Below are 45864 nucleotides of genomic sequence, written 5' to 3' on the forward strand. Positions count from 1 at the left end.
CCGTTACCTCAGCTGGATAGAGGGACTGACTACGAATCAGTACGTCGGGGGTTCGAATCCCTCACGGCGCACCACTTAGCTTGAAATTCCGCAATGGCTCCACCGAGCACATGCGGTTTTTTGTTTTGTCGGCCAAAGAAAGGAACCCTGTTGAAGGTTCGAAAACCGAAACCTCACAGTATGTAGCCTTCCTTCGACTCCTCCCTTACCGCTGGCAGCCGAAGGAGCAGGCTGCAGCGCGCTCTCGTTTGACAGAAGCTTTACGCGCCCATAACGCTCTTGCCGCATGGCAGACGTAGCATTATCCGGCACCTGTAAAAGCCCCTGCCGAACGCGAGCATGGACAGTAAGGGAATTGATCATGCTCTATCTCTCTCAAATGCTGGGAAAGCCGGTGGTAGACTGCACCGGCGAGAAAATCGGCACCGTATCCGACCTCGCCATCTCCACGGGCGAGGTGTTTCCACGCATCACCAGCCTGGCCTTCCAGGGTCCGGGCAAAATCCCGTTCATGATCTCATGGCGCAAGTACGTCGATGAGTTCGATGAGGACGGCCTCACCCTGCAGGTAGAGGCGCACGACATCCGCTTCAGCTACCTGCAGCCCGATGAGGTGCTGCTTGCCCGCGACCTCATGAACCGCCAGATCGTCGACACGCAAGGCCTGAAGGTCGTGCGCGTAAACGACCTGAAGCTCTCCGTTTCCGGATCGCAACTGCGCCTGCTCGGCGCCGAAGTCGGCATCCGCGGCATCCTGCGCGGCCTTGCCCCCTGGATCGAGCGCTCGGTTGTCTCGGTCGCGAAGGCGTTCGGCAAGAAAATCGACGAGCAGATCATTGCATGGAACTACATGGACCTGCTTGATCGCGACCTGTCCGAAGTGCAGCTGTCCGTCACCCATAAGCGCCTGGACGAGCTACACCCCGCCGACGTCGCCGACATTCTGGAGCAGTTGGACCCGCAGCAGCGCGCTAACGTGTTCCAGCACCTTGATGATGCCCAAGCAACCGAGGCCATCTCGGAGATGGAAGACGAATATCAGTCCGACTTCATCGAAAGCTTGGACAACAAGCAGGCTGCAAGCGTGCTGGGCAACATGGACCCGGACGACGCAGCCGACATCGTACGCGACCTGTCCTATGAGCGCGCCGAAACGCTTCTGCGCCTTATGGGCGTGGAAGACGCAGCGGAAATCCGTCGTCTTCTCGGCTATAAGGACGGCACCGCCGGCGGCATGATGACCACGCAGTTCGTATCCGTCGCCGATACCGACACCGTCGGGCACGCGATCGAGGTGCTGCGAGAGCTTCCCGAGGACCACCCTTCCGTCCACTTCGTATACGTGCTGGACGAATACGACAAGCTGGTCGGCGTCTGCTCACTGCGCACGCTGGTGCTCACCGACGACAAAACGCCCATGTCGAAGTGCATGTACGACGACCTGATCACCGCAACGCCGGATGAAACCGAAGAGGACGTCTCGGCCGACATCTTCAAGTACGACTTGACCGCCATGCCCGTTGTGGACGAGCACGGCGTCCTGCTGGGCATCGTCACCGTAGACGACGCCTGGGACGCCATCGAAGACGACGTCAGCAGCGACAAAACGAAGACTTCCGTTTGGAAGTGGGTGGGCATCGCGACCGGCGCCGTGCTGTTCTTGATCCTCTACACCCTTGTCGTACTGCAAATCGCAGGATTCCATTGGAGGTAAGCCGTGGTTTTGAAGCAGAACGACAAGAGGGGGCGCGTGGCCGACATCGACTCGCATAACCCGCTGGAGCGCAGCAGCTTCCATACCGGCGAGGCAACGTTGTCCGCTGAGCAGCTTGCGGAAAAGCAAGCGATCGAGCAGGCGGGCGGTTCCAACAAACAGAAGAGCAAGCTGTTGCTTATCTTGGCAGCCATGGGCCCGGGCATCGTCACGGCCATGGCGGGTAACGACGCCGGCGGCATCTCCACCTACTCGACCGTGGGCGCGCAGTTCGGCTTTGCAACGCTGTGGGTCATTCCCATCATGTGCGTGCTGCTCATCGTGGTGGAAATGACCGCTGCGAAGATGGGCGCCGTCACCGGCAAGGGCTTCGCCGCGCTTATCCGCGAGTCCTTCGGTATCAGGCTCACGGCGCTGGCCATGCTCGCGCTGCTCATCGGCAACGTGTGCACCACGTTCTCCGAGTTCGCGGGCATCGCATCGGGCATGGAGATGTTCGGCGTGTCGAAATACATAGCCGTGCCCGTTGCCGCCATAGCCGTTTGGCTGCTCATCGTGGGCGGTAGCTACAAGCGCGTGGAGAAGGTTTTCCTGATTTTGTCGCTGGTGTTCGTCACCTATGTGATCGCGGCGTTCTTGGCGCAGCCGAACTGGGAAGATGCGGCTATCAACACCATCGTGCCCCATGTGGTGTACCAGCAAAGCTTTGTTTCGCTGGTCATTTCGATGATAGGTACCACCATTGCGCCGTGGATGATGTTCTTCAACCAGAGCAATGTGGTTGAGAAGGGTGTCAAGCCCGATGACCTGTTCACGCAGAAGGTCGACGTGGTCTCCGGCACGGTGGCGGCGTGCTTGGTCGCGTGGTTCATTATCATCACCACCGGCACCGTGCTTTATCCGCAGGGCATCGTCATCAGCGATGCCGCCGATGCGGCTGCCGCGCTGGCACCGTTCGCTGGCAAGTACGCCGAAGCCTTGTTCGCCATCGGCCTGATCGCAGCGTCGTTCCTGGCAGCATGCGTGCTTCCGCTGACCACGGCGTTCGTCATCTGCGAGGCATTCGGCTGGGAAGCCGGCGTCTCCTTCAAATGGAAGGAAGCACCGCTGTTCAAGAGCATCTTCACGTTCGTGATCGCGTTCTCGGCCGTTATCGTGCTTATCCCGAACATCGACCTCATGGGCGTCATGCTCATGGCGCAGTTCATCAACGGCCTGGTACTGCCGGTGCTGCTGGTATTCATGGCACTGATCTCGTCCGACAAGCGCGTTATGGGCAAGTTCAAGTCCGGCCGCGTGACGAAGGTGCTCATCTGGGTCACCGTCGGCATCGTCTCCGTACTCACTGCGGTTTTGCTGGTTATGCAGGTGTTCGGAATCGGATAGCGTGCAGTCGCTTGCCGCAAATCCTGTTAAAGCAGGAGCGCCTCTTCCCAATCGGTATGGGAAGAGGCGCTCTTTTCGATTCGCTTAACGGAAATGGTTTTGCAGCGGGTTCTTGCTAGGTTGGCACGCCTTCTTAGTCGTGCGCGCTTTGGGAATCGGAAGCCTCGTCGAGCACCTTTCCGTGCATGCGGTCGATGAGCATCTGCACGGTGATGGAGGATATGTACTCAGCTATTTCGCGTTCGGCTTTGGAACATGCGGCGGTGATGTCCTGAAGCAAATCGCTTGTGCGTTCCTGATCGGCCTTGCTATTGTTCGCTTCTTTATGCTCCGAACGCGGTCGATCGTTTTGCAGCGCGTTCAACACATCGAGCATGCTGATTTCGGAAGCGTCCTTCGCAAGGCTGTAGCCGCCGTTTTTGCCCGGACGCGCATGGATGATTCCTGCATTGCGCAGCAATTGCGCCAGCTGAATCAGGTAATCGCGCGGAATGGCCATCTCCTCGGCAACCTCGCGAGATGAGCATGTCGAACCCTTTTCCGCCAGATATAGCACCGCACGCATCCCATATTCGACCGAAGCCTTGAAGTGCACCATTCCCCTCGTTCCCGTTTCGTGTTCCAACTCCACAAGCAGCATGGCCGACATATGTCGAGCCCTGTTTGCCGCCACCAGATTCGCTGATCGCCCGCTACTGAAGGTCCTATTCTGTGAGAAGCAGATCATCGAAGCCCAAGCCCGACTCGCCGCACTGCGTTTTTCATTGCGACATAGCTATAGCCTGACCTAACGAGTATGCTTATATACTAGCGCAAGCGAAAATCCTCTAGCGTATCGCTATGCTATTTCACACGATGTTAAAGATTTGTCCCCGTTTGAGGAAAAACGACCATGACCTTGAAACAAGACGTACGCGCATCGGTTCTTGCACGGCGCAAGGAGATTCCCTCCGCTTCGCGCAAGGAGAAAAGTCTGTCGATTTGCGAGCAGTTCCTTGAAGAAATCGATAGCCGATTTGCCAACATCGCACCCTCTAGCGCTTCCGCTGAAAAGCTGCGCATCGCTGCCTATGAGCCGATGAACAGCGAAGTCGACGTGCATCCTCTGGTGTACGCAGCATACGAACGTGGCTGGGAAGTCTATCTACCCTGCATGACAAAGGACGCTCCGGATGCGCCTGCGCGTATGGTGTTCTTCACGATCACGCCAAGCCAACTGACTGAGCAGCGCCCCGCCTTCCTCGATCATCCCGCGCGTCCTTATCTGCTCGATGACCTGCACGGCCAAGGTTGGCAGGAATCCGACGAGCGGCTGTTCGACGTCGCCGTTATCCCTTTGGTGGCATTCGACGACGGCCTTATGCGCCTCGGCTATGGCGGCGGAAACTACGACAGGTTCCTTCCGAAGCTGCGCCACGATTGCTTTGTAGCCGGCGTGGCGTTCGAGGAGCAGCGCGTCGATCGCGTGCCCACCGAGCCTCACGATCTACCCCTTCCCCGCATCTTCTCGGCATGAAAAAGGGAGGGTTCCAAACGGAACCCTCCCTTCGCTATCTTGCGGCTTTTGCGGCTCATGCCGCGCATCGGAGCCTATTTCTTCACGCCGATGTTGGACTTGTGCAGGATTTTCACCGCCACAACGATGAGCACCGCACCCAGCACCAGGGAAATCCAGGGATTGCCCGTGAAGCCGGCAACGACGTAGCACACAAAGCAGACGACCATAACGGTAGTCGCGTACGGCAGCTGCGTAGCCACGTGACGCAGGTGGTTGCACCTCGCACCGGCGGACGACAGGATGGTGGTGTCGGAAATCGGCGAGATGTGGTCGCCGTACACGGCACCTGCCAGCGTTGCGCCCACGGCAACCAGGAACAGCGGATCGCCCTCGTTGAACACGCCTACCACGATAGGCAGGATCAGCGCGATGGTGCCCCAGCTCGTGCCCATGGCGAAGCCGATGAAGCCGGCCACCAGGAAAATGATGCACGGCAGGATGGCCAGGCTCACGCCCAGGCTATTCAGGAAGCTGCTGACGAAGTCGCCCGTGCCGAGCATGTAACGGCAGCAACCGCCCAGGCTCCATGCCAGCACCAAGATCATGATGGCGCCGACCATGGAACGCACGCCCTCGGAGATGCTCTCCACGAAACCGCTCAGCGTGGTCAGGCCGCGCGGCAGGAACATGGCGCCGGCAACGCACAGGGCCACCGTAGCGCCGATGCACAGACCGCCGACCGGGTTCTCGCCAACGGCGGTGGCGAAGTCAACGCCCTCGAAGAATCCGCCCGTGTACATCATGCCCAGGATGGAGAAGAAGATCAGCACCAGGATAGGCACGATCAAGTCGTACACCTTGCCCTTCTCGGAGATGTTAAGGCCCTTGTACTCATCCATGGCCGCCGATGCGGACTGCTCGATGTCGGCCTGCTCGGTAACGACCGACTCCAGGTTGGTGTGATCGTCGAGATCTGCCTCAGCCTGCTCGGAAAGGCCCATGGTGGACAGCTTCTCCAGCAGCTTGCCGCCCTCGGCGGTAGCGCCCTCGGAGGACTTCGCCTCCGCCTCGGCCGCGCGCATCGGACCGAAATCGTTCTTGTTCGTGATCAGCATGAAGAACACGAAGAAGATGGTGAGCAGCGCGTAGAAGTTGTACGGGATGGACTGCACGAACGTAGTGAAGCCGTCGTCTCCCAGGTAGCCGCCGACTGCAACGGCCCACGAGGACACCGGCGCGATGATGCAGACCGGAGCTGCCGTGGAGTCGATGATCCAGGCCAGCTTCTCATGGCTGACATGGAAGCGATCGGTCACGGGGCGCATGACCGCGCCGACCGTCAAGCAGTTGAAGTAGTCGTCGACGAAGATGATGATGCCCAGCAAACCCGTGAGCACCTGCGCAGCGCGCGCGTTCTTGATATGGGTGGACACCCACTCGGCATAAGCACGGCTGCCGCCCGCTGTGGCGATGACCACGGTAAGCGCGCCCAATAACGCAAGGAACAGCAGCAACGCTCCGTTATCGGCGATCTGCAGCGCCATCGCGTTCGGCACATCGGTGAATGCCGTGACCAGCTGGTCGACGCCGACACCGTTGAGGGTGAACTGGTAGATGACCATGCCGATGAATACGCCGATGGTCAGCGACGAGTACACCTCTTTGGTGATGAGCGCCAGAGCCAACGCCAGCAAAGGCGGCACGATGGACCAAGCGCCAGTGCTGATAAGCTCGAAAGCCTCTTCCATTTCCTTCCCTTTCTCCATAAGGTCCTCAGAGTCCATTGCGAATCAGTATACAAGTGCAACGGTCGAACCGCATCAGGATTCCGCCGGAGGGGTTTCACGTGAAACAAAAGGAATAGGAAGAGGCAGACGATATGCTTCGCCCGCCTCTTCCTCGAAGGTATTCGGTTTTGCGCGGTCCGCCTAAGCCGTAGCGGCGAACCGTAATCGAAAGGCTATTCCGCTCCCTTGCGTTCCGCGGCCAGCTCGTGCTGGTACTCGCGGTCGATAGCGCCCTCGGGGCTGGGCGGGTTCACCTCGAACGGGACGGATTTGGTGAACAGGCTGACCACCGGCACGATGATCAGCGACAGCAGCATAGCCAGGGCGCCGCAGTTGATGGGGCTGGCGATCAACGGCGTGCCCATCAGCGTGAGCACCATGTTGCCGCTGGTCAGGCACACGCCCACGATGAAGCTGCACCACACGGCCGCCTTGGAGATGCGCCCGGAGTACAGGCCCCACAAAAACGGGCCGAGGAACGCGCCGGCCAACGCACCCCAGGAGATGCCCATGAGCTGCGCGATAAACGTGATGGAGGAGTTGTACTGCACCAACGCCAGCGCCGCGGACACGATGATGAACACCACGATAAGGACGCGCATCCAGCCGAGTTTGCTCTGCTCGCTCATCTTCTTCACCACATTGCCCTGCAGAAGGTCGAGCGTCAGCGTGGAGGACGAGGTCAACACGAGCGAGGACAGCGTAGACATGCTGGCCGAGAGCACGAGCACGATTACGATGCCGATGAGGATATCGGGCAAGGTGGACAGCATGGTCGGGATGATGGAGTCGTACACCGGGATGCCGGTGGGGCCGATCTCGATCTTGTCGGCGTACAGACGGCCGAAACCGCCCAGGAAGTAGCTGCCGCCAGCGACGACGAACGCGAACAGCGTGGAGATGATGGCGCCTTGCTTCACCGCCGGACCGGACTTGATGGCGTAGAACTTCTGCACCATCTGCGGCAAGCCCCAGGTGCCAAGGCTGGTCAGTACCACCACGCCGAGCAGGTTGAACAGGTCGGGGCCGAACATGCTGACGAACGGGCCGGCCATCTGCGAGCCTTCCGCCGGGATCTGCGAAAGCGTGGTGATGGCCTCGCTGAAGCCGCCGTTGTTCAAGATGACCGCCGCGATGACCGCGACGATGCCGAACAGCATGACGATGCCCTGCAGGAAGTCGTTCATGACGGTTGCCATGTAACCGCCCAGAACCACGTACAGGCACGTGATGACGGCCATGCCGATGACGCATACCTCGTAAGGAAGGCCGAACGCCATGCCGAATAGGCGGGACAGGCCGTTGTACACGCTTGCGGTGTACGGGATCAGGAACACGAAGATAATGGCCGCGCTGGCGATGCGCAGACCCTTCGACTGGAAACGCTTGCCGAAGAACTCGGGCATGGTGGTGGCTCCCAGGCGGTGCGTCATCTCACGCGTACGCGGACCGAGCACCCACCAGGCCAAAAGGCTGCCGAGAATGGCGTTGCCGATGCCTGCCCACACGGCGGCGATGCCGTATTTCCAACCGAACTGGCCGGCGTAGCCGACGAACACCACGGCGGAGAAGTAGCTGGTGCCGTATGCGAATGCGCTCATCCAAGGGCCGACGTTGCGCCCTCCCAGGACGAAGCCGTCGACGCTGGTTGTGGTGCGGCGGCAGTACAAGCCGACGCCAACCGCCACGCCGACGAAAATCAAAACCATGCAGATTTTTGCGACCATGATCGTTCCTTTACCGATCGATATCGTGTAAACCGTAAGGCCTTCCCTACTCGGAAAAGCGGTTGCCCCTCGTCAGGAACGCGGCTGGGCAAGCGGACACGCCCAAATCGCCCAACCCGGAAACGCACACGGCACAAGCCCGAGTTCGCTGCGAACATACGCCACGTCTAACGGACGCACGCAGCGGCTAAGCCCCGTGTGCTACAGATATCGATAGGAATAATAATAGGAAGGAAAGCAGGGCTTTGTTGCGCCGGAAATGTCGGCTGCCTTACCTGCGACATGCATCATTCGGACGTTGGTGGCGCGCAGCGCAACAGCCAGCTCAGCGGGGTGCTGAGCGCTGCGGAATGCGGCGATATGTCCGTTCACGATGCTCATGGGCGCTACTCTACCACAGTCGAGTGCTTTTCCGTCCAGGATTTTCACGAACGGTAACATTATTTCCTAGCAAAGCGGTTCGTATTTGCGAAACAAGAGGGAATGTGAGCCCTGAACCATGCCGAAGCTGAACGAATGCGAACCGCGCAGCGCCCTTCCCCGGTCAACCGGCCAGGTCATCGCCCCCGAACGCAGCGAAGCCGGACACGTGGCCCGGCTTCGCTTCTCATTCAACTTGTTCGCAAGCTTTTAGTAGCGGGAATCGAAGATGCGCTTCGACTTCTTCTCGCTGCGCGGCAGCTCGCCCATGGGAACGCCCTTCGCCTCGGGGGTGCAGCCGATCTTCGCCTTGAAGATAGCCGCCAGCTGCTCCTCGCAGCGCTCGCGCTCCTCGCCCTCAAGCGGCGTCTCGAACAGCACGGTAAGCACATCGCGGCCATTGATGGCCTCGATCATCACCTGATACTCGGACGACGCGCCGTCGGTGAACTGCAGCACCTCCTCGATCTGCGAGGGGAACATGTTGCAGCCCTTCACCTTGACCATGTCGTCGGTGCGGCCCGTCAGGATGTCGATGCGCGGGTGGTGGCTGCCGAACTTGCACTTGCAGTCGCCGGGGATGAAGCGCGTAAGATCGTGCGTGCGGTAACGGATGAGCGGCGCGCCCTCCTTGCGCAGCGTGGTGAGCACCAGCTCGCCCACTTCGCCGTCGGGCAGCTGCTCGCCGGTTTTCGGGTCGACGATCTCGCAATATACGTAGTCTTCCCAGATGTGCATGCCATGATGCTCTTCGCAGGAGATGCCGATGCCCGGACCGTAAATCTCGGTCAGGCCGTAGATGTCGAAGATCTCGATACCCAATTCGTTGGCGATGCGCTGGCGCATCTTCTCGCCCCAACGCTCGGAGCCGATAACGCCCTTGCGCAGGTCGAGCTTGTCGCGCAGGCCGCGCTTCTCGATCTCCTCGGCCAGCAGCAGCGCATAGCTGGACGTACCCGTGATGACGGTGGAATGCAGATCCTGCATCATCTTCAGCTGCTTCTCGGTGTTGCCGGGGCCCATGGGGATGGCCATGGCGCCCAGGCGCTCGCAGCCCAGCTGGAAGCCGATGCCGGCAGTCCACAGGCCATAACCGGGGGTGATTTGAATGCGGTCGGTGTTCGTGATGCCCGCCGTCTCATAGCAGCGCGCGAACATGGTGGCCCAATCGTCGACGTCCTTCTGCGTATAGGGGATTACGACCGGGGTGCCCGTAGTGCCCGAGGAGCTGTGGATACGGATAATCTTCTCATCTGGCACCGCCTGCAGTCCCAACGGGTATGCCTCGCGCAAATCCGCCTTTTCCGAGAACGGCAGCTTCTCGAAATCTTCCTGGGTTTGCACGTCGGACAGATCGATGTCCTTGAATTTACGAGCGTAGAAGGCAGAACGGTCCTTCAGGGTTTTGAACTGCTCTTTGATGATCTCAAGCTGCTCCGGCTTCATCTGCATAGTATGCTCCCTTGTTCAAATGGCTTGCTTCTTTGTTATTCATGCTGTGTGAGGAAAAGTGCGTAGGCGCTTCAAGCCCGAAAAGGCTGCGGGAAAGCACGACAAATCGGCCCCAAGCCTTACAGGTCTTGAAGCTAAAGCCATCGACCAGCCAACGCGTTGCGCGCGGCCGAGGAAAAGTGGATGTCGAATACCGAAGTCATACTGGTCATTGTAGGCCATACAACACCGCAAGCAACCCCCAAAACCGGCAACGGGACCGATTTCCGGTCCCGTTGCTTGTTATGCGGGGTTCTGCGCCGCTATTCCCCCACCGCCACGTTGATGGCTTGCAGGTTCATATCCACGAAGCGCGGCTTCACGCACGCGGTTACCGCCGCGCGAAGATCATCCAGATCGATAGGCACGCATCCAGTCTGCAATGCCTTGGCGAGCAACAGGCTGTTGAGCACCTTGAGGCTGCCTGCGGCCTTCGTGAGCGCCGCATCGTCGACGGGAACGAGCTTCGCCTGCGTACCCGCAAGCGCGCGCTCCAAGTTCGCAATCACGTCGCTAGCTCGGTACGGGTCCTTCGACAGCGCCGCCGTCACCGGCTGAATCGCGGTGGTGGCGAACACCAGCGTCCCTTCAGGGGCAAGGTACGGCAGCACGCGCGCGGCCTCGGCCGGCTCGAACGCGATGACCAGATCGGCGGTTCCCCGGCTGACCAGGGGCGCGTGAACCTGCTCGCCCTTGTTGCCGATGCGCACGTGCGACACCACGTTGCCGCCGCGCTGCGCCATGCCGATGGTCTCGGCCGTACGCACTTTCCAACCCTTCTCCAAGGCAGCCTGGGCAAGCACCTTCGCGGCCAACACGGTTCCCTGGCCACCTACGCCCGTAAGCAGGATGTTCAGCATGCTAGGCCTCCTTCTTCTCGCTTGCGGCGTCAACCACGGAGATGCAGTCGAACGGGCACACCTGCGTGCACAGCCCGCACCCGTTGCACTGGCCGGCGTCGATGAACGCTTGGCCGCGCTCCCCGCTTTTCGGGCCGCGGGCGTCGGCGTTGAAGCCGATGCCAGGGCATCCGATCTCGGTGATGCACTTCTTGCAGCCCGTACAACGCTGAGCGTCCAACACCACGGGAGCCGCCGGCTTGAACAGCTGCACGCAGGGGCTTTCGAACAGGATGGCGGAAGGCCCCTCGAAATCGATTGCCTGACGTGCGGCATCGATGGACTGCTGCAGGTTCAGCGGGTCGGCGTGCACGATGCACTCGAACCCGACCGCCTTCAGCACGCCCTCGATGGAAACCGGCTTGCGGCGTTCGCCCATCAGCGTCACGCCCGTGCCCGGGTGCGGCTGACTGCCCGTCATGGCGGTGGTGGCGTTGTCCAGCACGCACAGGGTGAAATCGTGGCCGTTGTACACCGCGTTCACGATTCCCGGCAAACCGCTGGCGAAAAAGGTCGAGTCACCCACGAACGCCAAGGCTTTCTTCTGCGGCTCGGCCACGGAGAAGCCCTGCGCCATGGTGATGCCGGCGCCCATGCACAGGCACGTATCCACCGCATCGAGCGGCATGGCGTTGCCCAGCGTATAGCATCCGATATCGCCGCAGAGCACCGCCGGCGTCTTGCCAAGCGCGCGTTTCACGGCATAGAAGCTGCCGCGATGCGGGCAGCCCGGGCACAGCACAGGCGGGCGTACCGGCAAAGGCTGCTCGGGGTCGGCGGCTTCATAAGATGCCGCTTCCTCGGTTTGGGCAAGCTCAGGAACGCCAAGGTAGACGGCCAAACGAGCAAGGATGTCATCGACATCGTTTTCGCCGCGGTCGCGCGCCTCGCCCGTCAGCTTGCCGTGCGTGTTGTATTCGGCATGCGTCTTGCCGGCGAATGCCAGCAGCTCGTCCTCCAACACGTGGTCAAGCTCTTCAAGGACGAGCACGTCGGTCAGGCCCTTGGCGAACTCCGCGCACGTACGCTCGGGGAACGGGAAGGGGGTGCCAACCTGCCAGAAGCGATACGCCGGCAGCTGCACGCCCCGATCGTTCGCGCGCTCCTCGAGCAAGCGAAGCGCTTCGAGGGCATAGGCTGCCGACACGCCGCCGGCGACAATGCCATAGCGGGTGATCTTACCCGCCACGCGACGCTCATCGACGGGATTAAACGCACCGAAAACGGGGTTCATCGCATAATCGACGGCGATTGCGCGCAGGCGCTCGTTGATCTCCCCATGCCCCTCAAAAGCGCGTTTCGGGAAGATAACCCAACGCGGGTCGCGCTCGAAGCCTTCCTCGGGCACAGGCTTGGCATGCGTTTCCTCGGCAATGTCGAAGAACGTCGAAGCATGGCACACGCGCGTAGTGGGGCGCATGATTACCGGCGTCTTGTAACGCTCGGACAGCTGGAACGCGGCCTTCATCATGGCGAAACCCTGATCGGGCGTTGCCGGGTCGAGCACCGGGACCTTGGCGAAATTGCCGAACCTGCGTGTATCCTGCTCGGTTTGCGACGAGATAGGGCCGGGATCGTCGGCAACGAACAGCACCGTGCCGCCCTTCACACCCACGTAGTTCAGGCTCATCAGCGGGTCGCTTGCCACGTTCAGACCCACCTGCTTGCAGGTGAACAGCGTACGTGCGCCGCAGTACGATGCACCGGCGAGCAGCTCGAGCGCGCTCTTCTCGTTTGTGGACCACTCAACGTGGACGCCCTGAGCGGCGCCGGAAGCATGCAGCTTCGCCACGGTTTCCGTTACCTCGGACGACGGCGTCCCCGGATAGCCGGCGACAACGCGCACCCCCGCCTCAAGCGCGGCATGAGCGAACGCCTCATTGCCCATAAGCAGTTTTTTCGTCATATGTTTCCCCGCTCCAAAGCCAATTTCAGGAATCGCTCCTGCGCTGTTTCACGTGAAACAGCGTGGAGGGAATCGTCTTGATACCTGTTCATGATAGCAAAAGGGCGACAGGTTACCCCGTCGCCCTTTCGCAAGCGGCCCGCTTTATGCCTCGGCCATGGCCTTCTTCATGTCGATGATCTTCTGGCGAGCACCATCGCAGCCGGTACCCATGATCTGCACCGCCAAGATTGCCGCGTTCTTCGCGCCGTTGATGGCGACGGTGGCAACCGGCACGCCGGAAGGCATCTGCACCATGGACAGCAGCGAATCCAGACCGCCCAGGTCGCTCGTCTTCATGGGAACGGCGATGACCGGGTCGGGGGTGTAAGCGGCGACCACGCCGCCCAGATGAGCCGCCTTGCCGGCAGCGGCGATGATGACCTTGATGCCGCGCTCGTGCGCGGTGGAGGCCCACTCGTGCACCTCGGCGGGCTTACGGTGCGCGCTGGCCACCTTCACCTCATACGGCACGCCGAACTCCTCAAGCTGCTTCATGCAAGGCTCCATGGCGGGCATATCGCTTTCGGAGCCCATGATGATGCCGATGACGGGATTCTTATGATCGCAAGACATTTCGCAACCCTTTCAACACGTGATTTGCTCTCAAAGGCAGTGTAGCGCGGAAGAGAGGGCATAATGAAAACCGCACGCAAATTATGGGAGACCGGAACACGCCAAAGCCAGGGAAGCGGGAGCAGCGCAGTCAGGGAAGCAAACCCGGGAAAGCTGGACCCAAACAGCAAGAGCAAAATTGCGAAACCCGATTAGCGGGTTCGAAAAAGCAACAGGCCCGATGGCTTTCACCATCGGGCCTGTAAAGTTCATGGTGGTCGGAGGGGGACTTGAACCCTCGGCACGGGGATTTTCAGTCCCCTGCTCTACCAACTGAGCTACCCGACCAGAAGTCGTTCGTTGCGAACGCAAGATAGTATAATACGGCAGTGCATGTCATTCGTCAACCCTGTTTCCTAACTTTTTTGAGCACGTTTTCCTTCTCGGGAGAACGCGCCCAAACCAGCCCTTAAACGAGCGTGTGACCAGCAGATACGCCAACTCGCTTAAGACCGCTCGGCAACAGCGGCGAACCCGCACACAACTTGCCGCCGAACAGCTGGCTACGAAACCACTGCCAAGAACGCGGCTTGCGCGTCCTTTCGGCAACGCGGCTTGCTACTTGCACTCGGCGCAGCCGCTGCCGAACAGCAGCTCCTTCTCCTCGCCGGGAAGCACGGCGCGAGCCTGATCGCGCAGGTTGTTCACGCCGATGAAGAACTGGCGCATCATGACGACCAGCAGGTAGCGGCCCTTCGGGGTCAGCGTCAGCTCATCGGCATTGTCGGTAGCGAACGCGCCCGAGGCCTTCATGAACGCCATTTCCACCGGCAGGCCCATCTCCACCGAGCAACCGAAGTCCTTCTTGAACTGGCGCTTATCAAGGCGCAGGCCGAACAGCTGCATCATGAAGCGGTAACGCATGCGATCGCGCTTGCTGAAGGTTGTTTTGCCCATAATGGACATATGACCTGCTTCGATGCACTTGTTGTAGTCCTTCACGCTGAAGGTGTTCACATACAGGTTGCTGCCCAGGTACGTGATGCCGCCGCTGCCGATGGCGGGATATTCCTCGTAGTCGACCACGTACTCGTCGATCATGGCGTCCTCGCCGGCAGCCGACGTGTTCCTCTTGTTGAACGTCCACGCCGAACCGTGCTCGAACAGATGCAGCGGGCCGCCCGTCAGCAACTCGCAGATGATCTCGTAGTATTTCTGCTCGCGAGCGTAATCCACCTTGCCCACGGTACGCGCCAGGCTGCGCTCGACCGACGGCGATGCCATCAGCGGATAGAACGTGGTCTGCGTGCAGCCGCTCTCGATGACGCGCTCGATATCGTTGATCAGAATGTCCTCGGTTTGCGCCGGGAAGTTGAAGATCATATCGGCGTTCATGGACACGAAGTACGGGCTGGCATCCTGGATGCGCTCGAGGATCTCCTGGCCGCAGCCATACTTGTCGTAGCGGTCCATCTGCTTGAGCAAGCCGTCGTCGAAGCTCTGCACGCCTACGGACAGGCGCTGCACGCGGCCCTGCAGTTTGTCAAGATAGCTGGGAATCAGGTGGTTCGGATTCGTCTCGCTCGAAACCTCCTGGATATTGAACAGCTCACGCGCCTGGTCGATGGTGTCGCACAGCTCATCGATCATGATGGTGGGGGTGCCGCCACCGATGTAAACGCTGTCGAAGTCGTAGCCCAGGTCCTTCAGCATGCGCATCTCCTTGCGCATATTCTCGAAGTACGGGCGGGCGCGCTCCTCGCTGAACGGGAACCTGTTGAAGCTGCAGTACGGGCACAGGCGCTCGCAGAATGGCACGTGCATGTACAGCATGTAGCGTTTCCCCTGCTCAGGCGCAGGCATCATCACCTCATCGGTGGGTTTGAGCTTCAGGTACTGGTTCGTGCATTGACGAACCACGTTCGTAAGCAGGCGCTCTGACAGCATGTACGCGCGCTCCTTTTCTCGTCCTAGTGAAAACGGTAGGAATTATATCCTACCGTTTCAGTCTCATATAATCTCGACGAAAGCTTCGCTCCCCGTGCACGAAAGGCGCGGCCCTACGCCCAGGCTCCGCGACCTGCAGCGGCCTTCGCGCCGATGTCGGAGCGCAGCTGCTTGCCCTCGAAGTTGATGACGTCGCACGCCTCGTAGGCCTTCTCGCGGGCATCGTCGAACGTCTTGCCCAGCGCAACCACGTTGAGCACGCGGCCGCCGGCAGTGACGAGCTCGCCGTCGGCGTTGCGAGCGGTGCCGGCGTGGAACACCGTCACGCCCTCCATGGCCTCGGCATCCTCAACGCCCAGGATGACCTTGCCCTTCTCGTACTTGCCCGGGTAACCGGCGGAAGCCAGCACCACGCACACGGCCCACTGGTCGTCCCACTCGAGCTCGATATCGTCGGGACGGCCTTCGGCCACGGCCATCATGACGTCGACCAGGTCGGTCTTCAGGCGCGGCAGCACGACCTGCGTCTCGGGATCGCCGAAACGGGCGTTGTACTCGAGCACCTTCGGGCCCTCGGGCGTCAGCATGAAGCCGCCGTAGAGCACACCGCGGTAATCGTTCTTGAAGGGCTCGCGCGCCGTTGCGGCGGCGGCAACCCGCATCATGTGCGTCATGTTCGCAAGCTCCTCATCGGTGACGATGGGCACCGGGGAGTACACGCCCATGCCGCCCGTGTTCGGGCCGCGGTCGCCATCGAAGGCGCGCTTGTGGTCCTGGGCGGTTGCCATGCAGTGAGCCTTACCGCCGGAAACGAACGCGAGCAGCGAGCACTCCGGGCCGGTCAGGCACTCCTCCACGACCACCTTCGAACCCGCCGAGCCGAACGCACCGTCGAAGCAGCTGCGCACGGCGTCCTCGGCCACCTCGATGGTGTCGGCAACCACGACGCCCTTGCCAGCGGCCAGGCCGTCGGCCTTCACGACGACGGGGGCGCCCAGTTCGTGCACGTACGCAAGCGCCGGCTCAAGCTCGGTGAAGCTGCCATAGCGAGCCGTGGGAATGCCGTTGGCCTCCATGAACTCCTTGCTGTACGTCTTGCTGCCCTCAAGCTGCGCACCCTGCGCATCCGGGCCGAAGACCGCCACGCCGGCTTCGCGCAGCACGTCGGCCACACCCGCCACCAGCGGCGCTTCCGGGCCGATGACCACCAGGTCGATGGCGTTGCCCTTCACGAACTCCAGAACGGCCTGGCCGTCCTCGGCGTTCAGGCCCGCCACGTTCTGCGCGACGGATTCCGTTCCGCCGTTGCCCGGGGCCGCGTACAGGTTGTCGGTACGGGGGGATTTCGCCAAGGCCCACGCAATGGCGTGCTCACGGCCGCCGCCGCCCAAAACCAAGATGTTCATGTAACAAACCCTCCATTTCCAGCTCTCGGATAATATGCGTGTGCGGGACTGCAGACTCATGCAGCCCCGCACGGGATTCGCTTCGCTATTCAGTGACAGCAGTCCATCAAGCTAATCGGCGCCTTACCAGCCGCGCATGATGGTCTGATCGCGATCGGGGCCGACGGCCACGATGCTGATGGGTACGCCCACCTTCTTCTCGAGATACTCCACGTAGCTCTTGGCGTTCTCCGGCAGCTCGTCGAACGTGCGGCAGGCGGTGATGTCCTCGCCCTTCCAGCCGGGCAGCTCCTCGTACACGGGCTTGGCGTGGAACAGGACGCTCTGCTGCATGGGGAAGTAATCGTAGCGCTCGCCGTTGCACTCGTAGGCCACGCACACCTTGATGGTGTCGAAGGCGGAAAGCACGTCGAGCTTGGTCAGGGCCACATCGGTCAGGCCGTTGACATCGGCGGCGTAGCGCGCGATGACGGCGTCGAACCAACCGCAGCGGCGCTTGCGGCCCGTGGTCACGCCATACTCATGGCCGACCTGGCACAGCGTCTCGCCTTCCTCGGCCTCCGGGCTCTGGCCGCCGTCCTCGGCGTACTTGAGCTCGGTGGGGAAAGGACCGCCGCCGACGCGGGTGATGTAGGCCTTCTGGATACCCAGCACGCGGTCGATGTTGACCGGGCCCACGCCCGAACCGGTAGCAGCGCCGCCGGCACAGCAGGAAGAGGACGTGACGTAGGGATACGTGCCGTGGTCGATATCGAGCAGCGTGCCCTGCGCGCCCTCGAACAGGATGGACTTGCCCTCGCGCACGGCGTTGTTCAGCATCTGGCTGGTCTCGGCCATGTACTGCTTGAGGATGCGGGCGTACGGCAGGTACTCCTCGCAGATCTCCTCGACCGTGTAGGTGTGCAGGCCGTAGATCTTCTCCAGGATGGCGTTCTTCTGGATGAGGGCGGTTTCGACCTTCAGGCGGAAGATCTTCTCGTCCATAAGGTCCTGGATGCGGATGCCCTTGCGAGCCGCCTTGTCCTGGTAGCACGGGCCGATGCCGCGCTTGGTGGTGCCGATCTGGTGATCGCCCAGGATCTTCTCGTCGGCGCCGTCAAGATCTTTGTGGTACGGCATGATGACATGCGCGTCGCAGCTGATCTTGAGGTTCTTGCAGGAGATGCCCTCGGCCTCGAGCATGGCCATTTCCTTGACCAGCACGCCGGGGTCCACCACCACGCCGTTGCCGATGACGGGGATGGCGTTCTCGTACATGACGCCGGAGGGCATCAGGTGAAGCGCCAGCTTCTTGTCGCCGTGGATAACGGTATGGCCTGCGTTGTTGCCGCCCTGATAACGGACGACGTAATCGTATTCGCTAGCAATGAGATCGGTGATCTTGCCTTTGCCTTCATCGCCCCATTGGGCGCCAACCAGAACGGTGCTGGGCATGTGTGCGCATCCTTTCGATAACAGTGTCGCAACCCTCACAGTGTACTACAGAACCACTTCGGTAAGGCCCGGATCGGCCACGCGCATGGTTTCAACGATTTCTTCATGGCAGGTCAACAGAATGACCTGACGATGACGAGCCAGCTGGGCCAACGCCTTCGCCGCGCCCGCACGGCGCTGGGAATCGAAGTTCACCAAGATGTCGTCCGCGATGATGGGAACGGCGCGTCCCACGTTGTCGGCGGTAACGAGCAGCGCGATCCGCAACGCCAGGTACAGCTGCTGGCACGTGCCCAGCGACAGGTGCACGGGCTCGCGCACGGTGCGCAGCGCGTCGGTCACCTGAAGACGGCCGTCGGCGCTCATGGACACCTTCACCCACTTGCCTTCGGTCATCAGGCTGAGCAGCTCGCTTGCGCGGGCGTACACCTCGGGCTGGCTCTTGCTCTCCCACGACGCTATGGCCGCCTCGAGCATATGGCGCGCGAGCAGCAGCTTCGCGAACTCCATGGCCGCCTCGTCACGGCGGGTTTGGAGCTGCTGGGCCTCAAGCTTCAGCTCGTCGAAGCTGCGCTCGCCCTTCGCCTGGGAAAGCAGCTGGCGAAGCTCGCCGTAGCGGCGGTTCATGTGCTCGCTCGTCTCCATCAGGCCCTCGCGCTGGCGCGTCTTGCGCGCGATGAAGGCGTCCACGGCTTCAAGCGTGCCGCGTTCGCGGCGCATGCCGATCTCCGCGTACAGGCCCTCGCGCGTTTCGCGGGCCTTCTCAAGCGACTCCTCCAATGCGGTGCGGCGCGACACGAGCGCCTGCTTGCGCTGCACGTACAGGGCGTTCTCCGCGCGCACGTCCTTCGCCTCATCGAGCAGCGCACGGGCGTGGCGCAGGGAATCCTTCGCCTCGGAAAGCCCCGCAGCGGCAAGCTCAGCCTGTACGGCCTGGCGTTGTTTCGCCTGTTCGGCAAGGCACGCTTCCAGCTTCTTCTTGTCCTGCAGCATGACCCAGTGCCGGTCCTGAACGCGCTGGGAGCGCTCGTCGTCTTTCCGGCCCGGCTTGAACAGCATGATCAGCGAGGCTGCGGCAAGAACCACCGCCACCAGCACCAGGAAAAAGCCCAAAGCGGTGAACGACAGGCTGGTTATCTCGCGGCCGTGCATGAACAGCGGGATGCCTGCGAACATGAAGGCCACCGGCAGCGCCACGGAAAGCCCGATCTGCACGCGCTGCTGGCGCCGGGCGCGCATGCTCTCATCCTGCTCGTCCTGCGTTTCGAGCATCGCCTCGTAGGCCGCCTTCGAAGTTGCGTAGTTGTCGCGCGCCAGGTCGACGGCGTGCTCCATCTTCGCCTCCTGAGCGGCGAGCGCCTCGATGCGATCGCGCAGGTGGCGTTCCTCGGTGGCCGTGATACCCGCCAGCTCTTCGGGGTGCTCGCGCTGCGCAAGCCTATGCTCGCAACGCAGGCTCTCTTCCTGGGCGCGCAGTTCTGCGATCTTCTCCTGCAGGTCGGCTTCGTCCGCCTCGGTCTTTTCCAGCGTTTTGCGGTTCGCCTTCAGCGTTTCGATGGCGGTGTTCAGGTCGCCGATCTTCGCCAGCAGCTCATCGCGCTGCGGCTTCATCTCGGCGAACTCGTGGTCCTCGCGCTTCAGACGCTCCACGCGATCGGATTCCGCGGCGATGCGCCGGCGCAGGTCGTCTTGCTCCGATTCAAGCTTCACCAGGGATTTCTCAGATGCTGCCGCCTTCGAAGTGAACTGGGCCAGGCGCTCCTGGAGCGCCGCCAGCGCATGCGCCGGAGAAGCCCCCGTGCCGGAACCGGCCGTGAGCAGCTTCGCCGTCACATCGGTGGTGTTGCGCAGCTGGCGCAGCTCATCGCTGGTCAAGCTGAACATGGTTCGGTACGTTTCGCGGTCGATGTCTTCGGCAACCGACGTGTCGCCCTGCAGGCCGTCGGCGTTGCGGATGCGCGAGGCCTGCGAGGCCTCGGAACCGTCCTCGTTGGCGAAGAACAGCGTTCCCGCCCGTTCGGCGTTATCGGGTTTGTAGGTGTTGCGCTGGCCGCGGGCTTCTTCCCAACCGAACAAAACACCGCCGACGAACTGGGCAAACGTGGTCTTACCGGCCTCGTTGCGGCCGAACACCGTGTTCATGCCCGGTCCAAACGGCCCGATCAGACGGTTGGAGAACGCGCCGAACGCATCCATCTTGATATGTTCCAGGTATTTGCCCACTAGCGCTCTTCCCCTTGCGACAGCATATCGAGCACCAGGTCCTCGGCCTGCTCCGACAGCTTCCCCACCTTGCCGGCGCAGCTCGACGGCATCTGCAGACCGCGATCGAGGAATTCCTGCTGCAAGAACGCCACCTGCTCTTCGGGAAGGGATCGCTGCGTCTCGGCGACGCGCAAAAACACCGCCGGGAACAGGCCCTCTTCGCGCAAAGCCTGTTTATCGCGCGGCTCCCGCGTTTCATCGACCATAGTGTCGCAGAAGAACGGGGCATATGAATCGTTCACATGTTTGCGCAGGTCCTCGATCACATCAGGGCGGGAAAGCACCTCGTGAAGCGCGGTCGTGCCCGTCAGGACGATACGCGAGATCATTTCCTCGCAATGCGCTTTGCCGTTCACGCGGAACAGCTCCCGCATGATTAGATCGCTGATCTCGGGCAACGTAGCGCAATCGGACACGTCGACGCGCAGACGCTGCCACACCACGCTTGCCGTGGGGATGAACTCGAGCTGCGGGGCCGCACTTTCTGAAAGCGTGACGATCTGCACCCCACGCGGGCCCGTTTCCTTGATGTCGCGCCCTTGGATGCATCCCGAGAACGCGATGCGCGGATCGGCCTCGCTGGGGTGGATATAGCGCATGTGGATATGCCCGCATGCCCAGTAATCCATGCCCGCGGAAAGCAACACTGAAGGGTTGACCGGCGCTTTCACGGGATCGAGATCCAATCCGGTATGCAGCATGCCGATGGCGAAAGGAGCCTGCGCAACGTCAGGTTCACGCTGCTGCAATGCCATTAGCGCGGCACTGCGCGTGATGCCATCGGCTATGCACTCGTCAATGGGCCACGACTGGTTGTAATAGCCGCGACCGCCGATGATACAGAGCGGCTTGCCATCGCGCCTATACAGCTCGAAACCCGGCTTATCCGCCGGCAGCATGTGCGCATTTTCCGGCAGAGAGAACGCGCTTTGCTGCCACGAGGTGTAAGGGTCGTGATTTCCCGTGATCAGGTATACCGGGATGCCCGCCTTCCCCAGCGCGCGCATTCCTTCGAAGAATCGCAGGTAGTCGCCATATGATGCACGCGACGCGTCGAACACGTCGCCCGCGATGACCACGAAGTCGACCTTGCGGGAAATAGCCGTGTCTATCACGCGATCGAACGCCTCGGGGATAGCCTGCACCAGTCGGGCAGCCCATGCCGGCGACACCTTGGCAAGGCCGCGGAAAGGCGCACCAAGGTGAAGGTCGGCGGCATGAAGGAATGTCAGGCTCTCAGTCATAGCTTCAGTTTACCCCGACCTCATGGTTGCGTGTGTTACATATAGTCGGGAACGCGCGAATCGTCGATGAAGTCCATGAAGCGCGTGTATTCCGCGTTGAAGGCAAGCGTGATATCGCGCGTGGGGCCGTTGCGGTGCTTGGCGACGATCAGCTCGGCGGTGCCCAGGTCGGGACGGTCCTCGCTTTCCGCCTCCATCTCGTCCATGCTTCGGTCGATGAACATGACGATGTCGGCGTCCTGCTCGATTGCGCCGGATTCACGCAGGTCGGAAAGCATCGGGCGCTTCTTGCCGCGCATTTCCACGGCACGGGAGAGCTGCGACAGCGCGATGACGGGCATGTCCATCTCCTTGGCGAGCACCTTCAGACCACGCGAGATCTCAGCGACCTCGACGGCGCGGTTGCCATCGCGGCGCGCCTGCGGCGGCTGCATCAGCTGCAAGTAGTCGACGATGATCAGGCCCTTCTCGGCATCGCGCAACTCACGACGCGCCTTCGCACGCAACTCGAGGATGGAAAGGGCCGGCGTATCGTCGAACTCGATCTTCAGCTTGGAAAGGTTGCTGGAAGCCTCGATAATGGCCGCCCAGTCCGCGTCCTGCACCTGACCGGCGCGCAGCTTCGACAGGCTCACGCGCGCTTCGGATGCAAGGACACGCTGCACCAGCTGGGAAGCGCTCATTTCCAGCGACAGGAACGCCACGGTGGCGCCGAGCTTCGCCGCGCTTGTGCACAGGTTCAGGGCGAAGGCCGTCTTGCCGACACCAGGACGTGCTGCAAGGATGACCAGGTCACCGCCGCGGAAGCCGTGGAACAGGTCGTCGACGTCCTTGAAGCCTGACGCGACGCCCGAGATCTTGTTCTCCTGCGCCGCCATCTCCTGTAGCTCCTCGAAGGCATCCACCAGCAGCGTATCGATGCCCGTGAACGCGCTGGAAACGCGCTTCTCCGTGACCGCGAACAGCGTTTTCTCCGCCTGCTCCACGACGACGCCCAAATCATCGGGGGCATCGTAGGCCAGCGAGCGGATCTCGCCGGATGCACGGATCAGGTCGCGCAGAATGGACGTGCGCTTGACGATCTCAACGTGATTCTGCCAATTGACCAGGGCGAAGGAGTTGCTGGCAAGCTCCAGGATGTATGCCTGGCCGCCAACGGCCTCAAGCTGGCCCGATGCCTTCAGGTTGTCGGCGACCGAGATTTGGTCGAGGGGGATGTGACGCGTGTAAAGGTCGAGCATCGCCTCGAATATGCGTTGATGGGCGGCTCGATAGAAGTTGTCGGGGATGAGCTTCGCTGCAACATCCTCGATGGCTTCCTGGTTGAGCAGGCACGCTGCCAGCACCGACTTCTCGGCCTCGATGTTCTGGGGCTCCATTTTGCGAATCGAGGAGCTCTCAGGCACCTCAGGGGCGAAATCGGGATTGTAGGGAACGTCAACGGGCATGCTGCTCATCCTTTCTTGTATCCGGCTTATCATACCGCAGTCAGAGTCGTGCCGCCGCCACTGCAGAGCGTCATCGACAGAAGAGCCAACCAAAAGCGATGCTATGCACATTGCCTGAATCCCTGCCAGACAATAATGCACCTCTCTTCAACTGACAGTGGTAAGCGCCACGTGATGCGCCCAAGCAGGAGACACGGGCCTTCTTTATCGCCATATAGTCGAAGACTCGTAATGGCTCCTAAATAGAAAAATCCCCCGCACTAACGTACAGGGGATTTGCTAGTTCGCTTTAAAGCGCTGAGTTATTCAGCGACCTCTTCAGCAGCAGCCTCCTCGGCGACAGCCTCGGTCTCGACCTCTTCGGCCTCTTCCTCGGCAGCAACCTCGTCGATACCCACCAGCAGCGTGACCGTGGCCTTGATGTCACGGTAGATGGAGATGACGACCTCGTGCTGACCGGCGGTCTTGATGGCCTTGCCGGCCTCGACGCGACGGCGGTCGATCTCCACGCCCAGAGCCTCCTTGATGGACTCGGCGATCTGGGTGGCGGTAACGGAGCCGAACAGCTGGCCCTCTTCGCCGACCTTCGCGTCGACCTTCACGGAAGCACCGTCGAGCACGGACTTCAGCTTGTCAGCATCGGCCAGGCGAGTAGCCTCGCGCTTGGCGATGTTGTTCTTGCGCATCTCCAGCTGCTTCAGGTTGCCCTTCGTAGCCAGGATGGCGATGCCCTGCGGCATCAGGTAGTTGTTGGCAAAACCGGGGGCCACGTCCACGACGTCGCCTTCGCCGCCCTTGCCCTTGAGCTCTTGGAGCAGGATGACTTTCATGGTTCCTCCTTGCGCCTAGCGATTGCGACGGTCGCCGCGGCCGCTAATTGCGGGAACCGCGTAGGGCATCAGAGCCATCTCGCGAGCGCGCTTCACGGCGTTCGCGATGTCACGCTGGTGCTGGGTGCAGGCACCCGTCACGCGGCGCGGCTTGATCTTCCCGCGGTCGGTAACATACTTGCGCAGCATCTGGGTATCTTTGTAGTCGATGTACTCCGCGTCCTCTTTGCAGAACTGGCAGTACTTGCGACGAGGCTGCTTCGCGTAGTCGGACATTTGGTAAACCTCTTTCGCTTAAAACGGGATGTCTTCGTCGTAAACCGAAGCAGAGGCATCTACGATCGGAGCTGCAACGGGAGCTGCCATCGGAACGGGCTGCGGGGCGTAACCTGCGGTCATGCCGTTGTCGTAACCCTGGTTGGCATTGTTGCCGTTGCGGCTGGACATGAACTCCAACTCGTCGACGATCACTTCAAGCTTGCTGCGGCGCTGACCATCGCGTTCCCAAGAGCTGTAGCGAAGCTTGCCCTCGATGGCCACTTTCGTGCCCTTCGTAAGGTAGGGCTGCAGCTTCTCGCCACGGGTGCCGAACATGGTGCAGTCGACGAAGTTCGGGTAATCCTCCCATTCGCCGGTCTGCTGGTTCTTGCGGCGGTCGTTGACCGCAACGCCGAACCCCAGGATGGCCATACCGCTTTGCGTGGAACGAATTTCGGCGTCGCGCGTAAGATTTCCGCTGATCATGACACGATTGATGCTCATGTGTATCTACCTCTTCTCATGCTGGGACCTTGAAGGCCCCTACGTAATCCTATTCGCGGTCGGTGCGCTTCACGATCATGTGGCGAACAACGACATCAGAGATGCGCAGCACGCGATCGAGTTCTGCAACCTCGGCGGGATCAGCGTGGAAATCGATGAGGGTGTAGACACCGTCGGTCAGACCATTGATCTCGTAAGCGAGTTTACGCTTGCCCCACTCGTCAACGTTGTCGACGGAACCCTCGGCGGACGTGATAACGCCCTGGATACGATTCATCGTATTTGCACGGGTTTCCTCGTCGGTAGACGGAGCAATAATAAACAGCAGTTCGTAAGCCTTCATCAGCTCACCTCCTTTGGACTTTACGGCCCCGGGCTGGTGAAGGCACACACCGGGGCAGGAATTAGCCTGATTATATTATCAAGCCCGATTCCTTAATTCCAGCCTTTGACCTTGCTTTCTTCCTTCTGCACCGTTTCAACACATCGCCGCACCCCCAGACGGCAGGCCCCTGCTCCATAGCCTGCCGTCTGCCCGCAATTGCAACTATACGCACGCCATCTCGCATAACCCTTGTCGAAATGACGAAGGCGGTTCACCTGAACCTTGCAGGTGAACCGCCTTCATCTCTATCGCAAGCCCTTATTGAGTGCTATTCGGGTTATTCCTCTTCGGAACCTTCGGCCTCCACGTCGAACTCGGTCTCGTCCTCTGCGGTGTACTTCTCGTCGATCTCATCATCGCTGTACTCGCCCGGGGCCTTCAAGGCGATCATGAAGTTCGGGGCCTCGCCGATGTATGCCGGCTCGTCCTCGAACTCGACGGTGCCGTCCTCAGAGCACTCGTACAGGTAGCCCACGGCGTAGCCCTTGTCGGCACCGGGCACGCCGCCTTCGGCGATGAGAGCATCCTTGGTGCCTTCGTCAACCTCGACATATCCGTCATAGCACAGCGCATAGGCCTGTGCTCCCTGTGCGTGCTGCACGGTGTGACGAGCCGCATTGAAGCACGCCTCCACAGACTCGCCAGGATGATTCTCGATGAACAGGTTCTCCTTGACCGCCAGCGCGGTGAACGGAACCACTTCGTTGCTCTGCGTCAACTTCTGCTTCGCCTCATCCAGCGAGAACAGCATCACCTTCTCCAAGATCTCGGGAATCTCGGGCACTTCGTTATCCTGATTTTCAACAACGCGATCTGCCATTGCCGCATCCTTTCGGTTTCCTACAATGCGAAAGCCACGCCCCCGCATGCATTCCATGATGCATCCAGTGTAGCGTGGCTTTTGCGTGGCAGTATCGTCCTTGCAACGAACCGCTGAAAATCCGCGTTCGGGTTTTAGCGACGATGACGCTTGCGGCGCACCTTGTAGCCCTTCTTCTTGCCGCAGATGCCCTTCTCCTTCATTGCCAGGATCAGCTTCTCGGTGATGGCGTCAAGCTGGGCGACCTCTTCGGCGCTCAGGCAGGAGATGATCTCCTCGGCAGTCTTATCGTTGGCTTCAGCACGCTTCTCGGCAAGCTCACAACCAAGATCGGTCAGCTTCACCGCATAGGTGCGCGGCTGATCGACCGACTCGATGGTCACATAGCCGTTGCGTTCGGCCTTCTTCACAACGTCCTTCAAGTTGCTGCGGTTCATGCCCAGCGTCTTGGTGAGGTCGCGCTGGGTAGCGCCGTCATCAGTCAGCAGGGCCTGCAGCAGTGCGCCTTGACCGCGCTTAAAGCTCTTCGGGCCGTTCTTACGGAATGCCAAGCGAACAAGCTTGTTCGCCTTCTTCATCTGAGCCAAAGACTTTGCGGCTTCGTTCATGGTGATTCCTTCCTATAGCGACAAGGTTCGAGTGTTGTTCGAATGTCTTGAGTATAGAAGCGACGCTTGCCTGATGTTTCACGTGAAACATGTTATCCATAAACACTACGCGGATTACTATTTCCCCAGGTTATATTCATAGATATGATTATTCGTGAATTAGATTGCCTCTTAATTCCGCATTAAGGGATCGCTTTAAAAAGGGCTTTGCAGCCATATTCGATTCAAGAACACCGCCAGAGGCAACAGGACAACAATCCCTGAAAAAGAAAAAGCCCTTGCGCTTGCAAGGGCTTTACGATTCCTGGCGGAGGAGGAGGGATTCGAACCCTCGTCACCGGGGTTGCCGGTGAAACGGTTTTCGAGACCGCCGCATTCAACCACTCTGCCACCCCTCCGCGTGGGGTGGGTCGGCTGGGTATTTATGCCGACCTACAAAAAAGGCGTTACCGTAAAGGTTCCGCCGGGATAATCTGGCGGAGAGATGGGGATTCGAACCCCAGATACGCTTTTGGCGTATACACGATTTCCAATCGTGCACCTTCGGCCAGCTCGGTCATCTCTCCGCTTGCTTACAGACTGCATCGCATTCACGTTTTCTCTCGTGCGCTCATGCAGCGTTTAGGTATGTTACACCATTTAATACGAACTCACAAGAGAAAAATACTCATTGTTTTTGCCATTTTTCGCAACTTGCAGCGGCACGTCGAACAGCGAGCTCATCATCTGGTCGGTCAGCATATCCTCCTTCGCGCCGTCCGCGAACAGCTTTCCCTCCTTGACCAGGACCAATCGCTTGATTTCCGGAATGATGTCTTCCGGATAATGGGTGATCAGCACGATGCCCTTGCCCGCCCTTGCGAGGTCGCGCATGCTTGAACGCACGTAGTACATGCCCTCCGGATCCAGGCCCGTGCACGGCTCGTCGAGCAGCAACGTGCTCGGATCATGTACAAGAGCGCGGGCAAAGAGCACACGGCGAGCCTGGCCGCTCGACATGGTCATGATGTCCTGTTCAGCAAGCTTCGCCACGCCCAGCATATCCATGGCTTCAAGCGCCTTTGCGTGCGTGCGCTCGTCAGGATGAACGTGTCGCGGAAGGCCGAGCGTTCCGAACAAGCCACCCTCTACGATATCCACAGCCGGCAGATGAACGTTGATCTGCGCCTGCATGGTAGAAGACACGATTCCCAGCGTTTTGCGCACATCCACCAGCGTCGCGCGTGGGTTGCCGTTGAACTTCACCGGAGGCTGCTCACGATACAGCGGCATCACTTCCCTGGTGATAAGCTTCACGAACGTCGACTTGCCTGCGCCGTTGGGACCTAGAAGCGCGATGTTCTCCCCTTTAGCAAGCGAGAATTTGTCAACATGCAGGATGGTTCGTCCCGCTCGCACGACCTCGGCATCGTTAAGCTCGAACAGCGGCTGCTCTGCGGTATTCTCTTCGTTCATATGCCCATTCCTTATCAAACGAAGAAGGGAACCCGCTGAAACGGGTTCCCTTCTTGTACTTGCTTTACGCGCCTTTTCAGGCTAGTTTGCCGAAGACTTCCCCTCGGCATCGGTTGCGCTGACGGCATTGTCGGCGGAACCATCCGTGCTAGCGGAGGCGTCGCCGTCCGTCGAACCGGCGGCCGACACATTCACGTCGGAATCCGCGGTGCTGGAGGAATCATCGGTCTGATACTTCGACATGTCCACGTCATAAGGCAGGCCGGAGGGCATATCGTTGATCTTGAGGTCGGAAGATTCCTTCTTCTCCTTCAGCCAGTTCTGGTAGTTCGTGGTCTTGCCCTGAGACTGCAGCGACTCCTTGATGGTTTCCTGCCACTCGGAGGGAATCTGGTCGATACTGGTGATCTTCACCGTCTCGGTGCCGTCGTCGGCCTTCTCCTTCGGGGCGCTGAACACGTCGGTGCACTTGATGATATGGATGCCATAGCTGCTGGTAACCAATCCGCTGACCTGGTCTTTCTCAAGACTGCTCAGCGCATCGGTGTACTCCTGCACGAACGAGCTGGTCTTATCCCAACCCACATCGCCGCCGGCGTCCTTGGAACCCGTATCCTTGGAATACTGCTTGGCGGCCTCGGCGAAATCAAGCTCGCCGGAGTTGATCTTGTTCAGCACGTCCTGGGCGGTTGCCTCATCATCGGAATCGAACAGGATGTGGCTGGAACGCTTGGCCCCATCGTAGGCGCTGGCGTACATCTGCGCGTACTGGAGCATATCTTCGCTAGAGGGTTCCTCGGTGGACTCGAAGGTGTTGTACAGCTCCTTCGCCTTCAGCTGCAGCTCGATCTCGGAACGGTACTCATCCTCGGTCATGCCGGCCTGCTCAAGAGCGGACTGCCACTTCTCGTCGCTATCGTAGTTCGACTTCATCTTGTCGACGTAGCCATCGACCTCGGAGCTATCGATGGTGATGCCCTTTTCCTCGGCTCCGGAGTTGATGAGCTCGCGCGTGACATACGTGTTGATGATCTGCTCGCGCACGCCCGCCGGATCGGTTCCCATCTGGGCCAGGTAGTTGCCCCAGGAATCCTCATCGGTCAGACCCTGCTGCTCGCGCACGCTTTGGATGTAGTCGGTGACCGTGTCTTCATAGATTTCGGTGCCGTTGATGGTGGCGGCCACTGCGCCCGAACCGGAATTCTGGTTATTGCTGGAGCAACCGGCAACGCCCATGACGCACGCCGCCGAAAGACCCATCGCGCAAACCGTTGAGATAATGCGAGATGCCTTCATAAAACCCTTCCTCAAACGCATGAAACCGCTGGACAGACGCGTCCCACGGTCAAATCGAATGCCTCGTGGGTATTTTCCCACACGGCGGAATTCGCCTTTCTTCCAGCACAATATGCCCATGCAGGTTTCACAGGAGCTGGGCTTTCCTACAGCATTCGAGGTACTTCCCCATAGAAAAAGGCGGCCCGAAGGCCGCCTTATGGGATTTTAGCCGGTTCGATCTCACCTGCTTTGCAATGCGATCGAACCGGTGTTCACACATGAAGCCGAAAACGACTGTTGCGTTATTTCTTGTTCGCCTTCTTGCGCTCGATGGTGCTCAGGATGCGCTTGCGCAGGCGAATGGACTCGGGAGTAACCTCAACCATCTCGTCGTCCTCGATGTACTCCAGCGCCTCCTCGAGCGTGAACGTGATCGGAGGGGTCAGCTGGATGGCCTTGTCCGCGGTGGAGGATCGCTGGTTGCCCAGGTTCTTCGTCTTGGAAACGTTGACCACCATGTCGCCTTCCTTGGCGGACTCGCCGACGATCATGCCCTCGTAGCACTCGTCGCCGGGCTTGACGAACAGGCGACCGCGCTGCTGCAGCGTGTCAAGCGCGTAAGCGACGGCCTTGTCGGTTGCCATAGCGATCATGCAGCCGTTCTTGCGGCCGTCCATCTCACCGGAATACGGGCCGTACTCGCGGAAGTGATGGAACAGCACTGCCTCGCCGTGCGTTGCGTTGAGGATGCGCGTCTTCAGGCCCATGGTGCCGCGGGACGGGATGCTGAAGGTCAGGTGCGTCATATTCTCGTCGGAGAACATGTCCTCCATGATGCCGCCGGCGGTGCCCATGACCTCGATGGCCTTACCGGAGTAGTCGTTCGGCACGTCGACGGTGGCTTCCTCGATCGGCTCGAGCTTGTTGCCGTGCTCGTCGGTCTTGTATACGACCTGCGGGCGGCCGACCTGGAACTCGAAGCCCTCGCGACGCATGGTTTCCATGAGGACGGACAGGTGAAGCACGCCACGGCCGGCGACGCGCACGCCGGACTTGTCCTCGGTCTCGTCGATGCGCATGGAGATGTTGCTCTCCTTCTCGCGCATCAGGCGCTCCTTGAGCTGGCGGGCGCCGACGATATCGCCTTCGCGGCCGACCAACGGGCTGGTGGAAGCCTCGAACACGACCGCCATGGTGGGTTCCTCGACGGCGATGGGCTCCATCTCCACCGGGTTCTCGGAATCGGTGATGACGTCGCCGATGTCTGCGGCCTCGACGCCGATCACGGCCACGATATCGCCGGCGTGAGCCTCGGGAACCTCGGTCTTGCCCAGGTTCTCGAAGGTGTAGACCTTGCGGATGGTGGCGTTGTACTGGTTGCCGTCGGGCTGCACGACCAGCACCTGCTCCTTCTCGTGCAGGGTGCCGCTGTGCAGACGGCCGACGCCGATACGACCCTCATAGCTGCTGTGGTCGACGGTGCAGACCTGCAGGGCCACCGGGCCCTCGGTGTCCACATCAGGGCACGGGATCTCGTTGATGATGGTGTCGAGCAGCGGGATCATGTCCATGTTGCCGTCTTCGGGCTCCAGACGGGCATAGCCGTTGACCGCGGAAGCGTACACCACCGGGAAGTCAAGCTGCTCGTCGGAAGCGCCCAGCTCGACCATCAGGTCGAACACCTTGTCCACAGCGCCCTCGGGATCGGCGTTGGGGCGGTCGATCTTGTTCACGACGACCACGATGCGCAGGCCGCGCTCAAGGGCGTGGGAGAGCACGAAACGCGTCTGAGGCTTGGGACCCTCATAAGCGTCCACGATAAGAAGGGCGCCGTCGGCCATGTTCAGCACGCGCTCGACCTCGCCGCCGAAGTCGGCATGGCCGGGGGTGTCGATAACGTTGATCTTGACGTCCTTGTAGTGAATGGAGATGTTCTTGGACAGGATGGTGATGCCGCGCTCGCGCTCCTGATCGTTGGAGTCCAAAACGCGCTCCTGCACTTCCTGGTTCTCACGGAACACGTGGGACGACCACAGCAGGCGGTCGACCAGCGTGGTCTTACCATGGTCGACGTGCGCGATGATGGCAACGTTGCGAAGGCCTTCTTGCTTCATACGGGTGTGCTACTCCTCTTCAGATTCTTGCGCGATTTTGCGCTCTTCCCTATTCAATTCTTCAATATGCTCGGTAAGCGTGTTGATGGAACGTTGCGATGATACCACCTGGACAATTCCCCAAATAGCCGCAGTCGAGGCAATAGCCGCAACCACACCGAACAACCCGAAAGGGCGTCGGCCGCAGAACAAAGCCACCAATCCGCCGATAGCCGCCATTCCCATGCCGTTGCGGCGTTCGTCGTACACCGCATCGCGTTGGCGCACTAGCTGCGTCCTGGCCGCGGCTATGCCGGCGAGACGGGCATCGACATCGTCGTAAGCCGCGCGCGTCGAACGCCCCGAGAACGAGGAGCCGCCTGCTTTCCTGCGACCTTTGGATGACGTCAGGAAATCGTAGGCCTCCTGCAAGTTCTTGAATTGCTCGGTTGCCCGGTCCTGCAGCTTTTTATTGGTGGCGAAGCGGTCGGGATGCAGGATCTGCGCCGTTTCGCGATAAGCCGTCTTGATATCCTCGTCGGTAGCGTCCTCGTCCAACCCTAAGGCACGCAATGCTTCCAGACGGTTCATGACACCTCGCTTACCAGCTCGACCGTTTCCTACCCCAATACGAAAGCAGGCCCGTTAACGGACCTGCGGACAAAAAAATTGCAGGCCCGTTTCCGGACCTGCAAATAATCTTAAATGGTGGAGGTTAGGGGGATCGAACCCCTGACCTCAGGCTTGCAAAGCCCGCGCTCTCCCAGCTGAGCTAAACCCCCAACTCGCACTTTACAATAATAAACGCTCCACCGGCAAACTCGGCTCACGGTGGAGCGTTTATCGCAAATACTGGTGGGCCCGAATGGATTTGAACCAGCGACCTCACGCTTATCAGGCGTGCGCTCTAACCAACTGAGCTACGGGCCCCTTCGAAAAGTGCTCGTTTATTATAACCAGGGTTTCCAAGAATGGTCAAGAAGAATTTTCAACTTTTAGGAAAATTTTTTCCAACCGCAGTTTTACAGAAGAAACCGCAGGTCAGAGCCTTAATCACGCGTATAATCCCTTATATAGAGCTACCTGAAGGGCTCGATTTTATATATGAGCGAAACGCTTATAGTTAGGAGCAGGCTTGGTTCCCATCGCCGTGCAAAAGATCATCGTCGGAAGCGCTCCGGGTCCTTCCATCCTTGTGTTGCAGCCTATCGAGGAAAGCCCCGTGCCTGGAACATCGCGCATCGTTCCCATCATGGTGGGTGCCGCCGAAGCTGCTCAACTGCATCTGGCGGTCACCCATACCAAGGTGGCACGCCCTACTACGCACGACCTGCTTCTCGACGCCCTTACAAATCTTGACGCAAGCGTCGACCACGTCCTTATCGACAAGGTGAAGGGATCTTTGTTCTTCGCAAAGCTTACGCTGCGCCAGCACGGAAGGCTTATCGAACTTGATGCTCGTCCCAGCGATGCGCTCTCCCTGGCGTTGCGCGAGGATTCGCCGATCTATATCAACGAGGACGTGCTCGAGCGCGCTTCGTATCCCTATATCGTTCGCAAGCCCATCGAGGACGAATCTGCCGAAGAGGAGCTTGAGGAGTTCCGCTCATTCCTGGAGAACCTCGATCCGAAGGATTTCTCGTAACGCCGATCAGGCTGCCCACGCGCGAGGTATAAGCTCCCGCGATAGATCAGGTCGGCTGTACCCTAAATCAAGATGTTTCACGTGAAACATCCCATGCGGCCAGACAACAATGCACCCATGCAACAAGAGAGCCGCCCCAAACGGAGCGGCTTTCTTACAAGCTTGCATATGTCGGTAGCTAGCTGGCTGGCTACTCTTCCATCTCGTCGATGGATGTCTCGTCAATCTCTTCGGCGCCGTCGGCGTTAGCGGCACGCTTCTTCTTGCCGTGGGCGGCGATGGCAACCGCGGTCACGCGGTCGTTCTCGGCCACGTTCATGACGCGTACGCCTTGCGTGGAGCGGCCGAGCTCGGAAATGCCCTCGACGGAAGTGCGCACCACAACGCCCTCCTCGGACATAATCATGATCTCGTCATCGGACCCGACGATCTTCATGGCGGCCAACAAGCCCTTCTTCTCCGTCATGGTGATGGTGAAGACGCCCTGGCCTCCGCGATGGTGCGACGGATACTCGGAGATAGGCGTGCGCTTGCCGTAGCCCTTCTCGGTGATGACGAACAAGTCGGTCTCGGGGCGCGCGATCTCCATGCCGAGCACCTTGGCGTCCGCCGGCGCGTTCATGCCGCGCACGCCCATGGTGCCGCGACCCATGGCGCGAACCTCGTCCTCGGGCCACATGATGGCCTTGCCGGCTGACGACACCATGATGACGTTCTCGCCCTGAGCCACGCGGCGCACGCTGATAAGGCGGTCGCCGTCCTTGAGGTTGATGGCGATAAGACCGTCGCGGCGCGTACGGTCGTACTGCTCCATAGACGTCTTCTTCACCATGCCGTGCTCGGTGGCGAACATGAGATACTCGTCTGCCGGGAAGTCCTTCGTCGCGATAACCGCACTGATGGTCTCGCCCTTCTCAAGCGGCAGCAGGTTCACGATGGCCGTGCCGCGCGCGTGACGCGACGCCTCGGGCAGCTCGTAGACCTTCAGGCGGTATACCTTGCCCTTCGTGGAGAAGAACAGCATGAAGGAGTGCGTGGACGCGACGAACAGGTGCTCGACATAGTCGTTGTCCTTCAGGTTCACCGCCTGCATGCCCTTGCCGCCGCGCTTCTGCTGGCGGTACGTGGCAACGGGCAGGCGCTTGACGTAGCCGGCCTTCGTGACCGTGACCACCATGTTCTCCTCGGCGATGAGGTCTTCGACATCCAAGTCCTTGGCGGCATCGGAGAGCTGCGTTCTGCGGGGAGTGTCGAATTTCTTCTTGATCTCCTGCAGCTCCTCCTTGATGATGTCGCGCACCAGCTGAGGATCGGAGAGCACGCGGTTGTAGTACGCGATCTTCTCGCGCAGCTCTTCCAACTCGGACTGGATCTTCTCGCGCTCCAAACCGGTCAGACGGCGCAGGCGCATCTCCAGGATGGCGGTGGTCTGCTTGTCTGTCAGGCCGAAGCGCTCGGTCAGGCGAGCCGCCGCCTCCTTGTCGGTTTGCGAGGAGCGGATGATGCTGATGACCTCGTCGATATGATCGAGGGCGACCACGTAGCCTTCCAGGATATGGGCGCGTTCCTCGGCTTTGGAGAGCTCGTAGCGCGTACGACGCACGATGACGTCTTCCTGGTGGGCGATGTAGTAGTGCAGCGTCTCCTTCAAGGAGAGCACGCGGGGCACGCCGTCGACGAGCGCGAGCATGATGACGCCGAAGCCCACCTGCAGCTGCGTGTGCTTATACAGCTTGTTGAGCACCACCTGCGGGATGGCGTCCTTCTTCAGCTCGATGATGATGTCGATGCCGTGACGGTCGGCGCCGTCGTGGATGTTCGAGATTTCGGGAAGCTTCTTCTCGCGAACCAGCTCGCCGAGCTTCTCGAGCAGGCGCTGACGGTTCACCTGGTACGGGATCTCCGTGACCACGATGGAGCTTTTGCCGTTCTTGCCCTCTTCGATCTTGCACTTCGCGCGCACGGTAAGGCTGCCGCGACCCGTCTCATAGGCATCCAGGATGCCCTTCTTGCCCATGATGATGCCGCCGGTCGGGAAATCCGGGCCGGGAAGGGCGGTCATGAGCTCGGCGGTGGTGACCTCGGGGTTGTCGAGCATCATGCACGTGGCGTCGATGGTCTCGCCGAGGTTGTGCGGCGGGATGTTGGTGGCCATGCCGACGGCGATGCCGTTGGAGCCGTTGACCAGCAAGCTGGGGAAGCGCGCGGGCAGGACCGTGGGCTCCTCCAGGCTTTCGTCATAGTTGGGCTGGAAGTCGACCGTTTCCTTGTCGAGGTCGCGCAGCAGCTCCATGGCGGCCTTGCCCAGGCGGGCCTCGGTGTAACGCATTGCTGCGGCCGAGTCGCCGTCGATGGAGCCGAAGTTTCCATGGCCATCGATGAGCGGAACGCGCATGCTGAACGGCTGGGCCAGGCGAACCATGGTGTCGTACACGGCTGAGTCACCGTGCGGGTGATACTTGCCGATGACGTCGCCGACGGTACGGGCGGACTTCATATGCGGACGGTTCGGCGTATAGCCGGACTCGTTCATGGCGTACAGGATGCGGCGATGGACCGGCTTCAAGCCGTCGCGCACGTCGGGCAGGGCGCGGCTGACGATGACGCTCATGGAATACTCCAGGAACGAAGATGCCATTTCCTTGCCGAGATATGCCGCACGAACGGTGGTGCCTTCGCCGCCGTTTGCGTCCTCGATGATAGAGCCGTGGGGGTTGGCGACGGTGGACATGTCGATGAGCGAGCGGGCCTTGTCTTCCTCGGACACCGGGCCCGACGTCACCGTGTGGCCGGGCTCGGGCTGCTCGACGTCCTGCTCGCCGGCGTCCGCCGCGTCTTCCTCAGCGGCATCGACCAAGCGCTTCAGGTCGTCGGGAAGCTCCTCGCCGCCCTGACCATCGCGGTTGTCAGTGTTATCTGCCATTCAATTCTCCTAGATGTCCAAGAATCTAACGTCGCGGGCGTGCTTCTGGATGAACTCCTTGCGCGGCTCGACCTGATCGCCCATGAGCTCGCTGACCGTGCGCTCGGCCTCGGCGGCATCGTCGATGCTCACCTGCAGAAGCGTACGGGTAGCAGGCTCCATGGTGGTTTCCCACAGCTGCTCGGGATCCATCTCGCCCAGGCCCTTGTAGCGCTGCACGTCGAACTTCTCGGAACCGCCCATTTCCTCGAGCTCGCGGCTCAGGCTGTTCTCGTCGTAGATGTAGCGCTCGATCTTCGTGGAGCGGGTGTTCTTCTTCTTCACGCCGAAGATGGGCGGGCATGCGATGTAGACGTAGCCGCGGTTGATGAGCTCGGGCATATAGCGGTAGAAGAACGTCAGCAGCAGGATGCGGATGTGCGCGCCGTCGACGTCGGCATCGGTCATGATGATGATGCGGTGGTAACGCGCCTGATCGGCGTCAAAGTCCTCGCCGATGTTCGTGCCGATGGCCGTGATGAGCGAGCTGATGGTGTCGCTGGACAGGGCGCGATGCAAGCCGGCACGCTCGACGTTCAAGATCTTACCGCGCAGCGGCAGGATGGCCTGCGTCTTGCGGTCGCGCGCCTGCTTGGCGCTGCCACCTGCGGAATCGCCCTCTACAATGAAGATTTCGGACTCTTCGGGTTTTTTGGACGAGCAGTCCGCCAGCTTACCCGGCAGCGCGAACGAGTCGAGCACGCCCTTGCGGCGCGTCATCTCGCGGGCCTTGCGGGCAGCTTCGCGGGCCTTCAGAGCCTGCGTGGCCTTGCCAATGATGCGTTTGGCCGGCGCAGGGTTCTCCTCCAGATACTCGGCCAGGCCCTGCGTGACGGCGTTTTGGACAAGCGGACGGATCTCGGAGTTGCCGAGCTTCGTCTTCGTCTGGCCCTCGAACTGCGGGTCGTGCAGCTTCACGGAGATGACGGCGGCCAAGCCCTCGCGGGTGTCGTCGCCGGAGAGGTTGTTGTCCTTCTCCTTCAGGATGCCCTTGCTGCGCGCATACTCGTTGATGGTGCGCGTGACGGCCTGCTTGAAGCCGTCGAGGTGCGTGCCGCCCTCGTGCGTGTTGATGTTGTTGGCGAACGCCATGACGGAGTTCGCGGAGAACGACGTGGACCACTGCATGGCCACCTCGACCGTGCCGTCGGCGCTTTCGGCCTCGAAATAGATGGGCTTGTTCAGCGTTTCGCGGCCCTCGTTGAGGTACGTCACGAAATCGATGATGCCGCCTTCATACTGGAAGACGTCGCTATGAGGCTCGGGCGAGGTGTCCGACACGATAAGGCTCGGGTTGGCACGCTCGTCGGTCAGCGTGATCTTCAGGCCCTTGTTCAGGAAGGCCATCTCGCGGAAACGCGCCGCAAGCACGCTGTAGTCGTAAATGGTGGTCTCGGTGAAGATCTCGGGGTCGGGCCAGAAGGTGACCGTGGTGCCGGTGTGGTCGGAGGTGCCCACCTCGTGCAGCTTCTCGCAGGTTTTGCCCTGCTCGAAGGCGATCTGGTACTCCTTGCCATCGCGACGCACGTTCACCTGGACGCGCGTGGACAACGCGTTCACGACCGACACGCCCACGCCATGCAAGCCGCCGGACACCTTGTATCCCTCGCCACCGAACTTGCCGCCGGCGTGCAGCACGGTCAGGACGACCTCTACCGTGGGAATCTTCTCCTTAGGGTGCTCATCGACCGGGATGCCGCGGCCGTCGTCGGCGACGGTGATGGAGTTGTCGGGGTGAATGGTCACCTCGATATGGCTGCAGTAACCGGCCAATGCCTCGTCGACCGCGTTGTCCACAACCTCGTAAACCAGGTGATGGAGACCGCGCGGGCCCGTGGAGCCGATATACATGCCAGGACGCTTGCGAACAGGTTCAAGGCCTTCGAGGACCTGAATGTCCGAGCCGTCGTAATGATCAGGTTTTGCTGCCACTGACACGCTCCTCTAGTATTGAATGTTTCGATTCCGGATGGTTCTGGAACCTATTGATTTTATCACAACGCGTCTTGGCACCGGGGCTCTTCACGCCCTTTACAGGCCTTCAGATGCCTTCTAAGGCATGATTTTCAATCTATAGATCACTTTTGCCGTTTTTTGCGCGCCCAGGCTTTTCGCTTGCCTCCAAGGCTTTCAGGATTGATTCCCTGAGGCGCTTATCCTCAACGCCTGCGGCCTGCTCGCGCAAACGAGCCACGGCCTCGGGGCTGATAAGCGGATCGGGGGCGTGCGCGGCCCGGGCGGCCTGTTGCGCGGCGCGCGCCGCCTCCTCGCGAAACGGGTGGCGGGCCTTCATGTCGAAGCGCGCGGGTTTGATGGAGAACAAGGCAACATGCTCGCCCTGTTCGTTAAGGCGGATCTTCAGCATTTCCTGGCGAGCATCGATATCCGAACGAATCATGGCGTCATCGCAATACACCACGAGCAGGGTCTTGCCCGCGGGCACGCGCGCCGCCATAGGGTCGTTGGCCTGCTCGGGTTTCATGATGTACACGCCGTTGGTATGGTCGAGCACCAGCGGCGCGGAATCGCGATAGACGGCCTCCACGGCGCATTTCCAGCGAACGTGCACCTCCGCAACGCGCTGAGAACGTGCGGCTTGGGCGCCGGCGGCGCCAAGGCTTCGCAGCAATTGCTGCAAGCCGCTGCCAAGATCGGCCATCATTCACCGTCCTTCCGCTCAAGAGGCAAACGCACGACGCGGGCCGCAGCGAGCAGGTCCTCGTCGAAATACGCCAGGTTCGCCGTGGTTATAAACGTTTGGATATCCCCCGAGACGAACTTCACCAGCGCGCGACGGCGCTGCTCATCGAGCTCGCTCATCACGTCGTCAAGCAACAGCACCGGCTGCTGACCCAGAAGGTCGCAGATAAGCGTGACTTCCGCAAGCTTGAACGCCAGCACCGCCGAGCGCTGCTGGCCTTGGCTTCCATACACGCCCACCGGACGCCCTTCGACGAAGAACTCGATGCGGTCGGCATGGGGTCCCACCAATGCGCGATGACGGGCGCGCTCTTGCGCCATCGAGGACGCAAGAGCCGCCGCGAAACGTTCGCGGGCCTCGTCGCGATCGAGCGTTTCCCCGGCATCGAGCCATTCACCCTCTGCAAGCCACGACGGGGCGTAGCGGGCCGACAACGTTTCACGGTTCCCCACGATCTCGGCGTAATAGCTAGCCATCGATGCCGCCAGCTTGCCGAATAGAGCCGCGCGATAGCACACCAGTTGAGCGCCGCAGGTGACCATCAAGTCGTTCAGGCTCTCCAGCAAAAGCGGCGACGCCTCGTCTTTCAGCAGCGAGTTCTTATGACGCAGCACCTTGTCGAAGTCCCGACGAATCAGGTAATGGTTGCGCGAAAGCTGCGACCCTACGGCGTCGAGCGCGTTGCGGCGCGTGGTGCCCGAGCCCTTCGCCAGGTTCAGGTCGTCGGGAGTGAACGTGACCGAAGGGATGACGCCCTTCAAGTCCGCCGTCCGTTTCTGCTTGCCGTTGAGGGTGAACCGGCGTTTGCCCGCCTTGATCGTCAGTCCCAGCTCCAGCAACCTGTTCTCGTCAGCGGCAGTTGCGCGCAAGCGGGCGAAAGCGGCGCCTTCACGCACAAGCTGCAACCCCGTAGGGTTTCTGAACGACGTTTGCGCCGTAAGCAGCTGAATCCCTTCCACGACGTTGGTCTTGCCGACGGCATTGGGCCCCACCAATACGGTCAGGGGTCCGATGTCGCCCAAGCGGAAGTGCTCATAGCTGCGAAAATCATCGAACGCAACATCTTTGATGCGAAGGCTCATGCAACGCCTTCGTTGTTAGGAAATGCGCACAGGCATGACCAGGTACAGGAAGTTCTCGCCTTCGCCAGCTTTGAAAATGCCCGGCTTCATGCCAGACTGAACTTCCAAGAACACGTCATCGGTGCTCACCGAGCCTAAACCGTCGAGGACGTATGCGTAGTTGAAGGCGATCTCAACGTTCTCTCCCTCGCCTTGGCACGCCAGCGTCTCCTGCGCGCTGCCCACATCCTGGGCAGCGGCGGAAAGCTGCACGGTCTGGCTTTCAACATCGATGGCGAACTTCACCGGCGAGCTTTGCTGACCCAAGATCGACGTGCGCTTCACGCCAGAGACCAGATGGCTGACATTGAGGCGCACGCGCGTGGCATAGGAGTCGGGCAGCAGCTGACGATAGTTCGGGAAATTGCCCTCGATACGACGGTTGATGAACACGGTGTCGTGATAGGTGACCACGATTTGATTCTCCGCCAAGGCGATGGTCAGCGGGTCGTCCGTACGCGTCAGGGAAGCAAGCTCCTGCAGGAAGGAGCCGGAGATCACGGCCTGGAAGCCCTCAGCCGCGGGCTCGCCAAGCTGAGCTTCGGTGATGGCAAGGCGATAGGAGTCGGTTGCCACCATCTTCAGCGTCTCGCCTTCAAACGTGATGAGCACGCCGGTAAGAATGGCACGGCTCTCGTCCTTGGACACCACGCGTGCCACGCGCTTGACCATAGACGAGAACTGAGAGAACGGGATGGAGATAGCCTGCTGCGTATCAACATGGGGGAATCCCGGGAAGTCCTCGGCATCCAGCGTCTTGATGGAGAACGAGGAAGCATCGCACGTGATGACGGCGGAATCCTCTCCGGTTTCAACATGCACGGCAGCATCGGGCAGATTCTTCACGATGTCGAAAAACAGCTTGCCGGGAAATACGGAACGGCCTTCCTCCTCCACCAGCGCAGGGATGGTGAATTGAATGGACAGCTCCAAGTCGGTTGCCTGCAGCGTCAGGTTGTCGTTATGGGCATCCAGATAAATACCCGAAAGGATAGGCAGCGTAGAACGGGTGGCGATGCCCTTGAGCACAACGGCAAGCGCATCCTGCAGTTCCGATTGGTTGATGCTGAATTTCACAGGCTCCTCTTTCCCTTACGTAAGACGTTGCTCCATGATAGATGGTTCATGCAGCGTTGTTATTTATCTTCAATGCTTTTCTTTTAATAATAGGTTTTTGAATAGTAGTAATAATAAGCGCGGTGGAAATGTTGAGAACTCGCAAAACCCCATGTCATTCCTGAAAAGTAATTCAACTTCCAATGTGGGCTGCCTGTTCTCTCAATCCACCATGATTATTGATTACATTATCTTTCCCCTTGAGTTCGATGGTTTTCGCCATGTTTTACGTTGTTTATCCCCATGTTTTCCTGATTCCTTCAAAATGCCTGGTCAACCTGGTTGTTTCACGTGAAACACGGCGAATTTGCTTATTGGTGAAACGCTATAGCTCGCGGATTATCTGCCTGAGGGCTTCCATTTCTTCGCGTGCAACGCGGTTCTCCTTCATTTTCGCCTCTATGTTGCCCACCGAGTACATGATTGTCGAGTGGTCCCTGTTGAACTTCTTTCCGATGTCCCCGTAGGGGATGTCGAGCAGCTGTCGGCACAGGTAGATGGCGGTTTGACGTGCGTGGGCGATATTACGCGTCCTCTTCTTTCCCACGATGTCGGTGTGGCTGACCTTGAAGAAGTCCTCCGTCACCTTCAGGATGTCGTCTGCGGTGAGCCTTTTGCTGGGACCGCCCGAGAAATGGTTCTCCAACAATTTACGCACGTCGGCCACGGTGATGTCCGAGCCTTCGCCGCACTTCATCTTGACGATGACGTTGGTCACTGCGCTTTTCAGCTCTCTGATATTCGAGCCCGAACTTTCGGCTATGCATATCTGGACGTCTTCGGGCATGTTGATGGGCCCGGATTGTTCCATATCCTCGTATTCGCGGATGAAGCTTTTGACGATGCTCAGCTTGGTCTCGATCTCGGGAGGCTGAATGTCGAACGTGCCGCCGGAGTTGAAGCGCGTCTTGTAGCGTTCGTCGATGTCGATGTTCTTCGGCGCGCGGTCGGCGGAGAGCACGACCTGCTTGCCCTGGCTTGTCAGCTTGTTGAATATCTGGAACATGATGTCAAGCGTCTGCTTCTTGCCCTGTAGTTGCTGGACGTCGTCGACAAGGAGGACATCGGCTTCCTCGTAGTACATCTTGAAGTTCTTGTAGCTGGACTTCTCCGTATCATGCGCCGCCGATGCATCCATGTAGTCCTCGAGCAGCTCGTTCGAGTCTTTGTAGACGACCTGCAGGTTGGGCATGTTGCTGTTGATGTAGTTTTGTATGGCTCGAAGCAGATGCGTCTTGCCCAGCCCCGATCTTCCGTAGATGAACAGCGGGTTCAAGTGCGGTTTGCCCGGGGTTTCGGCAACGGAGACGGCCATGGAGTACGCCATGCGGTTCGAGTCGCCGATAACGAAGTTCTCGAACGTGAGCGTTGAGGTGACTGAGTTGTTCGGCGCGGGCTGGTCGGACGCGGTGTTGTCGGCCGGGATGACCTGCGGGGCGGGTTCTTGCGGAGTGGCGGCAACGGGTGCTGCGGTGGCTTGCTGGTCCGGTGTGCTTGCCGAGGCCGCAACCGAGGTCTGCATCGGCGGCACCTGTTGGATGGCATTGGTCTGAGTCGTTGCCTGAGCCGGCATCGCTGCCGCTTGGGCCGGTGCTGCGTCTAGCGTCTCGCTCGCCGGGAGCGTTGCCGCGGGGGTTGCGGCTTGTTGTGCGGCTATCGGTTGGGCTACCGGTGCCGAAGCCGCCGGCTGAATCGCTGGTTGCGGCGCGGTCGCGGGGGTTGCAGCCGGAACCGCAGCTGCTGGTGCGGCCGGTTGCGTGGCGGGATTAGGCGCTGCAGTTGCAGCGGGTGCCGCCGCCGGAGCGGGTGCAACCGGCGCTGCTGCAGGGGCCTGTGATTCGTCAATGCCGATGAGCACGTCGAAAGGCACCCCGCGGATCTCTTCGAGGGCGCGCTTGATGTGGTCGATGTAATGGCGCTCGATGAAGTTCTTGATGAATTCCGTATTAGCGGTCAGCATCATGAACCCGTCGCTTGCGGCCTGGGGAAATAGCTGGCTGAACAGCGCATCTACCTGAGGGCCTATGATTCCCTCATAGCTTTTGACGCGGCTGCATACCTCCGCCCATAGCTGATTGATTTCTTCCGTGTTCATAAGCAGGCCTTCGATCATGCGCGTTTAGGCGTGTTCGCCTTGCGCGGTTTCGGTTCGTTGAAAACTGATTGCCGCCGTGTTTTACAGTAGCTGCGCAACCTGGATGCCCAGGTTCGTGAGCATGCGCTTTTTGCCGGACATTTTCAAAAGGCCGATACCTTCCAGCTTTTTCAGCGTGTTGTGTACGCTTGATTGCGCTGCTCCGGTCAGCTTGACCACGTCCGATACGCCCAGCACCCCTTCTTTCAGATAGATGACGAGGAAGTCCTTCTCGCGTTGGGACAGGGACGCGATGATCGGTTGCGCATCCACCGGCGCGGGCTGGATTTGCGGTTGCTGCTGCATTTGCTGGCCGTAGGGATAGCCCATCGGTTGCTGGAGGGGTGCCTGCATGTAACCCTGCTGAGCAGCCGGTGCGTACCCGGGCTGTGCGAACTGCTGCGGGGCTGCATATGCCATTTGCGGAGCCTGTTGGTATGTCTGCATAGGCGGCTGGGCCGCAAACCCCGGTGCGTATTGCGCCGAAGGCTGAGCGTATGCGGGCTGGGCGTTGTATGCAGGTTCGTGATCCTCTTCGGCGATTCGATAGCGCGGCGCCGTTGGTCCGGGATGCTCTGCGTCCTCGTCCTCCTCGACGTGGTCGATCTCAAGCTCCTTGGGAAGCTGAGGATTGCTGCCGTTGGCGCTGATGGTGACCACCGATCCGGTGCCGAGATTGTCTTCGATGCTGATGGTTCCGTGGGTGAAATCGAGGTACTCCTTCACAATGGGAAGGCCCGATCCCACGCCGCGGATATAGCTTTTCATGGGCTCGATGGCGGAGGTGAATCCGGGCAGTTGCGCACGGTCTTTGCAGGCGATGCCCGGCCCCTGGTCCGCGAAGCGGATGGTGCAGCCGTGATCAAGGATCGATACCGTGGCTTCCTGGAATCGTGCGTGGATGAAGTTTTCCGAAACCTCGCGGATAACCGTATAGGGAATGGTGCCGCCCGCCGCTTGCGATTGCTGGTATACGTTCGTCGCCAGGCTTTCAATGAATTCGCCGGTGGGTGCGGGCTGGATTTCGGTGACGCGCGGCGCGCTGAGCAAGTTGTCGTATAGGGCGATGCGCGCAACCGAATTCACGTGAGTGAAGTCGAAGCCCTCATCATCGTTGTTTTCAGGCGATTCCTGATACTGTTCTTGCTCGCTCATCTGCGCTTTTACCGCTTTCCACATTCGTCGTTTTCCAAAGTTTTACACATTTTCGGGAAAAATCCTTGAAAAGTGTACCCTCTTTTCCCGTCGAATTCCATTCAACTGGGCAAATTCCGGAATCGAATGTGGAAAAATCACTATTAGCTGAAAGTTTTTCACATCGATGAACTCGTTGTTTCCTGTGTTTTCCACTTTCTATTCAAAGATTGTTGAAAAGCGGAATGAAAACTCGAATAAGTGCGAAAAACCGAGGTGTAAAAGTTTTCGACAGTGTTGAAATTCCAGGTTGTTCCGACAAGCTTCGGCGGCTTTTTCCAACTGATAAGAAGGATTTGCCGAAGGATTCGGAAATCACCAGGTCGGTTGTGCATTCCAGCGAAAATCAACCTGATTATGCTATAGAGATTGGTAAAATGCCTGTTCAGGGGCGTGTTGAAAACTATGCAAATGCTTAATTACCTGGTCAGGTGCTTGTCTGTGAGCGGTTTTCAATGCTTGAAAAACATGCGTTTCGGCATTTTTCCACAACGTTGTTCGAATGAATTCCAAGTTTTCAACGTTTTCCACAATCGTCGGAATCGCTTGATGCGGAGCAGCTCGTTTTTCCAGCCGCTGGTGATGGGTTTTGGGGTATATTTCCTTCTCTTCGCGGGCATCGGTTGGCCGCAGGGAACGTTTTCGTCGAGTGGCGTTTCATTGCCCGCTCTGGTTTTCCACTGCTATCCCTTCACGTGCTTCTCGCGCAATCTTCCCTGGGTTGCCGAAAGCACCTTCGCTAGATGAAGAGGATTCGGCGTCCCCAGCCAATACCAGCGAGGTTCCTTCTCTTGATTTTTTGTACGCCGGTGCGTTCGAACCGCCGAAAAGGCGTCTCCACTAGATGTTGCGACCTATGGTCTCGATTCCCCAACGAATTGTTGAAAGCAACGTTTTCCAGTGCATCGACATTGTTGTGGAAAACTTTGTGTTTTCGCAGGTGGGCTTTCATAATGTGGGTATCTTGTGCATCGGCTGGCATATATAGGTAAAAACCTTTTGACAGTCGTGCCGTTCCGGTTATACTCAACAAGTTGCTCTAAACCATGAAAGGGAAACGATATGAAGCGCACCTATCAACCTAACACTCGTAAGCGTGCCAAGTGCCACGGCTTCCGTGCCCGCATGGCAACCAAGGGCGGCCGCAAGGTTCTGGCTGCTCGCCGTGCTAAGGGTCGTAAGCGTCTCTGCGTGTAAAGAGTATTCGATTGGAGACTATCAAGTCCAAAGCGGACATCTCCGATCTGTTCTCTAGCGGAAAGCGCCTGCGTACACCGTACCTTACGCTCATAGTGTTACCAGCGAAGCAGCACGGCCTTCACGGTCGTGTTGCTTTTATTGCAGGGAAAAAATCCGGTAACGCTGTATGGCGTAATAGCGCAAAGCGTCGGATGAGAGCTATTTGCCATGAGCTGGGCGGCCCGTTCCCGAATCTCGATGTGATATTTCTCGCGAAGTCGGGTATTTGCCGCGCTAAGTATAGTAAAGTGCTCGAAACATGCGACGAAGCGCTGAAACGCGCTGGAATTCGGTAGGGTCTGATTGGAATGAAGAAAGGTTTCGGAAGCATACCGTGCAAGGTGGCTATGTTTCT

Annotated in this window: 38 protein-coding genes and 5 tRNA genes; 7 read left to right on the forward strand and 36 right to left on the reverse strand. The window is 59.8% G+C overall.

Annotation, left to right across the window (positions count from 1 at the left end; genetic code table 11):
• Positions 1-361 precede the first annotated feature (361 nt).
• Positions 362-1714: a CBS domain-containing protein gene (locus Q0D52_RS07925; protein WP_294381734.1), complete on the forward strand. Its 1353-nt coding sequence runs from the start codon at positions 362-364 to the stop codon at positions 1712-1714.
• A gap of 3 nt (positions 1715-1717) precedes the next feature.
• Entirely contained in the window at positions 1718-3100 is a 1383-nt protein-coding gene (locus Q0D52_RS07930; protein ID WP_294381736.1) for an NRAMP family divalent metal transporter, read from the forward strand.
• A gap of 133 nt (positions 3101-3233) precedes the next feature.
• On the opposite strand, the gene Q0D52_RS07935 is transcribed toward Q0D52_RS07930, so the two are convergent.
• Positions 3234-3749 (reverse strand): Rrf2 family transcriptional regulator, encoded by a 516-nt coding sequence (locus tag Q0D52_RS07935; protein WP_294381739.1) that lies wholly within the window; start codon positions 3747-3749, stop codon positions 3234-3236.
• Between the two features lie 243 nt (positions 3750-3992).
• On the opposite strand from Q0D52_RS07935, the gene Q0D52_RS07940 reads away from it, so the two are divergent.
• Complete coding sequence (locus tag Q0D52_RS07940) at positions 3993-4616, forward strand: 5-formyltetrahydrofolate cyclo-ligase (protein WP_294381743.1); 624 nt, start codon at positions 3993-3995, stop codon at positions 4614-4616.
• Positions 4617-4690: 74 nt separating this feature from the next.
• Here Q0D52_RS07940 and Q0D52_RS07945 read toward each other — a convergent pair whose 3' ends face one another.
• The 28 genes from Q0D52_RS07945 to Q0D52_RS08080 form a co-directional block, all read right to left on the reverse strand.
• Complete coding sequence (locus Q0D52_RS07945) at positions 4691-6346, reverse strand: Na+/H+ antiporter NhaC family protein (RefSeq protein ID WP_294381746.1); 1656 nt, start codon at positions 6344-6346, stop codon at positions 4691-4693.
• Positions 6347-6558: 212 nt separating this feature from the next.
• Positions 6559-8112, reverse strand: a complete 1554-nt coding sequence (locus tag Q0D52_RS07950; RefSeq protein WP_294381748.1) for a sodium:solute symporter — start codon at positions 8110-8112, stop codon at positions 6559-6561.
• A 201-nt stretch (positions 8113-8313) separates the two neighbouring features.
• Positions 8314-8493 carry a hypothetical protein gene (locus tag Q0D52_RS07955; protein WP_294363055.1) on the reverse strand — a complete coding sequence of 60 codons (180 nt, stop codon included), beginning with the start codon at positions 8491-8493 and terminating at the stop codon, positions 8314-8316.
• A 249-nt stretch (positions 8494-8742) separates the two neighbouring features.
• Positions 8743-9984, reverse strand: coding sequence for a phenylacetate--CoA ligase family protein (locus tag Q0D52_RS07960; protein ID WP_294381751.1), 1242 nt, complete (start codon positions 9982-9984; stop codon positions 8743-8745).
• Positions 9985-10286: 302 nt separating this feature from the next.
• A complete protein-coding gene (locus Q0D52_RS07965; protein ID WP_294363059.1) occupies positions 10287-10883 on the reverse strand; it encodes an indolepyruvate oxidoreductase subunit beta in 597 nt (198 codons plus the stop codon).
• Between the two features lies 1 nt (position 10884).
• Entirely contained in the window at positions 10885-12828 is a 1944-nt protein-coding gene (locus Q0D52_RS07970) for a thiamine pyrophosphate-dependent enzyme (protein WP_294381754.1), read from the reverse strand.
• A gap of 144 nt (positions 12829-12972) precedes the next feature.
• Positions 12973-13443 (reverse strand): 5-(carboxyamino)imidazole ribonucleotide mutase, encoded by a 471-nt coding sequence (gene purE, locus Q0D52_RS07975; RefSeq protein WP_276667854.1) that lies wholly within the window; start codon positions 13441-13443, stop codon positions 12973-12975.
• A gap of 251 nt (positions 13444-13694) precedes the next feature.
• Positions 13695-13770: transfer RNA gene (locus tag Q0D52_RS07980), tRNA-Phe, on the reverse strand.
• A 270-nt stretch (positions 13771-14040) separates the two neighbouring features.
• A complete protein-coding gene (locus Q0D52_RS07985) occupies positions 14041-15369 on the reverse strand; it encodes a coproporphyrinogen III oxidase family protein (RefSeq protein WP_294381757.1) in 1329 nt (442 codons plus the stop codon).
• Positions 15370-15482: 113 nt separating this feature from the next.
• A complete protein-coding gene (gene purD, locus Q0D52_RS07990) occupies positions 15483-16775 on the reverse strand; it encodes a phosphoribosylamine--glycine ligase (protein ID WP_294363066.1) in 1293 nt (430 codons plus the stop codon).
• A 123-nt stretch (positions 16776-16898) separates the two neighbouring features.
• Positions 16899-18209, reverse strand: a complete 1311-nt coding sequence (locus Q0D52_RS07995; RefSeq protein WP_294381760.1) for an adenylosuccinate synthase — start codon at positions 18207-18209, stop codon at positions 16899-16901.
• A gap of 45 nt (positions 18210-18254) precedes the next feature.
• A complete protein-coding gene (locus tag Q0D52_RS08000; protein ID WP_294381762.1) occupies positions 18255-20432 on the reverse strand; it encodes an ATP-binding protein in 2178 nt (725 codons plus the stop codon).
• Positions 20432-21718, reverse strand: coding sequence for a DNA repair exonuclease (locus Q0D52_RS08005; RefSeq protein ID WP_294381764.1), 1287 nt, complete (start codon positions 21716-21718; stop codon positions 20432-20434). Before Q0D52_RS08005 ends, Q0D52_RS08000 begins: the two co-directional genes overlap by 1 nt.
• A 35-nt stretch (positions 21719-21753) precedes the next feature.
• Positions 21754-23166, reverse strand: a complete 1413-nt coding sequence (dnaB, locus tag Q0D52_RS08010; RefSeq protein WP_294381767.1) for a replicative DNA helicase — start codon at positions 23164-23166, stop codon at positions 21754-21756.
• Between the two features lie 302 nt (positions 23167-23468).
• Positions 23469-23996, reverse strand: coding sequence for a 50S ribosomal protein L9 (rplI, locus tag Q0D52_RS08015; protein WP_294381770.1), 528 nt, complete (start codon positions 23994-23996; stop codon positions 23469-23471).
• Between the two features lie 15 nt (positions 23997-24011).
• Positions 24012-24272, reverse strand: a complete 261-nt coding sequence (rpsR, locus tag Q0D52_RS08020) for a 30S ribosomal protein S18 (RefSeq protein ID WP_042432253.1) — start codon at positions 24270-24272, stop codon at positions 24012-24014.
• 18 nt (positions 24273-24290) lie between these two features.
• Entirely contained in the window at positions 24291-24758 is a 468-nt protein-coding gene (ssb, locus tag Q0D52_RS08025; RefSeq protein WP_294381773.1) for a single-stranded DNA-binding protein, read from the reverse strand.
• Between the two features lie 49 nt (positions 24759-24807).
• Positions 24808-25101 carry a 30S ribosomal protein S6 gene (rpsF, locus tag Q0D52_RS08030; protein WP_294163073.1) on the reverse strand — a complete coding sequence of 98 codons (294 nt, stop codon included), beginning with the start codon at positions 25099-25101 and terminating at the stop codon, positions 24808-24810.
• 319 nt (positions 25102-25420) lie between these two features.
• Positions 25421-25963 carry a hypothetical protein gene (locus tag Q0D52_RS08035; RefSeq protein ID WP_294381776.1) on the reverse strand — a complete coding sequence of 181 codons (543 nt, stop codon included), beginning with the start codon at positions 25961-25963 and terminating at the stop codon, positions 25421-25423.
• A 134-nt stretch (positions 25964-26097) separates the two neighbouring features.
• The gene (locus Q0D52_RS08040; RefSeq protein ID WP_294381779.1) at positions 26098-26571 is read right to left on the reverse strand and encodes a winged helix-turn-helix transcriptional regulator; all 474 of its coding nucleotides are present in this window, start codon (positions 26569-26571) and stop codon (positions 26098-26100) included.
• Positions 26572-26876: 305 nt separating this feature from the next.
• A tRNA-Ser gene (locus tag Q0D52_RS08045) sits at positions 26877-26969 on the reverse strand.
• 76 nt (positions 26970-27045) lie between these two features.
• A tRNA-Ser gene (locus tag Q0D52_RS08050) sits at positions 27046-27137 on the reverse strand.
• A gap of 73 nt (positions 27138-27210) precedes the next feature.
• Entirely contained in the window at positions 27211-28026 is an 816-nt protein-coding gene (locus Q0D52_RS08055; protein ID WP_294381782.1) for an ATP-binding cassette domain-containing protein, read from the reverse strand.
• Between the two features lie 81 nt (positions 28027-28107).
• Complete coding sequence (locus Q0D52_RS08060; protein WP_294381784.1) at positions 28108-29322, reverse strand: peptidylprolyl isomerase; 1215 nt, start codon at positions 29320-29322, stop codon at positions 28108-28110.
• A 284-nt stretch (positions 29323-29606) separates the two neighbouring features.
• Positions 29607-31418, reverse strand: a complete 1812-nt coding sequence (gene typA / locus Q0D52_RS08065; RefSeq protein ID WP_294381786.1) for a translational GTPase TypA — start codon at positions 31416-31418, stop codon at positions 29607-29609.
• A gap of 9 nt (positions 31419-31427) precedes the next feature.
• The gene (locus Q0D52_RS08070; protein WP_294381788.1) at positions 31428-31988 is read right to left on the reverse strand and encodes a J domain-containing protein; all 561 of its coding nucleotides are present in this window, start codon (positions 31986-31988) and stop codon (positions 31428-31430) included.
• A gap of 115 nt (positions 31989-32103) precedes the next feature.
• Positions 32104-32179, reverse strand: a tRNA-Ala gene (locus Q0D52_RS08075).
• A 71-nt stretch (positions 32180-32250) separates the two neighbouring features.
• Positions 32251-32327: transfer RNA gene (locus Q0D52_RS08080), tRNA-Ile, on the reverse strand.
• Positions 32328-32532: 205 nt separating this feature from the next.
• Here Q0D52_RS08080 and Q0D52_RS08085 point away from each other — a divergent pair.
• Positions 32533-33042, forward strand: coding sequence for a bifunctional nuclease family protein (locus Q0D52_RS08085; RefSeq protein WP_294362460.1), 510 nt, complete (start codon positions 32533-32535; stop codon positions 33040-33042).
• Positions 33043-33232: 190 nt separating this feature from the next.
• Here Q0D52_RS08085 and gyrA read toward each other — a convergent pair whose 3' ends face one another.
• The 7 genes from gyrA to Q0D52_RS08120 form a co-directional block, all read right to left on the reverse strand.
• Positions 33233-35965: a DNA gyrase subunit A gene (gyrA, locus tag Q0D52_RS08090; protein ID WP_294381791.1), complete on the reverse strand. Its 2733-nt coding sequence runs from the start codon at positions 35963-35965 to the stop codon at positions 33233-33235.
• A 9-nt stretch (positions 35966-35974) separates the two neighbouring features.
• Entirely contained in the window at positions 35975-37936 is a 1962-nt protein-coding gene (gene gyrB, locus Q0D52_RS08095; protein WP_294362462.1) for a DNA topoisomerase (ATP-hydrolyzing) subunit B, read from the reverse strand.
• A 139-nt stretch (positions 37937-38075) separates the two neighbouring features.
• The gene (locus tag Q0D52_RS08100; RefSeq protein WP_294381793.1) at positions 38076-38666 is read right to left on the reverse strand and encodes a hypothetical protein; all 591 of its coding nucleotides are present in this window, start codon (positions 38664-38666) and stop codon (positions 38076-38078) included.
• Positions 38663-39787 (reverse strand): DNA replication/repair protein RecF, encoded by a 1125-nt coding sequence (gene recF / locus Q0D52_RS08105; protein WP_294381795.1) that lies wholly within the window; start codon positions 39785-39787, stop codon positions 38663-38665. Before recF ends, Q0D52_RS08100 begins: the two co-directional genes overlap by 4 nt.
• A gap of 15 nt (positions 39788-39802) precedes the next feature.
• The gene (gene dnaN / locus Q0D52_RS08110) at positions 39803-40903 is read right to left on the reverse strand and encodes a DNA polymerase III subunit beta (protein WP_294163317.1); all 1101 of its coding nucleotides are present in this window, start codon (positions 40901-40903) and stop codon (positions 39803-39805) included.
• Between the two features lie 364 nt (positions 40904-41267).
• On the reverse strand, positions 41268-43037 hold the full coding sequence (dnaA, locus tag Q0D52_RS08115; RefSeq protein ID WP_294381798.1) for a chromosomal replication initiator protein DnaA: 1770 nt from the start codon (positions 43035-43037) through the stop codon (positions 41268-41270).
• Between the two features lie 81 nt (positions 43038-43118).
• Complete coding sequence (locus Q0D52_RS08120; protein WP_294381799.1) at positions 43119-44231, reverse strand: ATP-binding protein; 1113 nt, start codon at positions 44229-44231, stop codon at positions 43119-43121.
• 224 nt (positions 44232-44455) lie between these two features.
• Here Q0D52_RS08120 and Q0D52_RS08125 point away from each other — a divergent pair, with 224 nt between their 5' ends.
• From Q0D52_RS08125 to rnpA, 3 genes are all read left to right on the forward strand, one after another.
• Positions 44456-44689, forward strand: a complete 234-nt coding sequence (locus Q0D52_RS08125; protein ID WP_294362471.1) for a hypothetical protein — start codon at positions 44456-44458, stop codon at positions 44687-44689.
• A 643-nt stretch (positions 44690-45332) separates the two neighbouring features.
• On the forward strand, positions 45333-45467 hold the full coding sequence (gene rpmH / locus Q0D52_RS08130; protein WP_042432297.1) for a 50S ribosomal protein L34: 135 nt from the start codon (positions 45333-45335) through the stop codon (positions 45465-45467).
• A gap of 11 nt (positions 45468-45478) precedes the next feature.
• Entirely contained in the window at positions 45479-45805 is a 327-nt protein-coding gene (gene rnpA, locus Q0D52_RS08135) for a ribonuclease P protein component (protein ID WP_081468856.1), read from the forward strand.
• The last annotated feature ends 59 nt before the right edge of the window (positions 45806-45864 follow it).

It is taken from the genome of uncultured Senegalimassilia sp. (assembly GCF_934630535.1).
Lineage (GTDB): Bacteria > Actinomycetota > Coriobacteriia > Coriobacteriales > Eggerthellaceae > Senegalimassilia.

Bases quoted from the DNA above. Each gene is read 5' to 3' on its own strand.
- Q0D52_RS07955 (WP_294363055.1), bottom strand. From the start codon at position 8,493: ATGAGCATCGTGAACGGACATATCGCCGCATTCCGCAGCGCTCAGCAC.
- dnaA (WP_294381798.1), bottom strand. From the start codon at position 43,037: ATGAACACGGAAGAAATCAATCAGCTATGGGCGGAGGTATGCAGCCGC.
- Q0D52_RS08070 (WP_294381788.1), bottom strand. From the start codon at position 31,988: ATGAACCGTCTGGAAGCATTGCGTGCCTTAGGGTTGGACGAGGACGCT.
- Q0D52_RS07935 (WP_294381739.1), bottom strand. From the start codon at position 3,749: ATGTCGGCCATGCTGCTTGTGGAGTTGGAACACGAAACGGGAACGAGG.
- Q0D52_RS07950 (WP_294381748.1), bottom strand. From the start codon at position 8,112: ATGGTCGCAAAAATCTGCATGGTTTTGATTTTCGTCGGCGTGGCGGTT.
- Q0D52_RS07985 (WP_294381757.1), bottom strand. From the start codon at position 15,369: ATGCTGTCAGAGCGCCTGCTTACGAACGTGGTTCGTCAATGCACGAAC.
- Q0D52_RS08040 (WP_294381779.1), bottom strand. From the start codon at position 26,571: ATGAACGAAGCCGCAAAGTCTTTGGCTCAGATGAAGAAGGCGAACAAG.
- Q0D52_RS08125 (WP_294362471.1), top strand. From the start codon at position 44,456: ATGAAAACTCGAATAAGTGCGAAAAACCGAGGTGTAAAAGTTTTCGAC.
- typA (WP_294381786.1), bottom strand. From the start codon at position 31,418: ATGAAGCAAGAAGGCCTTCGCAACGTTGCCATCATCGCGCACGTCGAC.
- Q0D52_RS07960 (WP_294381751.1), bottom strand. From the start codon at position 9,984: ATGCAGATGAAGCCGGAGCAGCTTGAGATCATCAAAGAGCAGTTCAAA.
- Q0D52_RS08055 (WP_294381782.1), bottom strand. From the start codon at position 28,026: ATGAACGAAGAGAATACCGCAGAGCAGCCGCTGTTCGAGCTTAACGAT.
- rplI (WP_294381770.1), bottom strand. From the start codon at position 23,996: ATGAAAGTCATCCTGCTCCAAGAGCTCAAGGGCAAGGGCGGCGAAGGC.
- ssb (WP_294381773.1), bottom strand. From the start codon at position 24,758: ATGAGCATCAATCGTGTCATGATCAGCGGAAATCTTACGCGCGACGCC.
- Q0D52_RS08100 (WP_294381793.1), bottom strand. From the start codon at position 38,666: ATGATGGCCGATCTTGGCAGCGGCTTGCAGCAATTGCTGCGAAGCCTT.
- Q0D52_RS07965 (WP_294363059.1), bottom strand. From the start codon at position 10,883: ATGCTGAACATCCTGCTTACGGGCGTAGGTGGCCAGGGAACCGTGTTG.
- Q0D52_RS07940 (WP_294381743.1), top strand. From the start codon at position 3,993: ATGACCTTGAAACAAGACGTACGCGCATCGGTTCTTGCACGGCGCAAG.
- Q0D52_RS08120 (WP_294381799.1), bottom strand. From the start codon at position 44,231: ATGAGCGAGCAAGAACAGTATCAGGAATCGCCTGAAAACAACGATGAT.
- Q0D52_RS07945 (WP_294381746.1), bottom strand. From the start codon at position 6,346: ATGGAAGAGGCTTTCGAGCTTATCAGCACTGGCGCTTGGTCCATCGTG.
- Q0D52_RS08005 (WP_294381764.1), bottom strand. From the start codon at position 21,718: ATGACTGAGAGCCTGACATTCCTTCATGCCGCCGACCTTCACCTTGGT.
- Q0D52_RS07925 (WP_294381734.1), top strand. From the start codon at position 362: ATGCTCTATCTCTCTCAAATGCTGGGAAAGCCGGTGGTAGACTGCACC.
- gyrA (WP_294381791.1), bottom strand. From the start codon at position 35,965: ATGGCAGATAACACTGACAACCGCGATGGTCAGGGCGGCGAGGAGCTT.
- Q0D52_RS07970 (WP_294381754.1), bottom strand. From the start codon at position 12,828: ATGACGAAAAAACTGCTTATGGGCAATGAGGCGTTCGCTCATGCCGCG.
- Q0D52_RS08035 (WP_294381776.1), bottom strand. From the start codon at position 25,963: ATGGCAGATCGCGTTGTTGAAAATCAGGATAACGAAGTGCCCGAGATT.
- purE (WP_276667854.1), bottom strand. From the start codon at position 13,443: ATGTCTTGCGATCATAAGAATCCCGTCATCGGCATCATCATGGGCTCC.
- rpmH (WP_042432297.1), top strand. From the start codon at position 45,333: ATGAAGCGCACCTATCAACCTAACACTCGTAAGCGTGCCAAGTGCCAC.
- Q0D52_RS08060 (WP_294381784.1), bottom strand. From the start codon at position 29,322: ATGAAGGCATCTCGCATTATCTCAACGGTTTGCGCGATGGGTCTTTCG.
- dnaB (WP_294381767.1), bottom strand. From the start codon at position 23,166: ATGCCCGTTGACGTTCCCTACAATCCCGATTTCGCCCCTGAGGTGCCT.
- purD (WP_294363066.1), bottom strand. From the start codon at position 16,775: ATGAACATCTTGGTTTTGGGCGGCGGCGGCCGTGAGCACGCCATTGCG.
- Q0D52_RS07995 (WP_294381760.1), bottom strand. From the start codon at position 18,209: ATGCCCAGCACCGTTCTGGTTGGCGCCCAATGGGGCGATGAAGGCAAA.
- recF (WP_294381795.1), bottom strand. From the start codon at position 39,787: ATGAGCCTTCGCATCAAAGATGTTGCGTTCGATGATTTTCGCAGCTAT.
- rpsF (WP_294163073.1), bottom strand. From the start codon at position 25,101: ATGAAGGCTTACGAACTGCTGTTTATTATTGCTCCGTCTACCGACGAG.
- rpsR (WP_042432253.1), bottom strand. From the start codon at position 24,272: ATGTCCGACTACGCGAAGCAGCCTCGTCGCAAGTACTGCCAGTTCTGC.